Raw genomic sequence first — 56960 nt, forward strand, 5'->3', positions numbered from 1 at the left:
CGGCGTCAACGGGCCATCGGTCTGCCCCAGGTGTACGCCGACACCCAGGCGCGCGGCCAGTTCGGCGTCGTCATTGATGATCAGCTGGGTCTTGTAGCGTCCGCACAGGTCATGCAGGGCCTCGGCCTCACGCAGTCGGCGGGCCTCGTCGCTGCTTTTGTCGCGGTACTGCAGCAGCGTGACGCCGCCGTCCAGCGCAGCCTCCACGTAAGGCAGGAACTTGCCGGCCAGCAGTTGGCTGTCGGTAATGGCGTACAGGCCACGTAATTTCATCGTGCAGGCCTCATGGCGTTACGAGCAAAAATCCAGCGGCAGACGGCGTGGCACGAACTGGCCTTTGCCCAGCTGTTCGGCGTCTCGCAGGGTGCGCCACGTGTAATTGAGTGCCGACTGTACCGCGCTGGCCAGGTGTTCGCCCTGGGCCAGGCGTCCGGCCAGGGCGCTGGCCAAGGTGCAGCCCGAACCATGATAGCTGCCGGGCAGGCGCTGGCAGGTGTAGGTGTGGCGGCTGCCGTCGCGGCTGTACAGGCGATTATGCACTTCGTGTTCGTCGCCATGACCGCCGGTGATCAGCAGGTGCTTGACGTAAGGCAGGAGTTTTTCTGCGCATTCATCGGCCGTGCCTTCGGGCAATTCGGCAAGGATGCGTGCTTCCGGGAGGTTAGGGGTGGCGATGATCGCCAGTGGCAGCAGGCGCTCGCGCATGGCGTAGCCGACCTCGTCCTTGCCCAGTCGTCCACCACCGCCGGCGCGCAGTACCGGGTCACAGACCACCGGCAAATGCGGATGCGCCTGAAGCAGTTCGACCACGGTGTCGACCATTTCCAGTGAGCCGAGCATGCCCAGCTTGACTGCCGCGACCGTCGAGTCGTTGAGCACGGCGTTGGCTTGCGCCAGCACCCACTCACGGTCGAGAACGCGGAAGTCACTGACGTTGACCGTGTCTTGCACAGTCAGCGCAGTCACTGCCGGGGCAGCATGACAACCCTGAGCGAGCAGGGCTTCGATATCTGCCTGCAAGCCGGCGCCACCACTTGGGTCGTGGCCGGAGAGACAGAGGACAACGGGGCGAGAGCTGTAGATATTCATGGTGCGCGAGCTTACCACCAAACATCTTTTTCGGGTGCTGTGCCAACCTGTTCTGCCGATACATTGTGGCGAGGGAGCTTGCTCCCGCTGGGCGGCGAAGCCGCCCCAAAACGATCTTTCAGTTAGACCGCGTCGGCTGACTTTACGACGGCTACGCCCGAACGCGGACCGGCCGACGGGAGCAAGCTCCCTCGCCACAGGTGCGCATCAACCGTGTTGGCATTGTCACAATCTGACCGACTCAACATTTCCGGTTTTGCCATTCGCTCTGAAAGGCCTGTTCTAGAGCCTTTAGACTAAATTTTCCAATGGTGTTCAATGGCCATCAGCGGCTATGCTAGAGTGGATCCAAACCAATAACAGGTAATGCCGGTTTTACGTCTACTCAAAGGGAATGGGGGGCTTCCTGACACAACCGGACTGGCCACGCTGGGGCTTTATGCGCTATTTGCTGATGTTGCTGTTGAGCTTGCCGATGTTGGCGGCTGCAGCCGATTTTGATGAGCTCACCCAAAGCCTCCCCTTGGGACGAGTCATGCAGGTGTACGAAGATGTCGCCGGCACTGCATCCATCGCCGATGTACGCGCGCAAGCGGCGGCCGGCAACTTCAAGACCCACGACAAAGACACGCTGAACGCCGGTTACTCGCATTCGGCGTTCTGGTTGAAAGTCGATCTGCACTACCGCCCGAAAGACCCCGACGCTCAACGCAGATGGCTGCTGGAGCTGGCTTATCCGCCGATGGACCATATCGACCTCTATGTGCCGGACAGCACCGGTGAATATCGATTGGTCAGTCGTACCGGCGATACCTTGCCGTTCGCCAGTCGCCAGGTTCGACAAAACAACTACCTGTTCAAACTGGACTTCGTCCCCGATCAGCGCGAAACGCTGTATTTGCGCCTGCAAAGCGAGGGTTCGATCCAGGCGCCACTGACCCTTTGGTCGAGCACCGCCTATCTGGAAGACCAGCCTTTGCGCCTGTATGTGCTCGGTCTGATTTACGGCGTGCTACTCGGGATGCTGGTCTACAACCTGTTCATCTACCTGAGCGTGCGTGACACCAGTTACCTTTATTACATCTTTTATATCGGCTCATTCGGCCTCTACCAACTGTCGGTCAACGGCGCGGCAGTCGAATATTTCTGGCCGAACAACCCGTGGTGGGCCAACGCCTCGACACCGTTTTTCATTGGCAGCGCCGCCCTGTTCGGCAGCCAGTTCGCCCGCAGCTTCCTGCAAACGGCCAGTTGCAGTCGCTGGCTCGATCGCTTGCTGTTGGTGTTGATTGCGTGCAGCGCAGTGGTGGTTGGGTTGTCGTTGATGACCAGCTACGCCCTGGCCTTGCGCCTGGCGACGGCGTTGGCGTTGATCTTCACTGTAGTGATTTTCTTCGCCGGGATTTTCGCCTGGTGGCGCGGCTTGCGGGTGGCGCGCTACTTCATCATTGCCTGGTCGGCGTTCCTGCTTGGCGGTGTCGTCAATACATTGATGGTGCTCGGCTATCTGCCCAACATGTTCCTGACCATGTATGCCAGTCAGATCGGCTCGGCGATTGAAGTTGCGCTGCTGTCGCTGGCCCTGGCTGACCGGATCAACGCCATGCGCGAGCAGCAGGCACAGACGCTGTTTGACGCCGGGCAGAAGCTCGAAGTGTTGAACCAGCAACTGGCCCGCAGTAACCAGCTCAAGGATGAATTTCTCGCGACGCTGACCCATGAACTGCGTACGCCGATGAACGGCGTGATCGGTTCGCTGGAGTTGATGCAAACCGTCGACCTCGACCCGGAGCTTGAGCAGTATCAACAAACGGCTGCCGGTTCGGCACGGGACATGATGCGCATGGTCAACGGCATTCTGACCCTGACTGAATTGCAGGCCGGCCGACTCAAGGTGTACCCCGAAGCATTCAGCTTGCGCGCGATGGTCGAGACCTTGCAGCAGCAGTTCGCCGCCAATGCCGCGAGCAAGGCCTTGGACTTCAAGGTCGATCTGACCCCTGGGCTACCCGACCGTCTGCACGGTGACAGCGCCAAGCTGGCGCAAAGTCTGGAGTGCTTGCTGGATAACGCGATCAAGTTCACCCGGGTGGGGGGACTGGCCTTGCGGGTCAGCGGCAAGTTTGCCGAAGAGGGGCGTCTGGCGCTGTCTTTCGCCGTGATCGACACCGGCATCGGTTTCACCGATCTGGGTGAAGCCACGCTGTATCAGCGGTTCTTCCAGCTCGACGGCTCGATGACTCGCGAATACGGTGGGTTGGGTGTCGGTCTGGCAATTTGTCGGCAATTGGTCGAGCTGCTTGGCGGACGTTTGACTCATCGTTCCGAGCCCGGACGCGGTAGCCGCTTCCAGCTTGATGTCGAGTTTGACGTGGTGAATGTTGTGCAACCGGTTGTCGCTCAATCGCGTCAGGCTCACGGCAGCGTCCGCTTACGCGCACCGCAGGACTGCGCGGTGTTGCTGGTCGACGACAACAGCATCAATCAATTGGTTGTGCGTGGCATGTTGCTCAAGCTCGGCTATCGGGTTCGCAGCGCCGACAGCGGTGAGGCGGCGCTGGAGTTTTTGCGTCGCGAATCGTTCGACGCGGTGCTGATCGACTGTCCGTTGCCGCTGCTCGACGGACTGTCGATCGACAGCCGGATCCGCGCGCTGTCCGGTTATGCCGAGTTGCCGGTGCTGGCGGCGGTGGTCTCGGCACAGGGCCTGGATCTTGAGCAGGGATTGACCGATTACCTTGGCAAACCGGTGAAATTCGAGGAGTTGCAGGCGACGCTCTATCGTCGGGTGCTTTGTCCTAAACAAGGTGAAAGCGCCGATATTTAGGCGGATATGCCACTTTGTTCGGTGGGGAGGCGGTGCTTAACTGAAGGTCTCAACTGACCCAAGGAGGCCCCGCCATGAACCTGCATCAGTTCGCCGAAACCCACGAAGTTACCAACCAGCCGCCATCGCTGGACGGGACCAACCTCTACCGCATCGACCTGCCGTTGCAAGAGTGGGCGCGGCGTTTCGGGGCGGGTTGGGCTGACGCGCGCATCGATGCGTATGGCGCTTTGGCCGGCGGTCCGTTGATGGAAGCGGGGTTCCTGGCCAACCAGAACAAGCCGGTCTTCTCCAGCCATGATCGCTATGGCCACCGCATTGATCTGGTGGAGTTTCACCCGGCCTACCATGAACTCATGCGCACGGCGGTCGAGCACGGCTTGACCTCCTTGCCCTGGACCGATCCGCAGTCGGGTGCCCACGTTGCCCGTGCGGCCATGAGCTACCTGCACAGCCAGGCCGAAGCCGGCAGTGGCTGCCCGCTGACCATGACCTTCGCCAGTGTCCCGGCATTGCGCCTGCAACCGGACATCGCCAAACAGTGGCTGCCGAAAATTCTCGCCACCGAGTATGACCCGCGCAATGTCGGCATGGCCCACAAGGCCGGCGTCACCATCGGCATGGCAATGACCGAGAAACAGGGCGGCACCGACGTTCGGGCCAACACCACCAAGGCTTACCCGGTTGGCGCTGCGGGGCCCGGCCAGGCGTATGAGCTGGTGGGACACAAATGGTTCTGCTCGGCGCCGATGTGCGACGCCTTCCTGACCCTGGCGCAAACCGATAAGGGCCTGACCTGTTTCCTGCTGCCACGCCATCGCCCGGATGATACGCGCAACCAGTTCTACATCCAGCGGCTGAAAAACAAACTCGGCAATTGCTCCAATGCCTCCAGCGAAGTCGAGTTTCGCGGGGCGCTGGCGTGGATGATTGGTGAAGAGGGCCGCGGCGTGCCGACCATCATCGAGATGGTGGCCATGACCCGCTTCGATTGCATGGTCGGCTCCAGCGCCCTGATGCGCCAGGCATTGACCCAGGCCAGCCATCACTGCGCGCACCGGATAGTTGGCGGTAAATTGCTCAGTGAACAACCGTTGATGCAAAACGTGCTCGCCGACCTGGCGCTGGAAAGCGAAGCCGCGCTGGCGTTGAGCCTGCGCATGGGCCGGGCGCTGGATCACCTTGATGACACTCAGGAGGCCAAATTCGCCCGACTGGTAACGGCAGTGGGCAAATACTGGATCTGCAAACGTGCGCCGGCCATGATCAACGAAGCCGCCGAATGCATGGGCGGTGCGGGTTATGTCGAAGACAGCATTCTGCCGCGCCTGTACCGTGAGGCGCCGGTGAACTCGACGTGGGAAGGTTCTGGCAACGTTCAGTGCCTTGACGTGTTGCGAGCGCTGTCGAAAGAGCCGGGCGTGCTCGATGCGCTGTTCAGCGAACTTGGTGACGGTCATGGCGACAAGCGTCTGGCCGCACACATCAGCCAGTTGCAGGCGGCGTTCAAGGACACCGATGACATTCAATACCGCGCCCGACAACTGACCGAAGACATCGCCCTGGGCCTGCAAGCCAAGCTGTTGCTCGAAGCAGGCAACACCGCCGTCAGCGATGCCTTCATCGCCAGCCGATTGGGAACGGCCGGCCGGGTTTACGGCACCTTGCCGCGTGGTCTGGATGTGGAAGCGATTGTGGCGCGTTCGACCCCTCAAGGTTTTTAAGCTTTTGTAGGAGCACGGCTTGCCGGCGATGGCGTCCTTGAGGGCGCCATCGCGAGCAAGCTTTGCTCCTACGGATATTCCGGTGTTTCCGTGAGGCGACGATACAGGCAAGATGAAGGTCTGCAAGTCAGAACACAGGAAGCTGATCGTGACCGAAGCCTTTATTGTCGTTCAAACCGCCGAACAAGCCGTCGATCGGCTTGCCGCTCTGCACGAGCGGGCCACCACGGCGTTGAGTCAGGCGCTCAAGCGTTATCTGAAGGACCGCATCGAACCCGACGCCGAACAGCGTGCGATGTTTCGTTATCCGGAATTACGCCTGACCTACCTTTGTCAGGGCGAAGTCCCACAGACCACGCGGGCTTACGCCAAAGTCCAGTTGCCGGGGACCTACAGTGTCACCGTCACCCATCCGGCGGCATTCCGTAAGTATTTGCTGGAACAGCTGGTGCCGCTGATGCACGACTTCACCGTGACGGTGGAGGTCGGCGTCAGTGAGCAGAACATCCCGTATCCGTACGTGGTCGAGCAGGGCGATGAACTGGCGGGCTCTGGCGTCACTGCGGCGGTACTGGCGCGAGTGTTCCCGAGCACCGATTTGTCGGCTGCCACCGACGGTATTGCCGATGGTTTGTACGACTGGGAAAACACCGACCCGTTGCCATTGGCGTTGTTCGATGCCGCGCGAGTGGATTTCTCTCTGCGCCGTCTGGTGCACTACACCGGCAGCGACTGGCGCCATGTGCAGCCGTGGATCCTGCTGACCAACTACCACCGTTATGTCGACCAGTTCATCACCCATGGCCTGGAGCAACTGCGCACCGATCCGCGTTTCGTGCGCATGGTCTTGCCAGGCAACGTGATCATCGAAAAGAGCATGGATCACGGCGAAGCGTCTTCCATTGCCGCGGGCGTGGTCTGGCACCGTTATCAAATGCCGGCCTATCACCTGCAAGCCTCTGACGGCCACGGTGTCACCCTGGTGAACATTGGTGTCGGCCCGTCCAACGCCAAGAACATCACCGACCACTTGGCTGTATTGCGCCCGCATTGCTGGCTGATGATCGGTCACTGCGGCGGCCTGCGGCAGTCGCAGACCATCGGTGACTACGTGCTGGCCCACGCTTATATGCGTCGTGACGGGATTCTCGACCGGGTGGTGCCGCCAAACATTCCGATTCCGGCCTTGGCCGAAGTGCAGATGGCCTTGCAGCAAGCGGCAGCCAACGTCACCGGCGAAAAGGGCGATGACCTGAAAAAACGCCTGCGCACCGGCACCGTGCTGACCTACGACGACCGTAACTGGGAATTGCGTTGGGCCCAGGAGCGTCCGTTGATCAACCTGTCTCGCGCGGTTGCCGTGGACATGGAAAGCGGCACCATCGCTGCGCAAGGCTATCGTCTGCGCGTGCCGTACGGCACCTTGCTGTGTGTGTCGGACAAGCCGCTGCACAGCGAAATCAAGTTGCCGGGTTCGGCCAACGCCTTCTATGAGCGTGCGGTCAGCCAGCACTTGAAGATCGGTATCGCGGCGGTGGATCTGCTGCGCACCGAGCTCAACTCGTTGCACTCGCGCAAACTGCGCAGCTTCGACGAGCCGCCGTTCCGCTGATTGTTGTCATGGTCATTTAGCGGTCGGGGCACTAGCATTGGCAGCCCTGACCGTTAGATGTTGTTTTTGCCATGCCGCGTCCTCCTCGTCCTGCTTCCCGCCGCCCCGGCGCGAAACCTGCGCAATCCTCTTCAGCCCCGCGACGTGTTGCCAAAGCACCGCCGGCCGAGCCGAAGCTGATTCTGTTCAACAAACCCTTCGATGTGCTGACGCAGTTCAGCGACGGTGAAGGGCGGGCGACGCTCAAGGACTATATCGAGATTCCCGGGATCTACCCGGCTGGACGGCTGGACCGTGACAGCGAAGGCTTGCTGCTGCTGACCAACGATGGCCAGCTTCAGGCGCGCATTGCTGACCCGAAACACAAGTTGGCCAAGACCTATTGGGTACAAGTGGAAGGCGAGCCGAGCGCCGAGCAATTGCAGCGCTTGCGCGAGGGCGTCGAGTTGAATGACGGCATGACCTTGCCGGCGCAGGCGCGGCAACTGGAAGAACCTGAGCTATGGCCGCGTAACCCGCCGGTGCGCTTTCGCAAAAGCGTGCCGACCAGTTGGCTGGAATTGGTGATTCGTGAAGGGCGTAACCGTCAGGTGCGGCGCATGACCGCTGCGGTTGGCTTGCCGACTCTGCGTCTGGTGCGGGTGCGAATCGGCGACTGGACCATCGAAGGCCTCGATCAGGGCCAGTGGAAAGAAGTGCCGGCGCGCTTATAAAGCGCCGGATTCGATCAGGCCGATCACCACACTCTTGATGACGAACGCAGCCACGCCCAGACCCAGCACGAAGAACAGGATGAACGAGCCGAAGCGTCCGGCCTTGGATTTTTTCGCCAGATCCCAGACGATGAAACCCATGAAAATAATCAGGATGCTGACCAGGCCGGTCATCATCCACTCTTCAAATACTGCAGGATCCATCGATTATCTCCAGCGCGGGCGGGGCAAAAAAGGCCGGGGAAGTATACGCCAATGGATATTGGCGGCGCATTGACGTGCGTCGGTCTGCCGCAGGTTTATGTGGCGAGGGGGCTTGCCCCCGTTGGGCTGCAAAGCAGTCCTGAATACTGCAATCGAGTTGTTTCAGGCACAACATATGGACCGCTATACGACCGCTGCGCGGCCGAACGGGAGCAAGCCCCCTCGCCACAAAAGCGGGATTAGCTGCGCAGGTGAGTCAGTGGCAACTCGGTGCTGTTGAGCACCTGGTTCAGTACAAAGCTTGAGCGCACGCTGGTCACGCCTTCAATGCGGGTTAGGTGGCCGAGCAGCAGTTTCTGGTAGTGGTCCATGTCCGGCACCACCACCTTGAGTTGATAGTCGGCGTCCATTCCGGTCACCAGGCTGCATTCGAGCACTTGTGGCAAGGTGCGGATGGCGGCTTCGAAGTTTTCGAAGCGCTCGGGCGTGTGCCGATCCATGCCGATCAACACGTAGGCGGTCAGGCTCAGGCCGAGCATCTTGCGGTCGAGCAGGGCGACCTGGCGGGTGATGTAGCCGTCGTCTTCAAGCTGCTTTACCCGTCGCGAACAAGGCGATGGCGACAGGCCGATGCGTTCGGCGAGCTCCTGATTGGAGATGCGCGCGTCGCGTTGCAATTCCGCCAAAATGCTCAAGTCGTATCGGTCGAGTTTGCTCATGAATCAGGCCTTTGTCTTAACTATTGCGGTGGATTATCTATCCGTGATGAAAAATTGCGCAAGTCATGTTTATTTGAGCAATCTTCGCAATCCTCTGTCGCCACCTCAAGCCTATTCTTATCACCAGAATCACTGCCCGGACAAACAGTCCACAGCGGCCCGCCGAATCAGGCCAGCCGCGGCCACCACTCCCACAGGGGTTGAGTTGGCCCCCGGGCTACACACTGTCCAGAAGACGGAGTGAGGTGAGCCGACGTCAAAAGCGTCGAGCACGGACGAAGTTCTCAAAGGGAGGCCGACGGGTCTCCCTTTTTTATTGCCCGCGAAACACCTTTTATGGCCTGCAAAATAAGTCTCGTGACTGATAACCTGTTGCTGAACCGGCCTGTGCTTTACCAGTCTTACGTATAGGTCACCACCGTAGTGAGGAATAGCATGAAGTCGCGCATCTGGCGTATGGCAGGTGTTGGTGTGTTGTGTGCAAGTGTCAGCGCACCATTGCTGGCAGAAGGTCAGGGTGGGGAGGAACTCCTTCGTAGGCAGCAACAGCAGCAACAGCAGCAGCAACACAATAACGGTGGTGGTCAGCACGAGCGTGGCGGTGAAGGTCATCAGGGAGGTAATCAACCGCGTCCCGAAAACAACCCGCCTCGCGTGGAAAACATCCAGCAGCACCCGCAAAACAATCAACCTCGCATCGAGCCCAACCAGCCACGTCCCCAATTCAATCAGCCACGTCCACAGCCTGAAATCATTCGCGGCAACAACAGCCGTCAGTTCGAACACAACGATCAGAATCAGGGAGGCGACTGGCAGAACCGTCAGCGACACGAGCCCAATGGCCAGGTTCAAGTTCGACCCGCGCCTGCGCCGGCGAACAACTTGCCGATCCAGGGTCGTCCGGACACTGTTCGCCAAACCCAGGAGCCACAGCGCGGCTACTATCAGGACGTTCCACGGCGTAACGATTACAACCAGCGTTGGCAGGCCGGTGGTCGCGATGAGCATCGGGATGAGCGTCGCTGGCCGGGACGTCCGGAAGGACATGGCAACGGCTGGGGTGATGGTCCGCGGTATCGGCCAGGTCAAATAATCGACCGCTTCCCTGAGCGCCACGACCGTGTGCCGTACCGTGGGCAGGATTACTTCTACTCCGGTGGCTATTGGTATCGCCCGAACGGGCCGCGTTATGTGGTGGTCCAACCGCCTCGCGGGATCCGTGTGAGGTATCTGCCCGATTACGCTCAGGAGGTGTGGATCGGTGGCGCGCTGATGTTTCTGGCAGCAGGCGCATACTACGCCTACGAGGAAAGCACTCAAGACTACGTTGTGGTTGAGCCACCGGTAGGCAACCCGGAACCACAACCCGTCAGCAGTGGTTATGACGTGGTGGCGTACCCGATCAATGGGCAGTCGCCCGAGCAGGTCACTCAGGACGGTTACGATTGTTATCGTTGGGCGGTCCAGCAGAGCGGGTTTGATCCACGGACCGTGACCTATCAGCCGGCGCCACAGGTGGTACAGACTTACCGCCAGGCCGAAGGCAATTGCCTTGTCTCACGCGGTTATCAGGTCACTTTCTGATTCCGGACGGCTGTCACCATTTCCTGCGGGTCGGCGTGCACCAACACTTCGGCTCGCGGGTAAACGGCGTGAATGGCGTCCGCTGCTTGATCGCTGATGCCGTGAGCGACTGACAGCGTCAGCTCCCCCGGCAACTCCAGGTGCAATTGCACGAACCAGTGACTGCCGGAGATCCGCGTTCGCAAGTCGTGTGCGCCAAGTACACCGGGCACGCTGCACGCCAGTTCGAGCATGTGCTGGCTGACGTCCGGTGGCAGTTCTTCATCCATCAGCACGGCAAAACTTTCCCGGGCGATTTGTATTGCGCTCCACAAAATGTAGACGGCGATCCCCAGGCCGAACCAGGCATCGACTTGATGCCAGCCAAAACCGGCCAGTACCAACGCGACCAGGATGCTGCCGTTGAGCATCATGTCGGAACGGTAATGCAGTGAGTCGGCACGCACCGCGCTGGAGCCGGTTTCGCGGATCACCCGGTGTTGCAGCATCAGCAGCGCCAGGGTCAGGACCAGGGAAAAGATGATCACGCCAATGCTGATCCACGGCGCGCCCACCGGTTCCGGGTGTTTCAGGCGCTCGAATGCCTGATACGCGATCAATACCGCGCTGCCGCCGATGAACAGTGCCTGAGCCATGCCCGACAAGGATTCCGCCTTGCCGTGCCCGTAGCGGTGATCGTCATCGGCCGGGCGCAACGCGTAATGCACCGCCAACAGATTGAGCAGCGACGTCACGCCGTCGAGTGCCGAGTCCGTCAGCCCGGCGAGCATGCTCACCGATCCGCTCAGCCACCAGGCAATGGCCTTGGCGACAATGAGTGTGCTCGCCACCGCTACAGAGGCGCGGGTGGCGAGGCGTAACAGGCGAGCGTGTTCCGGGCTGCTGGTCATAGGTGGAGCGTTTCCTCGGTGTTGTGCATCAAGCAGCGGGTTGCAGGCCGAGCAAGGCCAGTTGCTGAACGCTGCCCTTGTGCTGGATCAGGCGCGGATCATCCAGCGGGAAGCTGCGGCCCAGTTCGCTTTCGAGAATGGCCTGCAACTTGTGGTTATCGACCTTGCCGTCGGCATCAATGGCCTGCTGGAGTTTCTCCGGCGCCACTTGTGCGGTCTTGCCGGGTTCGAAGTAAATCGCGCCGGTGGTGAAGTCTATGGCAAACGCGACGAGTCCGGGGATGATATAGAACAGCAGGCCCACGGCGTCGAGCGCGGCAATCGCCGGGTCGATCTTGCCATCGATCTGGCCCCGGCGATCCGGGTAGAAAATCGAACCGCATGCGGTCACTTGGGTCAGCAGGGTTGCAACCAATAGACCGCCAATCAGGCGAAATGGAGCACGCATAATAAATCTCCTGAGCAAACTTGAAACGAAACGTCGTCGGTATGAATTAGGACCGTGATTAACGCCAGGCAGTTCGCCGTTATACTCGCCGCGGCAGGGCGTGCCCACAGTAAATTACGGTCGCGCCTCACCCCGGTAAGATTACGTGAGGATTGATGTTTGGTGTTCCCAGATCGACAACGCATGACGGCGGTTAACGTTTTTCGGGGTTCAGCCCTGCGGGTTGAAACTGTGGCCGCGCCATGCTGCGTTGCGGGACTTGGTAAGGAAACGACCCTTACCGGCGTCCCGCGCCGTGCCTGGCACGCCCACAGCTTCAACGCGACTCGCAATTTACTGTGGGCACGCCCTGTGGAGCCAGCATGAACTCTTTGCCAATTGATGAAGTTTTACCCGCGCTGCGTGAAGCCTTGGCGACACGCCACGAAGCCGTGCTCGAAGCACCGCCCGGCGCCGGTAAAACCACCCGCGTACCATTGGCGATGTTGGATGAGCCATGGCTGGCCGGGCAAACCATCCTCATGCTTGAACCGCGTCGGCTGGCCGCGCGGGCGGCGGCCGAACGGCTGGCCAGCGAGCTCGGCGAGAAAGTCGGCGAAACCGTCGGATACCGGATTCGCCTGGACAGCAAGGTTGGGCCGAACACGCGCATCGAAGTGGTCACCGAAGGCATCCTCACGCGTCGCTTGCAGGAGGACCCGGCGCTGGACGGTGTGGGTCTGCTGATTTTCGACGAATACCACGAGCGTAGTCTCGATGCCGACCTCGCGCTGGCCCTGAGCCTGAATGGCCGCGAGTTGTTTCGGGATGAGCAGCCGCTGAAGATCCTGCTGATGTCGGCGACGCTTGAAGGCGAGCGCCTCGCCGGACTGCTGAATGACGCACCGATCCTGCGCAGCGAAGGTCGCATGTACCCGGTGACGATGCGCTGGGGCCGGCCGTTTCAGCCAGGTGAATTCATCGAGCCACGAGTGGTGCAAACCATTCTCGACGCGCTGAACGATGAAGCGGGCAGCTTGTTGGTGTTCCTACCCGGGCAAGCGGAAATCCGTCGCGTGCATCAGCAGTTGGCGGATGCCTTGGGCGAGCGTTCCGAGGTGTTGCTCTGCCCGTTGCATGGCGAGCTCGATCTGGCGGCGCAGCGTGCGGCCATCGATCCGGCGCCACCCGGCCAGCGCAAAGTGGTGCTGGCCACCAACATCGCCGAAACCAGTTTGACCATTAATGGCGTGCGCGTAGTCATCGACGCCGGGCTGGCGCGAGTGCCGCGTTTCGACCCCGGCAGCGGCATGACCCGCCTCGACACCCAGCGCATCTCCCGCGCCAGCGCCACCCAGCGTGCCGGCCGCGCAGGACGGTTGGAACCGGGCGTGTGTTATCGGCTCTGGTCGCAGGATCAACACGAACAACTGGCGGCCTACGCCAGCCCGGAAATTCTCTCTGCCGACCTTGCCGGGCTTGCCCTGCAGCTCGGGCGTTGGGGCGTGACGCCTGGACAGTTGATCTGGCTCGATGTACCTCCGGCGGCGGCTTATGCACAGGCGCAGGACTTGCTCGAACGCCTTGGCGCGTTGCAGGGTTCGTCCGCTGAAGACTGGAAACTCACTCGCCACGGTCAGGCCATGGCCGAACTGCCGGCGCATCCGCGTATCGCGCATCTGTTACTGCGTGGGCAAGCGTTGGGGCTGGCGAACATGGCTTGCGACGTCGCTGCATTACTCGGTGAACGGGACATTTTGCGCGGTGTCGGTGCGGATCTGCACAGTCGTCTGGTGCTGTTGTCCGGCGAAGAACGGGCGGCGCGTGGTGCTCAGGGTGGTGTGCAGCGGGCGCGGCAATTGGCCCGGCAATATCGTGGTTATCTGCGTGGCAAAGCCGAGTCGCCGGTCAGCGATCCGGAGCATCCGCGCTGGCTCGGCGCGTTGCTGGCGCTGGCTTATCCAGACCGCGTCGCCCAACAGCGCCGCGCCGGTGGTGCGGAGTATCGTCTGGCCAACGGTCGTGCGGCGTTGTTCGCCGAGGCCGACAGCCTGATGAAACAACCTTGGCTAGTGATCGCCGACCTGGGTAGCCGTCAGGGGCAGCGCGAAGAACGGATTTATCTGGCGGCGGATTTTGATCCGGCGCTGTTCGATTCGGTGTTGGCGGAGCAGGTGCGTTGCGTCGATCAACTCGATTGGGACGAGCGCGAAGGCGTGCTGCGGGCCGAGCGTCAGCGCAAGGTGGGCGAGTTGGTGCTCAGTCGCGAACCGTTGACCGGTCTTGATGAAACCGCGCGCAGCCAGGCGTTGGTCAATCTGGTGCGCCGTAAGGGGTTGGAGCTATTGCCGTGGACCCCGGAGTTGCGTCAGTGGCAGGCGCGAGTGGCATTGCTGCGTCAGCTGGACTTGAACAAGCAGGGCGAGAGTGAGTGGCCGGACGTCAGTGATGCGGCGTTGCTGGCCAGTCTGGAACACTGGTTGATGCCGTACCTGGGACGGGTTTCACGGCTCAGCCATTTCGCCAGCCTGGATGTGTCGAGCTTTGTGCATAACCTGCTGCCGTGGCCATTGCCGCAACGCCTCGATGAGCAGGCGCCGCATCATCTGAGCGTGCCCTCCGGTTCATCGATTCGTCTGGATTACAGCGAGCAGCCACCGATTCTCGCGGTGCGTTTGCAGGAGCTGTTCGGCCTTGCCGAAACCCCGCGCATTGCCGGTGGCCGGCAGGTGGTCAAGCTGCATTTGCTGTCACCGGCACGGCGGCCGGTGCAGGTCACCCAGGACCTGGCGAACTTCTGGCGCAGCACTTATGCCGAGGTGAAGAAGGACCTCAAGGGCCGTTATCCGAAACATTACTGGCCGGATGACCCGTTGGTGGCCGAGGCCACGGCGCGGGCCAAGCCGCGTAAGTAGACGGGCTTTAGTGCGCAGTGGCGGACACTAATCCTGTGGCGAGGGGGCTTGCCCCCGTATGAACCTGTCACTACGTTTTATCAGGTACACCGCATTTGCCGATTTACGACTGCTACGCAGCCAAACGGGGGCAAGCCCCCTCGCCACAGGTTATTTATTTGCTCTAGGGGGCGACGGGGAGTAGAAACCGTGCAATCACCGGCAGGTGATCGGAGATGCGCAGCGTATCGTCCTGCCGTACTTGCGCTTCAATCCGTTTGATCCGCGGGCTGTAGAACAGGTAGTCGACGGTGCGGTCCGGGCCGTTGAGGTCGGGGTCGTTAGGGTAATGGGTCAGCCACTGGTCCCGATCGACACCGCTGGCCTCGTTGTTGGTCGGGATCATCGGGTACTTGTCCCACAACACATGCAGCGCGCTGTCGGCGGAATAGGGCGAGCGCTGTTCGGGCGCGAGGCGTTGATACTGGCCCAGCGGCAACAGGTTGAAGTCGCCACCGATCAGCCACGGCGTGCCGCGACCTTCATACGCGTCGAGTACCTTGGCAACCGCTGTCACCTTCGCCTGCTGGGCCCCATCAGGCTGCACTGCCCGATCGAGGTGAGTGTTGAGTACCGCCATTTGCCCGCCATCGCGCAGTGGCAGGTAACTCACCAACAGGGCGTTTTTCGGCTGGAACTGACGGCTGATGAAATTGATTGGCGCTTCAGGCAACTGCAGGCGTTCGGCGTGTTCGATCTGGTAGCGGCTCAAGGTCGCCAATTGCCGGCCAACGCTGCCGAAAATATGCGGATCGGGAACGAAGTCGGCCTTCCAGTCGAAGGCGTGCGTGCTGCAAGGATAGAGGTCGGCCAGGCGTTCCTGGAGCAACTTGAGCTGGTTCTGATAACCGCTGGCCTTGGCGTCATCATCCAGTTCCTGCAACAGGACCAGGTCCGGCTGCTCATCGCGGATGACCCGTGCCACTTCATCAAGGCTGAAGGCCATGTCTTCCGGAGTCGGACTTTCGTCAGGGCCGTGAGCCAGGTCATTCCAGAACACATAGCGTTTGCCTGCCAGGTACTGGACGTTCCAGGTCATCACCTTCAAGGCCTGCCCCGGCACCAGCACAGGTGCGCTGGTGCTGCAACTGACGGGGAGCGTTTCCTTGGCGTCGGGGCGCCAGGTCAGGCTGTAGAGAAAGGAAAACAGCAGGCTGACGAGTATCAGCAGGCCCAGCAGGGTGTAGCGCAGTAGGCGGGTCATGGCTCGGCTTATGGCGTTACAAAGTTGAGCCCGAGCATAACCGAGGCCGGCCCAGACCCCAAGGGTAGAGCTGTCAGGCGCTGCCTTCGGTTTTGTCGGGGGCCTCGCTGATCAACATGAACAGACGAAACAGCACCACGCTGGTGAACAGTTGCAGAAAGCTGTGGACGCTTTCGATGATCAGCGACAGTGCGGGGTTCTGCGGCTCCGGATAGATGGCCATGCTCGCGCCTTTGAGCATCCACAACGGGCCCATCACGCAGAGAATGCACAGCAGGATGCGCAGGAAATTGCCGCGGGCCAGGCGCATGCTTTCCCGGATGGCCTCCAGTGGCTGCATGTTGCGCAGCACCAGCAGGTATTCGGCAAAGGCGAGCATCACCATCAGCCAGATGCCTGGCAGGAAATACAGCGACAACCCCACCAGAATCAGCAAGGTGTTGACCGCCGTCAGCAGCGCAAAGCGTGGCCACAGGCTGAGCGACGCCGACAACAGGGCCAGGGTGCGCGGCGATTCGCCACGGCTGCGGGCATCGAGAAACAGGATCAGCGCAGCGGTGTACAGCGGATACACCAGCAACCCGACAATCACGCTATAGCCGGGAAAGGCATCTGGCCCCTGGGAGTGGTCGACCAGTTGCTGAAGCAAGGCTTCAAGCACGACCAACGGCAGACACAGCGGCACGATGCGGCCCAGGTTGCGCTGGAAGAAATACAGGGAGTCGCGGAGTACGTCTAACGGATTCATCGGTCGCTTTCGCTGATTACAAAGTATGTCGACACTGTAACCGATGCGACCGGTAGTCGAGCAAACGTAAACGTTCGGTAAAGGCCATTGAAACAATCAGCAACAGCCCCATAACTAGGGGGGCACCTTATCCATAAGGGAAAAGGGCAACGATTTTCCGGCAATCTATGAGGTCGCCATGAACAGCGAAGAACAAACCCTGATCGATGGACTGTTTTCACGGCTGCAACAGGCCGAAACGGATTCAGCCCCACGCGATGCTCTGGCCGAGGCGCGGATCAAGGAGCACCTGAGCCGCCAGCCAGCAGCGGGCTATTTCATGACTCAGGCGATTCTGGTGCAAGAGGCGGCGATCAAGAGCCTCGACGAGCAAAACAAACAGCTCACCCAGCAAATTCAGCAACTGCAAGCCGAACTGCAACAAGCCAGGGCCCAGGCCTCCGCACCGGCACCGAGCAACAGCGGCGGTGGTTTCCTGTCGAGCATCTTCGGTGGCTCCCGTGATCCACAGCCTGCACCGGCCCAGAGCGCTCCAGCGTCGAGCGGCGGCTGGCGTGAACCGGCGCGGCCTTCTGCGCCACCGCCACAAAACTATGGCGCGCCACAGCAGGGCTTTGGTGCCCCACAACAGAACTATGCGGCACCCCAGCAACAGGCGCCGGCAGCCGGCAGCAGCTTTCTCGGCGGGGCCTTGAAAACCGCAGCCGGCGTGGCCGGTGGTGTGATGCTGGCGCAGGGCATCAGCAGCCTGTTCCACAGCAATCAGCAGCAGCCGCAGGAAATCGTTGAAGTCATCAAGGAAGAGCCGGCTCAAGTGAATGACAACGAGCGCCTGGCCAACAACGACTCCTGGAACAACAACGATCAGGGTGGGTTTGCAGACGCCGACGACAGCGACGACAGCTCATTCTTCGGTGGTGATGACGACGATTCCTTCGTCTGATACGCCATTCGTCCGGGGCCTTGTTGCGCCCCGGACTGATTATTCGCGGAACATTCCTTCTGACTGGCATACTGGGCGACTTTTCGGACCTTGGGTCTGATCAATCGCCTGCGCTTGTGCGCGCCATGAGGATTTGCGGTGAAGAAGATCGCGGTGTTCGCCGATGTCCAAAACCTCTATTACACCGTGCGCCAGGCCTACGGTTGTCATTTCAACTACGCCGCCCTCTGGGCTGACGTCAGTCAGCGCGGGCAGATCGTCGAGGCCTATGCCTACGCCATCGATCGCGGCGACAGCAAGCAGCAGCAATTCCAGCAAATCCTGCGCAACCTCGGCTTCATCGTGAAGCTCAAGCCCTATATCCAGCGCAGCGACGGCTCGGCCAAGGGCGACTGGGACGTGGGTATCACCCTCGACATCATGGACGCCGCCGATCACGTCGACGAAGTGGTGCTGGCCTCGGGGGACGGTGATTTCGACATGTTGCTGGAGCGGATCATCGCCAAGCACGGTGTCGAAGCGGTGGCCTATGGCGTGCCGGGGCTCACCGCCAATTCGCTGATTCGCGCGGCCAGCCGTTACGTGCCAATCGAAGGCGCGTTGCTGCTTAAAAACTGATTATTGAACCCAAGGAACAGGTTTGGAACGCATAGCTGTCATCGACTTTGAAACCACCGGAATCTCCCCGAGCAGCAGCTGCCGGGCCACGGAAATTGCCGTGGTGATTCTTGAACAGGGGCGCATTGTCGACCGTTACCAAAGCCTGATGAACGCCGGTGTGCGCATCCCGGCCTTCATCGAGCAACTGACCGGTATCAGCAACGCCATGCTGCGCACTGCACCCTCGGCCGAGCAGGTGATGAATGAGGTCAACGAATTCGTCGGTATCACGCCGCTGCTGGCCCACAACGCCGCCTTCGACCAGAAGTTCTGGGACTTTGAGCTTGGGCGAATCAAACGCACACGCTTGCAGAATTTTGCCTGTTCGCTGTTACTCGCCCGGCGCCTGATGCCGGCTGCGCCGAACCACAAACTCGGCACCCTCACCACCTTCGCCCAATTGCCCCACACCGGTCAGGCTCACCGGGCGATGGCCGACGCCGAAATGGCTGCCAACCTCACCGCGCATTTGGCGCAAGAACTGCGGCAGAAACACGGTTTGCGCGAGCTGTCCCATGATCTGCTGTGCAGCTTGCAGAAAGTGCCGGCGGCGAAGATCAACGAACACCTCAAGCGCCATCGCGGTTTCTAAGGTTGATCGTTCCCACTCGGAGTGAATGATCGTTCCCACGCTCCTGCGTGGGAACGCCTCACCGAACGCTCCGCGTCCGCTCTTGATGTGACACGATGATGCTTTGAAAAGTGTACCGGCCTTATAAACAGGTTTTGTAACTTAAGTTCCGTCTGTCGGCTTTCTAAAATAACGCTCCTGTCCTGCCTTCGAGCATCCCATGCCTGGTCTACGCCGTTTCCCGTTACCGCTGATAGGTGCCTTTTTTGCGTTGTACGTGATCTGGGGATCGACCTACTTGGTGATTCGCATTGGCGTGCAGTACTGGCCGCCGCTGATGCTGGGCGGCATTCGTTTTATTGTTGGCGGGACGCTGATGTACGCCTTCCTGCGCTGGCGCGGTGTGCCAGCACCGACCTGGCCGCAGTGGAAGGCGGCGGGGCTGATCGGGATTTTGTTGCTCAGTTTTGGCAACGGCGCGGTCAGCATGGCCGAGCACACGGGCGTGGCCTCTGGCGTTGCGGCCTTGGCGGTGGCGACAGTGCCGTTGTTTACCTTGCTCTGCGGGTATTTCTGGGGCACGCGTAATACCCGTCTGGAATGGGCGGGGATTGTGCTGGGGCTGATCGGTATCGCCATGCTCAATCTGGGCTCCAATCTGCAATCGAGCCCTTTGGGGGCTGTGCTGCTGATTGGTGCGGCGGCAGCCTGGGCGTTTGGTTCGGTGTGGAGCAAACATTTGCCAATGCCTCAGGGGGCGATGTCCAGTGCGGCGCAAATGCTGGTCGGCGGCGTGGTGTTGTTGATCGGCAGCGCGCTGACGGGCGAACACCTGGAAAGCCTGCCGCCGCTTGAGGGGTGGGTCGCAATGATGTACCTGGTGGTGTTCGGCTCGATCGTCGCCTTCAACGCCTATATGTACCTGCTGAAAAACGTCCGCCCGGCGGCGGCCACCAGTTATGCCTACGTCAACCCGGCAGTGGCGGTGTTGCTGGGGATCGTTTTTGCCGGAGAAAGCATCGGTATTGAAGAAACTGTGGCGATGGCAGTGATCATCAGTGCCGTGCTGCTGATCAGTCTGCCGCAGTGGCGACGTGCTCCTGAGCGGCCTGCGGTCCTGGTGCCGACAGAATCCCGTGTGAATTAGGGTAAACTGCGCGCCATTGCACACTCGCGCTGATTTTTCCTACGGTATTCCCATGACTTTCGCCACTCTTGGCCTGATCGAACCCTTGCTGCGCGCCCTTGAGACGCTCGGTTACCAGACCCCGACCCCGGTGCAGACGCAAGCCATTCCAGCGGTGCTGGCCGGTCGCGACCTGATGGCTGCGGCCCAGACCGGCACCGGCAAGACCGCCGGTTTCGCCGTGCCGCTGTTGCAGTTGCTGGCCATGGAAGGGCCGAAAGTCACCAGTAACTCGGTACGTGCGCTGATCCTGGTACCAACCCGCGAACTGGCCGAGCAGGTTCATGAAAGCGTGCGCCAGTATGCCGAGAACCTGCCGCTGAGCACCTACGCGGTGTACGGCGGCGTCAGCATCAACCCGCAAATGATGAAGCTGCGCAAAGGTGTCGACCTGCTGGTCGCCACGCCTGGTCGCCTGCTGGACCTGTTCCGCCAGAACGCGCTGAAGTTCAACCAGTTGCAAACCCTGGTGCTGGACGAAGCCGACCGCATGCTGGATCTGGGTTTCTCCGAAGAACTGGCGAACATTTACAAGGCGCTGCCGAAAAAGCGGCAGACGCTGCTGTTCTCCGCGACCTTCTCCGATGCGATTCGCGAGTTGGCCGGGAAAATGCTCAATGATCCGCTGAGCATCGAAGTCAGCCCGCGTAACGTTGCCGCCAATACGGTCAAGCAATGGGTGGTCACGGTCGACAAGAAGCGCAAGGCCGAGCTGTTCATCCACTTGCTGCGCAAGAATCGCTGGAAGCAGGTGCTGGTGTTTGCCAAGACCCGTAACGGCGTAGACGCGTTGGTGGAAAAACTCCAGGGCCTGAGCGTGAATGCCGACGGTATTCACGGCGACAAACCACAAGCCACTCGCCAGCGCGCACTGGACCGTTTCAAGGCCAGTGAAGTGCAGATTCTGGTGGCCACTGACGTCGCGGCCCGTGGCCTGGATATCGAAGACTTGCCGCTGGTGGTGAACTTCGACCTGCCGATCGTTGCCGAGGACTACATCCACCGTATCGGTCGTACCGGTCGTGCAGGCGCGACGGGTGAAGCGATTTCGCTGGTGTGTGCCGATGAAGTGAATCAGCTGTCGGCCATCGAGATGCTGACGCGTCAGACCTTGACCCGTCATATGGAGCAGGACTTCGAGCCTGAGCACCGTGTGCCGGACACTGACGCCAGCGGCCAGGTGGTCAAGAAACCGAAAAAGCCGAAGAAGCCCAAAGTCTCCGGTGGCGGCAAACGCAACCTCGGCAAGTGGGTGGAAAGCGGTGATGCTTCGGCGCCGGAGCCTTCGGTCAAGCCTGTGCGAAAAGTGCCGGTGTTCAATACCGGGCCGCGTAAGCGTAAGCCTTAAGCCCCCCGACAATGATCGTTCCCACGCGTGGGAACGATCAGCTTCTGTGTTTCAGCCACTCCACCATCCCCAACCCCGCTACTCGCCCACTGGCGAAACACGCGGTCAGTAGATAGCCACCCGTTGGCGCTTCCCAATCGAGCATTTCCCCCGCGCAGAACACGCCAGGCAGCTGCTTGAGCATCAGGTTTTCATTCATTGCCTCGAACATCACGCCACCGGCGCTGCTGATGGCTTCGTCCAATGGGCGGGTGTTGACCAGCGTCAAGGGCAAGGCCTTGATCGCATTGGCCAGTAAAAGTGGGTCAGTGAAGCATTCGGCCGGTGTCAGTTCGCGTAGCAGTGCAGCCTTGACCCCGTCGAGACCGAGCTGGCTGTGCAAGTGTTTGGCCATGGAGCGCGAACCGCGGGGCTTACTGAGCGCCGACTGGATTTTATCCACAGGCCTGCCGGGCAGCAGGTCGAGATGAAGGGTGGCCGAGCCGGTTTGATTTATGGTCTCGCGGATCGGCGCCGACAACGCGTAAATCAAACTGCCTTCGATGCCGGTCGCAGTGATCACGCATTCGCCGAGTCGCGGTACATCATCGTTTAAGCCGATGGCGATATTTTTCAGCGGGGCTCCGGCGAATTTGCTGACCATCAGCTCGCTCCAGGCCTTCACCTCGAAACCACAATTGCTCGGTTGCAGTGGCGCCAGGGCAACTCCGCGCTGTTCCAGCGGCAGCGTCCAGGCGCCATCCGAACCCAAGCGGGACCAACTGCCGCCACCCAGCGCCAGTAACAGTGCATCGGCGCTGATCGCCTTTTCACCGTCAGGGCTATCGATGCGCAGGCTGTCATCGGCGTTCCAGCCCAGCCAGCGGTGGCGGGTGTGGATAACGACGCCGGCCTCGCGCAGGCGTTTGAGCCAGGCACGCAGTAGCGGGGCGGCTTTCATGTCGGTCGGAAACACACGGCCAGAGCTGCCGATGAACGTTTCGATACCCAAACCATGAATCCACTGGCACAAGGCTTCGGCGCCGAATTCGCGCAGCAACGGGGCGATGTGCGGGGCGCGCTCGGCGTAACGCGCCAGAAATGCCGGGTAGGCTTCGGAATGGGTAATGTTCATGCCGCCGACGCCGGCCAGCAGGAATTTGCGACCCACCGAGGGCATGCCGTCGTACAGATCGACCTTGACCCCGGCCTGGCTCAGCACTTCTGCGGCCATCAGGCCGGCAGGGCCGCCGCCGATGATGGCGACGTGGTGAGGGAGGTTGGCAGAGGGCTGGGTCATGGCGTGAGCTGCGGTTCGGCGGAATAAGCGGCGCATTCTAGCAGGACAACCGAGGTGTACCCATCGCGGGCAAGCCTTGCTCCTACGGAGTGGTGTGTTGCTGGTTAAAAAGTGCTCAATGGTTTGCAGGCTATGCGCACTAGGGCCTGTAGGTCCTTTCGCTCAGGTTATCCACAGGCCGTTCCACAGGCATTGTGGGTAAAGCATCCACACCTCAGTGACAACCTGATGACTGCCAGACCCGTTGTGCGCTGTGATGGAGGATGCCATGGCGTCGCGCCAGGGCCTGGCGGTCCTTGCTGTAGCCGCCGCCGATCACCCCGACCACCGGAATATCGCGCCCCAGGCAATGGCGCAGTACGCTTTCATCGCGGGCGGCGACGCCTTCATCGGTCAGTTTCAGGTAGCCCAGCGCGTCATCTTTATGCACATCGACACCGGCGTCATACAGCACCAGGTCGGGCTGATAGAGCGGCAGCAGGTAATTCAGCGCGTCATCGACGACTTTCAGGTAATCCTCGTCGCCCATGCCCATGGGCAGCGCAATGTCCCAATCGCTTTTGGCCTTGCGTGCAGGAAAGTTCTTTTCGCAGTGCAGGGAAACCGTCACCGCGTCCGGGGTATGTTCCAGTATGCGTGCGGTCCCATCGCCTTGATGCACGTCGCAATCGAAGATCAGTACCCGACCGACGCGACCGCTTTCCAGCAGGTAATGGCTGATTACTGCCAGGTCATTGAAGATGCAGAAGCCCGCCGGGTGATCGTAATGGGCGTGATGCGTGCCGCCGGCCAGATGGCAGGCCATGCCGTGTTCCAGCGCCTGCTCGGCGGCCAGCAATGAACCGCCGACCGCGCGCACGGTGCGTCGGGCCAGCGCTTCGTTCCACGGCAGGCCGAGCCGCCGCTGGTCTTCGCGGGACAACTCGCCGCTCATATAGCGTTCGATATACACAGGGTCATGGGCGAGGGCGAGAATCTCGGCGGGGCAGATTTCCGGGCGCAATAACTGGTGATCAGCGGTCAGACCACAGTCCACCAGGTGATCGCGCAGCAGTCGGAACTTGTCCATGGGAAAGCGATGTTCCGCCGGGAACTCGGGGCTGTAGTCTTCGTGGTAAATCAGCGGCAGCGACATGGCGATTTCATGGAGTGAATGAGTGAAGGATCCTACCAGCGATGTAGACTTGTTTGCAGGGGAACGGAGGGGGAACGATGGAGCCGATACTGCAACTCGAGAGCGCGCGGCTGCTGATGCGCCAATGGCGCGATGAGGATTTGCCGGCGTTTGCGGCGATGTGCGCCGACCCACAGGTCATGCGCTACTTTCCGGCGCCCTTGAGCCGCCTGGAAAGTGCGGCATTGATCGGGCGAATCCGTGGGCATTTCGCTGAACATGGTTTCGGTTTGTGGGCGCTGGAGCGCAAGGACACCGGCGCGTTCATCGGTTTTACCGGATTGGCGGTGGTCGGGTTCGAGGCTGCTTTCACCCCGGCGACCGAAATCGGCTGGCGTCTGGCCCGTGAGCATTGGGGGCTGGGTTACGCCAGTGAAGCGGCCTGGACCGCTCTGCGTTGCGGCTTTGACCGTTTGGCGCTGGACGAAATCGTGGCGTTTACCACCGAAGCCAACTTGCCTTCGCAGAAAGTCATGCAAGCCATTGGCATGCATCACGACCCTGCGGCGGATTTCGAGCATCCCAAACTGGCGGTCGATCATCCGCTACGCCGCCATGTGCTGTACCGCATTACCCGCGAACAATGGTTGGAAACCTTGCATGGATAAGCTGGCGGGGATGTTTACAATGGGCTCATGGTTGGCCCTGGCCACTATCTGAATCGACCGCCGCAGCCAAGACTGCGCGGCATTGCTCTGTGTGAGGAGAGTCTGAATGAGCCATGTGTTGGATGATCTGGTCGACTTGCTGACCCTGGAACCGATCGAAGAAAACCTGTTTCGCGGTCGCAGCCAGGACCTGGGTTTTCGTCAGCTGTTCGGCGGACAGGTATTGGGCCAGTCCCTTTCCGCGGCCAGCCAGACGGTCGAAGACGCGCGCCATGTGCATTCGATGCACGGTTATTTCCTGCGTCCGGGCGATGCGGGGATGCCGGTTGTCTATCAGGTGGATCGGGTGCGCGATGGCGGCAGCTTCAGCACTCGCCGCGTGACGGCGATCCAGAAGGGCAACCCGATCTTCACCTGCAGCGCATCGTTCCAGTACGACGAAGAAGGCTTCGAACACCAGACCGCGATGCCGCAAGTGGTCGGCCCGGAAAACCTGCCGTCGGAGCTGGAAATCACTCAGCAACGCGCGCATTTGATTCCCGAGCACATGCGCGAAAAGCTGCTGTGCCCCAAGCCGATCGAAGTCCGACCGGTCACGGAGAAAGACCCGTACAACCCGCAACCGGCCGACCCGATCAAGTACGTCTGGTTTCGCGCCGACGGTGCGTTGGCCGACTCACCGGCGCTGCATAAATACCTGTTGGCCTATGCCTCCGATTTCGGTTTGCTGACCACCTCGATGTTGCCGCACGGCAAGTCGGTCTGGCAGAAAGACATGCAAGTCGCCAGTCTCGATCACGCCTTGTGGTTCCACGCCGACCTGCGCGCCGATGACTGGTTGCTGTACGCCATGGACAGCCCTTGGGCCGGCAATTCTCGCGGCTTCTCACGCGGCAGTGTGTTCAACCGCGCCGGCAAGCTGGTGGCGTCGGTGACACAGGAAGGGCTGATTCGTCATCGCAAGGATTGGGCATGAGTCTCTCCGAGGTGCGGCATTGGGTGTTCGACATGGACGGCACGCTGACTGTGGCCGTGCACGATTTCGTGGCGATTCGCCAGGCGCTGGCGATTCCCGCTGAACACGACATCCTCACCCATCTTGCGGCGCTGCCGGCCGATGAAGCCGCAGCGAAACACGCCTGGTTGCTGGAACATGAACGCGACCTGGCCCTGGGCTCCAAACCGGCTCCCGGTGCGGTGGAACTGGTGCGTGAACTGGCGGGGCGCGGCTATCGACTCGGCATTCTCACCCGCAATGCGCGCGAGCTGGCCCATGTCACGCTTGAGGCGATTGGCCTGGCTGACTGCTTTGCGGTGGAGGATGTATTGGGTCGTGATGAAGCACCGCCCAAACCGCATCCGGGTGGCCTGCTGAAATTGGCCAAAGCCTGGGACGTAGCGCCGAGCGAGCTGGTGATGGTCGGCGATTATCGCTTCGACCTGGATTGCGGGCGCGCGGCGGGGGCACGGACGGTGCTGGTGAATATGCCGGAGAATCCATGGCCGGAATTGGCCGACTGGCATGCGCAGGATTGTGTGGCGTTGCGGCAGATGTTGTCGGTTTGAGAGTGCCGTTGTGGCGAGGGAGCTTGCTCCCGTCGTAAACCGGCGAATGGGTTGTACCTGATAATCCGCGGCGACCAGTTTCGGGGTCGCTTTGCCCGAGCGCAGACCGACCCGCGGGAGCAAGCTCCCTTGCCACAGTTGTTCGGCGCTACTGAAACAAGGCCTTCTGCCCCTCGGGCGAAGTGAACATCTTGTCCCCGTTATGCCCGACGCCGGGCACTTCGATCAGATGCTGATTCAACCCTTCGGGATGGCGCTGCTGCAGGTAGTCAAAGTAGCGATGTCCACGAACCAGCCGAGACGCGCCCTGCGTCTCGGCAGCGCAGCTTCTGTCGAGTGCCGGATGATGCGGGTTGGTGTCTCGCTGACCGAGCAAATAGGTGATGTTGCGCTGGACGTAGCCTTGCTCCAGTTGCTGCGGCGTTTGCCCGTTGGCGTAGTCCGGCAGTTTCAGCAGCCCGTACTTCCAGTCGTTGAAACCGGGGCAACGCGCGGCATTGAACGGCACCGGCCGCTGCTCATCGAAATACGCATACGAAGACGGGTTGGCGATCACGTAGCGCACGCTGACGCCCGCCGCTTGCAGTGCCGGCTGATCGTGGCCGAGCAGTGCATAACGTTGCACCACTTGTGCGCCACCGGAATGGCCGGCGATGACGACTTCTTTCAGGGTTGGAAACTGCTGGCGATCGCTCAGGCGTTGCAGAATCTTGTCGAGCACCGCATAAGAACTCAGCGGATTCGCTCCGATGGACGGCTCGCCGGCCATCCAGTCATCACCGCGCCAATGCAGCAGACTGTCGGGCAGTTGATGGCGTGCGATGTCGCTTTCATTAAGAAATTGCGGCGCTATCACCAGGGTGGTTGCGCTTTGTCCGGCCTGCTCGGCGGCTCTTTCCGCGCTCTGGCGGTAGGTTTCGGCATTGCGCAAGCGCCCGTGAATCACGATCAGTACACGCTGGATTTGCGGTGACGACTGGCTTATGCCAACCGCCAGTTCGGAGTCGCCCATGTTCAGCCGACCAGGGCTGATGAGCTTGACCGCATGCTCGCTAGCCAACAGGTTGGCGCTGCCGAATAACAGAGCGAATACCAGCAGCCAGCGCGTGCGCATTTAGAGGCTCTTCGTCGAGAAGGTGTCGCATTGACTGACCTGGCCCTGGGCGAAGCCGGTCTTGAACCAGCGAACCCGTTGCGCCGAGGTACCGTGGGTGAAGGAGTCCGGGACCACGCGGCCCTGACCCTGTTGCTGCAAACGGTCGTCGCCGATGGCATTGGCGGCGTTCAGGGCTTCTTCGACGTCACCCGGCTCCAGCCAGTTCAGGCGTTTTTGCGCGTTGTTGGCCCAGACACCCGCTAGGCAATCGGCTTGCAATTCCTGACGCACCAGCAGACCGCCGTCACCTTCCATGCGCAGACCTTTTTGACGTGCGGCCTGGATCTTGGCGGATACACCGAGCAAGGTTTGCACGTGATGGCCGACTTCGTGAGCAATCACGTAAGCCTGGGCGAAATCGCCAGCGGCACCGAAGCGTTGAGACATTTCCTTGAAGAAACTCATGTCCAGATACACCCGTTGATCTGCCGGGCAGTAGAACGGACCGGTCGCCGAGGAGGCGCCACCGCAGCCGGAATTCACTCGGCCACTGAACAGCAGCAGCTTCGGCGCCGTGTATTGGCGACCGGCTTGCTGGAAAATCTGGCCCCAGGTGTCTTCGGTGTCGCCGAGGATCCGCGCGACAAACTCGGCCTGTTGATCATTGGCTGGCGGCGCCTTGCGGGTTTGCACGGTTTGCGTGGTAGCCGGGGCTGACTGTTGGTTCATCTGTCCGGCCAACTGCCCGAGAATCTGCATCGGGTCCTGGCCCGTGATCCAGCCGATGCCGACGATCAGCACGATGGCCGTCAGGCTCAGTCCCTTGCCACCGCCAAAGCGCATCCCGCCGCCGTCACCAGCACCGCCAGCATCCTCACCGCGTGCATCGACCACGTTGTCACTGCGGCGGCCTTTTTTCCATAGCATGTGGGAATCCTCTGTTTACGCGTGGTGATGAGTGTTGCTGGTGGCTGGGATGGGCGCCAGGTTGATGGTCAGACTATGCCGAATAAAAGGCAGTATGGCATTCACCTGCAAAAACGCTGGCGGCAGACCAGCTTCGGCGAACGTCTCAGGCATCACGCGGGCTGTTTGGTTCCCTCGCCGGTAGTCGTTGAGCGCGGCAACGTGCTCTCCCGTTCGTACGCGGTTACGCCAGCGATATGTCGCGCGGCGATGTAGCCGAAGGTCAAGGCCGGACCAAGATTGATCCCGCCGGCGGGGTAGTAGCCGCCCATGATGCTGGCCATATCGGTGCCCGCGGCGTAGAGCCCGTGGATGGCTTGCCCATCGCCGTCGAGTACTTGCGCGTGTTGATTGACCTTCAGCCCGGCGAATGTGCCAAAGCAGCCTGGCTGGACCTTGACGGCGTAGAACGGACCTTTGTCGATCGGCGCGACGCAGGGGTTGGGTTGCTGGAGTGGATCGCCTTGCTTGCGGTTGTAAGGTGTGGAGCCACGACCAAACTGCGGGTCTTCACCTTTTCGCGCATGCTGGTTGTAGTGCGCCACGGTGGTTTCCAGCGCGCTGGGGTCGATGCCACAGGCCACAGCCAGTTCTTCAATAGTGTTGCCGGTTTTCAAGTAGCCGCTGCGAATGAACGGTGTGACGGGTAACGGGAAGGGGCGGGAAATTCCCAGGCCGTAACGACGTTGAAAGTGATGGCTGCAAATCAGCCAGGAGGCGACTTCTTCATCGGCCGGGGCGGCGGCGACCATTGCCGTGACGTAATCGTAGTAACCGTTGGCTTCGTTGACGAAGCGCTGGCCGTTGCGCAGCACGCCGATGATTCCCGGTTTGCCACGCTCGATGATGTGCGGGAAGTGACCGACGCTGCCGTCCTTGTAGGGCACCTGAGAAACCGGTGCCCAGGCCACCGGTGATTCGAGGTCGGTCTTTATCTGGCCGCCGACGCTTTCGCCCAGCCGCAGGCCGTCGCCCGAGGCACCGAGCGGCGGCAGCGCCAGATGCTCAACGCCAGTGGGCGTGCGTGGGAACAGGGTCTTGCGCCGTTCGATGTCGTTGGGAAAACCACCGGCCGCCAGCACCACGGCTTGCCGTGCGCGGATCTGGATAACGCCGTTGGCGCTGTGGATAACCGCGCCATTGACCCGGTTGCCGTCACGCAGCAGCCCGGTTACAGGCGCTGACTCCCAGAGCAGAACGCCGAGGTCTTCAGCCGATTTTGCCAAACGCGCCACCAGCGCCACGCCATTCACCAGTTGCATCGCGCGACCGTGTAGCGCGAGGTCGAGCAGGTGTCGGCTGAAACGCCGGGTCGCGTGCCAGAACGCGGACCAAGAGCGGGTCAGATTGAGGAACGCCGACAGGTCGGCGCCGGCCATGATCGGCATGCCCATGAACGAGGTTTCACGCATCGTTGTTCGCAGCCGCTTGAGCAACCTGCCGACCTTGCGTGCGTCGTAAGGCGCGGCGATCACCGAGCGTCCGCCGGTTCCGGCGCCCGGTGTGTCGCCGTGAATATCGGCGATGCCGTTGCCGTCGGCAAATTGCAGCGAGGTGTGCTCCTCAAAGAACGCGACCATGCGCGGGCCGGCTTCGAGGAAAGCCTCGATCAGCGCCGGTTCGTAGCGTTCGCCGAGTTCGTGTTTGAGGTAGGTGCGCGGCAGGTCGACGTCTTCAATGATGCCGGCGCGGCGGGCCAGTGGATTGCACGGCACCCACGCCCAGCCACCGGACCAGGCCGTGGCGCCGCCGAACACCGGATCTTTTTCCACGACGATCACCTTGAGCCCGTGCCAGGCCGCGGTGACGGCGGCGGACAAACCCGCCGCACCGGAGCCGACAATCAGCACATCGCAGTCGACTGCAGGGGGAAAAGTGGATTTGGCAGGCATGCTGGCTGACTCCGACGATCTTGTTATTTTGGAATTTAATTCCAAAAAATATACGGAGCCGGTTTGGAAACGACAAGGTCGTCCCGGCGCAAAGCGCTATTTTCGGGCGGTTATCGGACACTGCAGTTCCACATTTCACATTCACCCGGTTGTCTTCTAGAATCGGCAAAATTTAGTCTGGAATCGCACCATGGCCGGCAGTCAAATCGAACGTGTCTTCAGTGTTCTGGAAAGTCTTACCAGTGATCCGCGAGGCTTGCCGATGCAGGTGCTGGCCGAGCAACTGGAGATCCCGAAAAGTGCGACGCACCGCTTGCTCGCCGAGCTGATCCGCCTGGGTTACGTGCGGCAGAATCCGGACAACTTGCGTTATCACCTGTCGACCAAACTGGTTGCCATGGGTTTTCGTTACTTGTCGAGCAGCGGTGCGGATATCGTCCAGCCGGTGCTTGATCGGTTGGCTCAGGAAACCGGCGAGCTGGTGCGATTGGGCGTGATCGAGGGCGAGCGTCAGACCTGGATCGCCAAGTCTCAGGGCGCGCGTTCCGGTTTGCGCTATGACCCGGACATGGGCCGCGATGCACCGTTGTTCTACACCGCGTCAGGGCACGCGTGGCTGGCCAGCCTCAGTGATGCCGAGGCTTTGTCACTGGTGGAACGGCAAGCGGCGGATAGGCCGCTGGAGTTGGGACCGAATGCACCGCGCTCCAACATCGAACTGCTCGAGCGCCTGCGCCTGGCCCGCGAACATGGCTATGCGTGGGTTCAGGAGAGCTCGGCGGTCGGCACCTCGGCAATCGCCGCAGTGGTGCGCCATCCGGTGGATGGGCGGGTGGTAGGCGTGCTCAGTGTCGCCGGGCCGAGTGCGCGGTTGCCCGAGTCACGACTGCATGAACTGGCGCCGTTGTTGCTGCAATTTGCTCAGGAGCTGTCGGCGGCGAGTCAGGCCTCGGAGCTGTTCAACTGATCGCCATATCCCCATATCCCCATATCCCCCCTGTAGGAGCAAAGCTTGCTCGCGATGCAGACACTGCGGTGTTTCAGGAAGACCGCGTCATCGTTTATCGCGAGCAAACGGAACGCCGCCCGGCTGCTCCTACAGAAGCTGTGCGCTGTTCGAACACTATTGGCGTTTCCTTGTGTGATAAATTGGAATTGAGTTCTAGATTATTGGAATTCGATGTCCTGACAATAATCACAAGAGGATTGCACTGTGAGTTCGCCACTTCGCATTGCGCTGATTGGCGCCGGCAATATGGGCCAGCAGCATTACCAGCATCTCAAGACCCTGAATGAGGCGACCTTGTGCGCAGTGGCCGATCCTGGTCCGCAAGCCGCCGGGATCGCGGCCGAGTGGGGCGTGCCGTATTTCACCGATCACCGGGCACTGCTGGAGCAGCTCAAGCCTGACGCGGTTATCGTTGCCAACCCGAACAACCTGCACGTGAGCACGGCGCTCGATTGCCTGGCCACTGGCGTGCCGGTGTTGCTGGAGAAACCGGTGGGCGTCCACCTGGATGAAGTGCGCGAACTGGTGGCCGCGTCGACAGCCACTGGCGTGCCGGTTCTGGTCGGTCATCATCGTCGGCATAATCCGCTGATCGCCCGCGCCCATGAGCTGGTGCGCAGCGGGGCACTGGGGCAACTGACGATGGTCACCGCGCTCTGGCAGGTGCGCAAACCCGACAGCTATTTCGAGATTCCCTGGCGCCGCGAGGCCGGTGCCGGAATGTTGCTGACCAACCTGATTCACGACCTCGATCTGCTACGCCACTTGTGCGGAGAAGTGCATCAGGTACAGGCCATCACCAGCAATGCGGTGCGCAGGTTTGCCAATGAAGATTGCGCGGCGGTACTGCTGCAATTCGACAACGGTGCGCTGGGCAGTCTGACCGGCTCCGACGCGGTGGCGGCGCCCTGGAGCTGGGAACTGGACTCGGGAGAAAACCCGGTTTACCCACGCCAGTTCGACCAACCGTGCTACCTGCTGGCCGGGACCGCTGGCGCACTGAGTATTCCGCAACTCAAGCGCTGGCATTACTTAGACGCGGACGCCGGTTGGCATCAACCCTTGCAGGCCGTTCAAGAATGTTTCAACGCGGATGAAGCACTGCGCCTGCAATTGCAGCATTTCGTGAAGGTGGCCCGAGGTGAGGCGAAGCCGCTGGTGAGCGTCGCTGACGCGGCCCGAACGCTGGCGCTGATCGAAGCCATACGCGAGGCCGCTGCCAGCGGTCGCGCCGGTGTTCCGGCACGGATCGAGGAATGAACATGAGCGAGCGTATTTTCTCCCTGGCCAGCCTGACCGTTCTTGAATTGTCGCCGCCGGAGATGGTCGAGGTGGCGGCGCGTGCCGGGTATAGCCATGTCGGGCTGCGACTGGTCCCGGCTACCCCCGAGGAGCATCATTTCCCGCTGATGGCCGATGCACAGTTGTGGCAACAGACGCGGGCGCGGCTGCGTGACACTGGCATTCAAGTGCTGGATATCGAAATTCTGCGACTGAAAGCCGAAACCCGGGTGGCGGATTTCGAGGCGATCCTGGCGGCCGGCGCAGAGCTCGGTGCCAGTGAATTACTGGTAGCCGGTAATGATCCTGACGAGCGGCGGCTCACCGAGAATTTTGCCGAACTCTGCGATCTGGCGGCGGGTTACGGTTTGCACACTCATCTGGAGTTCATGCCCTGGACCGATGCGCGCAACCTTGAGCAGGCCGTGCGTATTGTTGAAAACGCTGATCACCAATACGGTGGCGTGCTGGTGGATGCATTCCATTTCGATCGCTCGGCTTCACGTCTGGAAGATCTGGCCAGGGTCGCGCCGTCACGCCTGCGTTATGCACAGCTGTGCGATGTGGCAGGACCCAGGCCTGCAGACATGCAGGAGATTTTGCGTCAGGCACGCAACGAGCGGCGTTTCCCTGGCGAAGGGGATTGCGACCTGCTTGGGTTATTGAGGTGTTTGCCGGTTAATCTGCCATTGAGCCTGGAGGTGCCGGCCGTGCAGTTACAACGGCAGGGCGTGAGTGCCTTGCAGCGGGCGCAGATGGCGTTGGACAAGACGCGTGCGTTGTTGGCGTTTGTTTGACCGGTGCTGCGCACCTTCGCGGGCAAGCCTTGCTTTTCAGGTTTTCGCTGACCTGTAGGAGCAAGGCTTGCCCGCGATGCTTTTCAGGTCCTTCAACTTTCGGGATTTCCCATGACTGTATCGAGCACTCCGCTTTCCGGTATCAATCAACCCTTCAAAGGCATCCTGCTGATCATTGTCGCGACCTTCCTGTTTTCCACTCACGACGCTTTGTCCAAATACCTGTCGGGTTTCTATCCGGTGATCATGGTGGTGTGGGCGCGGTATCTGGTTCACACGTTGCTGATGGCCGGGATTTTTCTGCCGCAATCGGGCTTGCGTGTCCTGCGCACCAAGCGCCCGTTGCTGCAATTGCTGCGGGCACTGTGCTTGCTCGGGACCAGCCTGTTGTTCACTACGGGCTTGTTGTTCATTCCTTTGGCGGAAGCCACTGCGGTCAACTTTCTCGCGCCGGTGTTGGTGACCGCGTTGTCGGTGCCATTGCTCGGTGAGCGGGTGACGCGCGGGCAATGGCTGGCGGTGATTTGCGGGTTTATCGGCGTGTTGATCATCGTCCATCCGGGCGGTGATTTGTTCACTCCGGCGGTGTTGCTGCCGTTCTGCTCGGCGTTGTTTTTCTGCTTCTACCAACTGCTGACGCGCAAACTCAGCGAGGTCGACAGCCCGACCACCAGTAACTTCTTTGCCGGTTTGTGCAACACCCTGGTCATGAGCGCGCTGGTGCCGATGTTCTGGCAAGTGCCGAGTTTGACTCATGGCCTGTTGATGCTGGCGCTGGGTAGCTGCGGGATGACCGCGCATCTGTTGCTGACTCAGGCATTCCGGCATGCCGCACCAGCACTGCTGGCACCCTTTGGTTACTGTCAGATCGTGTTTGCCGGACTGCTCGGCTGGTTGCTGTTTTCCCACACGCCAAGCCTGACCACGGTCATTGGCATCGCGATCATTTGCCTCAGCGGTCTGGCGGCGGCGTGGCAACAGCGCAGAAGCTGATTGCGCTCAAAACCTGAAACGCACGACCAGGTTCTGCAAACCGGCCGCCAGTTGCGACAACTCCCGACTGGTGGCGCTGGTCTGGGTCGACGCATCGGCGCTTGCCAGCGACAGGTCGCGGATGTTCAGCAGGTTGCGATCGACCTCCCGGGCCACTTGTGCCTGTTCTTCCGAGGCGCTGGCGATCACCAGGTTGCGCTCGTGGATCTGCTCCATGGCGCAGGTGATTTGCGTCAGGGCCACGCCGGCCTGTTCGGCGATCGACAAGGTCTGGGCCACGCGCTGGCTGTTGCCGTGCATCGACAGCACCACACTGTCGGTGTCGCCCTGAACCCGGGCGATCATCTGCTCGATTTCCCGGGTCGACTGCTGGGTGCGATGGGCCAGGGCTCGCACTTCATCGGCAACCACGGCAAAACCGCGCCCGGCTTCCCCGGCTCTTGCGGCTTCGATGGCGGCGTTGAGGGCCAGCAGGTTGGTCTGTTCGGCAATGGCGCGGATGACATCCAGTACTTTGCCGATTTCCCGGGATTGTTCGGCCAGGGTCTGAACCTGTTGCAGCGCGGTGCCGACTTCGGCACTCATGGCCTGGATCGAATCGAGCGTCTCGATCACTCGCGCCTGACCCTGAGTGGCCTCTATCGTCGACTGGCGCGTGGTGTCTGAGGTCGAGACCGCGTTGCGTGCCACTTCTTCGACGGCGACGGTCATTTCATTGACCGCCGTGGCGGCCTGCTCGATTTCGTTGTGCTGCTGTTGCAAGCGATTGGAGTCCAGCCCGGTGTTCTGGCTCATCTGCTGCGCCGCACCGTTCAGTTGGTTCGACGTATCGCTGATCAACTGCAGGGTGTCGCGCAGGCTGTTTTGCATGCTGGCCAGAGCCCTGAGCAAACGGGCGGTTTCATCGGGCCCCTGGCTCTGGATCGGTGCACTCAGGTCACCGTCAGCGACCTGCTCGGCCACACGCACAGCCTGGCGGATGGGCATGACGATGCTGCGGATCAGCAGCCAGGCCAGGCATGAGGTCAGCAGGGCAACAGCGATCAGTGCGCCGATCACGGTCATTTTTACCTGGGCGTAAAGCCCGTCGGCATGGCTGGCCGATTGACTGACTTCGCTGGCGGTGAGGTTCATCAGCTCGGTGAATTGATCGCCGGTCTGGGTCGAGTAATCCTGGATTTTTCCGTTGAGCAGCGCGCTCATGTCCTCGCTGCGGTTTTGCCGGGACAATTCTTCGTATTGATCCAGCGCCTGTCGGTAGCTCTTTACAGTGCTGACAAAGGTTTCGTATTGCACGCGGTTGTAGTCGTCGACCAGGGGCGCAAACCTGGTCAGCGTTTGCTCAAGCCAGCCTTCCACCTGATGCAGGCGGGCGATAGTGGCATCGAGTACTTTGGGCTCGCGGTTGAGCGCCATGCGCAGGCTGAGCACGCGAATGCTCAGAATGTAGTCGCGGATTTCCCCCAGGTAGCGTGTGCTGGGCAGGGAGACGTTTTCGGTGTGCTGGCCGGTGGCGCGTACTTCGGCCACCTGCTTGAGGGCAAACAGTCCTTGCAACAACACCAGCAGGGCGATTAGGCCGAAGCTGATCAGTGCACGTTTGGCGATGCTCAGGTTACCCAGAGACATGGTATGAGCTCCGTGGACGGAAAAAAGAGGGACGAAATCGGCAGCCGTGCGAACAAAAAAAACGCAGGCCTGAAACCAGGCCTGCGAAAGAGGAAGCGTCAGTCTTCGAGGTTCGGAATCTTGCGCGGTGCCATGAAGTACAGCCAGATCAGCGCAATGAAGTACATCGCCGGAATCATGGTGAACAGCACGGTGTAGTTGTTATTGGTGATGGTCAGGATGTGCCCGACCAACTGGGTCATGAACATCCCGCCAATGGCGGCGCACATGCCGCCGAAACCGAACACCGTGCTCATCATGTGCTTGGGCGTGTAGTCCATCACCAGGCTCCAGATGTTCGCAGTCCAGGCCTGGTGCGCGCCGATGGCCAGCGAGATGGCAAACACTGCGACCCACAGGTTGCTGGAGCCGGCGGCCATGATCACGCCGATGATGCAGCAGGCGAACAGCAGCATCGACATCAACCGGGCCTTGATCGGGTTGACCCCACGGCCGATCAGGAACGAGGACAGAATGCCACCGCCGACACTGCCGAAGTCGGCCGTCATATAGATGATGATCAGCGGAATACCCATTTGGGTCACGTTGATACCCAGGTTGTATTGCTGATTGAGGAACGGCGGCAGCCAGTACAGGTAGAACCAGAACACCGGCGCGGTCATCGAGTAGGCGAGGGCAAAGGCCCAGGTGCCACGCATCCGCAGGATCCGCGAGAACGGTACGCGTGCCTGTTCCGGTTCGGCTTCGTTCTGGATGTAGTCCAGTTCCGATTGCTTCACCGACGGGTGATCTTCCGGGTTGAAGTACTTCAAGCCCCAGAACACCAGCCAGATCCCGCCCAGTGCCGACATGCACAGGAACGCGGCTTGCCAGCCCCAGACGTGGAGGATCAGCGGCAGCAGCATCGGCGTGAACATCGCGCCGACGTTGGTCCCGGCATTGAAGATGCCAGTGGCCACGGCACGCTCACCGGCAGGGAACCACAGCCGGGTGGTCTTCACGCAGGCCGGGTAGTTGGCAGCTTCGGTCAGCCCGAGAATAAAGCGGCAGACCATAAAGCCCAGGGCCGAAGTCGCCAGGCCATGGGCACCGGTCGCCAGGCTCCAGAGCAGCACCGCGCAGAAGAACACGCGCTTTACGCCGATCCGGTCGATCAGTCGGCCTTGCAGCACGAAGCCGACGGCGTAACCGACCTGGAACCAGAAGTTGATGTTGGCGTAGTCCATCGCCGTCCAGCTCATTTCCTTGGCCAGGATCGGCTGCATGACGCCCAGTGCGGCGCGGTCGATGTAGTTCAGGGTGGTGGCGAAAAACACCAGCGCCAGCATGCCCCAACGGGTTTTGCCGACTGCCATGGCGCCACGGATTTTGTCGCCGATGCCGCCGGACGCGACACCCAGGCCTGAGGCCATGCGGGCGCTTTCTGTGTGAGAGCTCTGAGAAGGAATCATCTGTGCCATCCGTTCAATGACTGACAAGCAAGGCTCGTCGGGACTTCATGGGCGCGTGATCAATCGTCGGGGTGCGCAGATGCGCAGGGTGAAAACAATGATTGATCGGCTGAGTGTTTGTGTTGGCTCAGTGTTGGCTGAGGCAACCAAAGCGCGTGTTCAGCATGCGGGCCGGGTTCGGTCGCAGGCGCCAGAAAGGTTCGAAGGCGGTTGGCGGTTGGGCGCCAGGCACGGGGAATGAAGGAGAGAGCAACGGAGCAAGGCGTTGAATGCAAGCATGAGCGTGTACCCGATTTTTGAATTTTTTATGGTGTGTTCTGGGTCTTTGGTCACTTCGACCGGTGGTTCATGACCGGACTCGATGTGCTGCCGATGGTGCGCAGTGAGCGAAAAATCGTCAATTCGCCAACCGCCATTGTGTTCGATAATCGCACAGTAAACTAACCGGTTGGTACACTTTGAATTGCCCAATGAGCAGGTCAGCTCAATAATTCCCCCGGCCCTGGCGCTCCCAAAAAACGCGCGACGGCTCTAACAAGATCAACCCATCCCACCGGGAGTCGAAACATGCAGCGTTCCATTGCCACCGTTTCCTTGAGCGGTACCCTGCCGGAAAAACTCGAAGCCATTGCCGCCGCGGGTTTCGATGGGGTGGAGATTTTCGAGAACGACCTGCTGTACTACGACGGCAGCCCGCGTGAAATCAAACAGATGTGCGCTGACCTGGGCATCGCCATCACCCTGTTTCAGCCCTTTCGTGATTTCGAAGGCTGCCGCCGCGACCGCTTGCCGCGCAACCTTGAGCGCGCCGAGCGCAAGTTCGACCTGATGCAGGAACTGGGCACCGACCTAGTGCTGGTGTGCAGCAACGCCGCGGCCGACAGCGTTGGCGATGAACAGATTCTGGTCGATGACTTGCGACTGCTGGCCGAGCGCGCCGGGGCTCGTGGCTTGCGGATCGGTTATGAAGCGCTGGCCTGGGGCCGGCATGTGAACACGTATCAACAGGTTTGGAACATCGTCCGCCAGGCGGACCATCCGAATCTGGGCGTGTTGCTGGACAGTTTTCATACCTTGTCGCTCAAGGGTGATCCACGGGCTATCGCGGATATTCCCGGCGAGAAGATTTTCTTTGTGCAAATGGCCGACGCACCGATCCTGGCGATGGACGTGCTGGAGTGGAGCCGACATTTTCGTTGCTTCCCCGGACAGGGCGAATTCGACTTGCCAGGTTTTCTCGCGCCGATTATCCAGAGTGGTTACACCGGGCCGCTGTCACTGGAAGTTTTCAACGACGGATTCCGCGCCGCGCCACCACGCGCCAATGCCGCCGATGGTCTGCGCTCCTTGCTGTATCTGGAAGAGAAGACCCGAGCGCGTTTGCAGCAACAAGCGACGCCCACACCGAACCTCGACATTTTGTTTGCCACGCCGCCTGCCAGTGAGTACGACGGCATCGAGTTTCTCGAGTTCGCGGTGGACGAAAGCCTTGGTGCCAAACTCTCGCATTGGCTGGAGCGACTGGGTTTCGTCAAGGCCGGTGAGCACCGCTCCAAGAACGTCACGCTGCTGCGCCAGGGCGATATCAATCTGATTCTCAACTCTGAACCCTATTCGTTTGCCCACAGCTTTTTCGAAGCGCACGGGCCGTCATTGTGCGCGACCGCAGTGCGGGTCAAGGACAGCGCCAGTGCGCTGGCCCGGGCGGTGGCGTACAAAGGGCAACCCTACCGTGGGCTGGTCGGCCCCAATGAGCTGGAACTGGCGGCGGTCCGTGCGCCGGATGGCAGCCTGATTTATCTGGTGGATGAACACGCCGATGTCTACGGCACCGACTTCCGGCTGCATCCGACGGTAGCCACCGCTGGTGGACTGAAAAGGATCGACCACATGGCGATGGCGCTGCCGGCGGACAGCCTCGACAGTTGGGTGCTGTTCTACAAGAGCCTGCTGGATTTCGAAGCTGACGATGAAGTGGTGTTGCCTGACCCTTACGGCCTGGTGAAAAGCCGCGCGCTGCGTAGCCGATGCAGCTCGATCCGTCTGCCGCTGAACATTTCCGAGAACCGCAACACCGCCATCTCTCACGCCTTGTCCAGTTATCGTGGCTCCGGTGTGCATCACATTGCCTTTGACTGCGACGATATGTTCGCTGAAGTCAGTCGCGCCAAAGAGGCCGGCGTACCGCTGCTGGACATCCCGCTCAATTATTACGATGACCTCGCTGCACGCTTTGATTTCGATGACGAGTTCCTCAGCAAACTTGCCTATTACAACGTGCTGTATGACCGCGACGCTCAGGGCGGTGAGCTGTTTCATGTGTACACCGAGCCGTTTGAAGGGCGCTTCTTCTTCGAAATCATCCAGCGCAAAAACGGTTATGCGGGATATGGTGCGGCCAACGTCGCGGTGCGCCTGGCGGCGATGGCGAAATCACGCAGCGGGGGTGTGCGTCACGCCAAGTTGTAGGAAATTGGTAAACGCAGGGGTAAACGGTCGTGGCGAAGCTTCCTTCACTGCAGCGTGCGGCCCATAATCGCCAGCTGTGCAGTGAAGGCCATGAGCCCGGAATGAGAATGACCACAGAACTCACCGTCGCGCCCGACGAAACCTTGATCGAGCCGCGCAAGAGTCGCAAGAACAACCCGGAAAAGACCCGCGAGAACATTCTTCAAGAAGCCATTGTCGAGTTCGTTCAGCAGGGCCTGTCCGGTGCTCGTGTCGATGCTATCGCCGAACGCATCCACACCTCGAAACGGATGATCTATTACTACTTCGGAAGTAAGGAGCAGCTCTACGTCGAAGTGCTGGAGAAGCTTTACGGCGATATCCGCAGCACTGAAAGTCGCTTGCACCTGGCTGAGCTGGAACCGCGTGAGGCGATCCGGCGTTTGGTGGAATTCACCTTCGATCACCATGACCGCAACGTCGATTTTGTGCGCATCGTCAGCATCGAGAACATCCACAACGCCGAGTACGTGAAGCAGTCCGAAGCGATCAAGGCGATGAACAATACGATCCTCGATTCACTGGGCGTGATTCTGCGTCGCGGTGCCGAAGAGGGTGTATTCCGTAGCGGGCTGGATCCGCTGGACGTGCATTTACTGATCAGTTCGTTCTGCTTTTACCGGGTGTCGAACCGTCATACCTTTGGTGAGATTTTCCAGATCGACTTGCCGGATGAAGCGATCAAGCAACGTCATCGCCAGATGATCTGCGAGTCGGTACTGCGTTATTTGCAGGCCTGAAGCTCAAGCCAGCAGATTGATGATCGTTCCCATGCGTGGGAACGAACATCAAGAAGACCGTGGTCGTTAACCATTCATGCTTTGAAAATGCGCGAGCATTCGCTGTGCATCCGGCGCCACGCCGCTGAACAACTCAAAGGCCTTTACTGCTTGAAACACCGCCATGTTGCCGCCATCCAGAGTACGGCAACCCAAGGCACGGGCGTTGCGCAGCAGTTCAGTTTCCAGTGGAAAGTAAACGATCTCCGCGACCCACAATTCAGCCCGTAGCAACTCCACCGGCACTGGCATGCCGGGCAGTTTGGCCATGCCCATCGGCGTGGTGTTCACCAGACCATCGGCCTGCGCCAACGCACTCGGCAGATCGCTGCCGGCACAGGCCCGGCCGCTGCCGAAATGCTGATTGAGATTATTCGCAAGGCTTTGCGCACGACTGACGTCCACATCGAAAATACTCAATTGCTGCACGCCTTCGCTCAACAGCGCGTGGGCCACCGCAGCCCCCGCACCACCAGCGCCCATTTGGACGACGCACTCGCGGGCAGCATCCTTCAAGCCACGGCGAAAACCTTCGGCGAAACCGAGGCAGTCGGTGTTGTGCCCAATGCGTTTTCCGTCCTTGAGCACCACGGTGTTGACGGCACCAATGCCTCGGGCTTCAGGCGAGAGTTCGTCGAGCAGCGGGATGATCGCCTGCTTGCACGGAAAGGTGATGTTCAGACCGGTAAAGTTCATCCGTTCCGCTGACATCAGCAGGTCGGGGAGGGCGCCGCTGTCGAGTTTCAGTTGATCGAGGTCAATCAACCGATAAAGGTAGCGCAGGCCTTGGGCATCACCTTCGCGCTCATGCAGCGCGGGGGTTCGAGACGCCTGGATACCGGCGCCGATGAGTCCTGCGAGTACCGTGTTGTTCTGCGACATGTGACTTATCCCTTCAAGCGTTGACTGAAATGCTCCAGCGCCAGGCGATAGCCGTGGCTGCCGAATCCACAGAGGACTGCGGTGGCGATGGCCGATACGAACGAGTGGTGACGGAATGGCTCGCGAGCATGCACATTGGACAGGTGTACTTCGATCACCGGTAACTCGCTGGCGACCAGCGCGTCACGGATCGCTACCGAAGTGTGCGTCCAGGCCGCCGGGTTGATCACGATTCCGGCACAACGACCGCGTGCCGAGTGAATCCAGTCGAGCAATTCGCCCTCGTGGTTGGTCTGGCGAAACTCCACTGCCAGGCCGAATTCTTCGCCAGCGCGACCGCACAAGGCCGAGATGTCGGCCAGGGTTTCGTGGCCATACGTCGCCGGCTCACGGCTGCCGAGCAGGTTCAGGTTCGGGCCGTTGAGCACCAGAACGATAGGGGACATCAGGGCGTTCTCCATTGTTATTGTGGGCGTGGGTCGAGGGTGACCCGCCTGTGGAGATAAATTGTACCAGCTGGTTAATTTGGTCAATTGAAGCTGAGCGGCAAGTTGCGCAAGACGGCAATAAGTGTTCGATGATCGGACAGTCGCTGTCGTCAGTGTGATCGCTGCCATGCGGTGCTTTAATTGACCTTGAAGGAAGCCCGAGGCAGAACGCTACCCACTCAAGGATGATTGTGAACACCGATCCCACGCCCCACCAGTCCACCCGCAACGCCCAACTGGTCATCGCTGCGCGACTGGTCTCGGACTTCGGTGCGTTTCTCAATATGGTGGCGCTGGCCACTTACGTTTATATGCTCGGCAACAGCGCCATGAGCGTCGGGATCTTTCTCGCCAGCCGCGTGGCCGGTGGGGTTTTTGCCAGTTTGATCGGCACGATGTTTTATCGCCGTTGGGGCGGACGCTTACCGTTGATAGCCTTCGACCTGCTGCGTGCCGGGCTGTTAGGCCTGTTGCTGGTATTACCGGTGTCGCAGCAAGTGCTGTTATTACCGGTGATCGCTTTCGGTCTGGGGCTCGGTAACTCGATGTTTGCCATCGGCCTCAACAGTCAATTGCCGCACATGATCGCCGGGGAGCAACTGCTCAAGACCAATGCCTGGATCACTTCGGCTTCGTCCACAGCGATGGTTGGAGGGAGTCTGGTGTCGGGGCTGTTGGTGGCTGGTTTCGGCTTCGAAACGGTGTTTGCACTGAACGTCGTCACTTATCTGTTGGCGGCACTATTCATTGTGCCGTTACGGTTCTCCAAACCGGCACCGAATGCCGAGCCAACCCACAAACGGGACGAATGGAGCGCGCTACGCCAAGGCTTGTGCAGCTCGCCGGTCATCGCTGCGATGCTCGCGTTGGCGATGGCCGACACCCTCGGCAGTGCCGCGCACAATGTGGGTTTCCCGATTATTTCCAAACTGCTGACACCCGAGTCGGCCAGCACCACGCTGGGCTTGATGCTGGCGGTGTGGGCGTGTGGCAAGTTGATCGGAGCACGGGTGGCCAGCCGCTTGCCAGGCTCGGAAAACTCAAACCTGGAGCGGCGGTTCTTTTTCGGCGTGTTGTTGATGTCCAGCGGCTTCATCCTGATGTTCCAGCAACAGAGCCTCTATGGCTTGCTGCTGTTTGCATTGCCGGCGGGCCTGGGGGATGGCTTTTCCGAGGTCGGGCTGATGTCGCGCTTGCAGCGTGAACCGGACAGCCTGCGTCTGCCGATTTTCAGCGTTCTGACCTTGCTGCAAATGACCGGGTTCGGCGTCGGCATGTTGATCGCCGCGCCGTTCTACAACGTGTGGGCACCCGGCGCGGTGGTGCTGCTGTTTCACGGGATCCCCCTCAGCACCTTGCTGGTACTGAGGGTGTTGGCGATCAGGGGCGAGCGGGCTCGGCGCAGCAGCCCGACGCCAGTTCCTTGAGAATCGGGCAGTCCGGGCGGTGGTCGCCCTGACAATGTTCCACCAGATCCTGCAGGGTGTCGCGCAACTGGCCGAGTTCGCGGATTTTCTGGTTCAGCTCGTCGATGTGCTGACGGGCCAGTGCCTTGACGTCAGCGCTGGCTCGTTGGCGATCCTGCCAGAGGGTCAGCAGTTTGCCGACCTCTTCCAGGGAAAACCCGAGATCGCGTGAACGCTTGATGAACGCCAGGCTGTGCAGGTCGTCGTCGCCATAGATGCGGTAGCCGCTGTCAGTGCGATGCGCTGCCTTGAGCAGGCCGATCGACTCGTAATAGCGAATCATCTTGGCGCTAAGGCCGCTGTGTCTGGCCGCTTGACCGATGTTCATTCAACGTCCTCCAGGTCTTTCGGTTTCCAGGTCTTGAGCAGTAAAGCATTGCTTACCACGCTGACGCTGGACAAGGCCATCGCCGCACCGGCGATCACCGGGTTGAGCAAGCCGAAGGCTGCCAGCGGAATGCCGATCAGGTTGTAGACGAAGGCCCAGAACAGGTTCTGGCGGATCTTCGCGTAGGTCTTGCGGCTGATCTCCAGCGCTGCTGGCACCAGGCGAGGATCGCCACGCATCAAGGTGATCCCGGCTGCGTGCATCGCCACGTCGGTGCCGCCGCCCATGGCGATGCCGATATCCGCCGCTGCCAGCGCCGGAGCGTCGTTGATGCCGTCGCCGACCATCGCCACGACGCCGGTTTTTTTCAGCTCAGTGACGGTCGAGGCTTTTTCGGCCGGCAGCACTTCGGCGTGAACGTTACTGATGCCCAGTGCTTGTGCAACCACTCGGGCGCTGCCACGGTTGTCACCCGTCAGCAGGTGACTGCCGATGTGTTGCGTGTTCAATTCCTCAATCGCTTGCAGCGCGCCAGGCTTGAGGGTGTCGCCAAAGGCGAACAGGCCGAGCACCCGCGGCTTGGGGCTTTGCTCGATCAGCCATGACAAGGTTCGACCCTCGGCTTCCCAGGCGTTGGCGGAGTCGCTCAAGAGACCGGCGCTCAAGCCGCTTTCTTCCAGCAGACGGCGATTACCCAGCGCCAATCGGCGACCGTCCAGCGTGCCGGCAATGCCACGACCGGTCAGTGACTGGCTGGCGCTGACATCGGCCACCGGCAAGTCACGCTCGGCGCAGGCATCCAGCACGGCTTTGGCCAGTGGGTGTTCGCTGCCGCGTTGCAGGGCGCCTGCCAGTTGCAGCAGGCTCGCTTCGTTGCCGTCGATGGCACTCAAGTGAGCGATGCGCGGCGTGCCCGACGTCAGTGTGCCGGTCTTGTCGAACACCACCACGCTGACTTCATGGGCGCGCTCCAGCGCTTCGGCGTCCTTGATCAGAATGCCGTGGCGCGCGGCCACGCCAGTGCCGGCCATGATCGCGGTCGGCGTGGCCAGGCCGAGGGCGCAAGGGCAGGCGATCACCAGCACCGCGACTGCGTTGATCACCGCGGTTTCCAGCGGTGCGCCGTACAGCCACCAGCCGATCAAGGTTGCCAGCGCTAAAAGCAGCACCACGGGGACGAACACCTGGCTGACTTTATCCACCAGCTTTTGAATCGGTGCCTTGCCGGCCTGGGCGTCTTCGACCAGACGGATAATTCGCGCCAACACGGTTTCTGCGCCAAGCGCTTGAGTTCGAACCAGCAGCCGGCCTTCGCCGTTGATTGCGCCGCCAGTGACTTTGTCGCCGGGATGTTTGGGCACCGGCAGGCTTTCACCGCTGATCAGCGCTTCGTCAGCATGGCTCTGGCCTTCAATCACTTCACCGTCCACCGGGAAACGTTCGCCGGGTTTGACCAGCACCAGGTCACCGAGGCGCAACGCGCTGATGGCGACGTCCTGTTCGCGGCCGTCGATCACTTGAATTGCCCGTTCAGGACGCAAGGCTTCAAGGGCGCGAATGGCGCTGGCGGTCTGGCGTTTGGCGCGGCTTTCGAGGTATTTGCCGAGCAACACCAGCGCAATCACCACCGCAGAAGCTTCGAAATAAAGATGCGGCATGCTGCCGGCGCTGACGGTGGCCCACAGGTAAATGCTCAAGCCATAACCGGCGCTGGTGCCCAGGGCCACCAGCAGGTCCATGTTGCCGGCGCCCGCGCGGACGGCCTTCCACGCGGCGACATAAAAGCGTGCACCGAAGATGAATTGCACTGGGGTCGCCAACGCAAACTGCACCCAGGCCGGGAGCATCCAGCTCAGGCCGAACGGCTGCACCAGCATTGGCAGCACCAGTGGCAAGGCCAGCACGATTGCCAGCAGCAGGCTCCAGCGCTCACGGCGCAGACGCTGCACTTGATCGTTATCGGTGGATTGTTCGGCTTGCCAGACGCTGGCGGTGTAACCGGCCTTGCTGACCGCATCGATCAACACCTGCGGATCGATCTGACCGAGCAGTTCGAGATGCGCGCGTTCGTTGGCCAGGTTGACGCTGACGCTGTTCACCCCGGCGATTTTATTCAAGGCACGTTCGACCCGACCGACACACGAGGCGCAGGTCATACCGCCAATGCTCAATTCGAGGCTGTGTGCGGGCACGCTGTATCCGGCCTGCTGCACGGCTTCCATCAGCGCTGGCAAACTGTCGCGAGGGGCCTGGACGCGCGCTTGCTCGGTGGCCAGGTTGACGCTGACGCTGCTTGCGCCAACAACTTTGCTCAACGCACGCTCGACACGTCCGGCACAGCTGGCGCAGGTCATGCCGGATATCGGCAGATCGAAGGTGGTGGAATCGGACATCGGTCTTACTCCCTGTAGAGATGACCTACAGGATCAACCTTGCCACGCGGGTAAGGTCAAGCGCCATGTAGGAGCAAGGCTTGCCCGCGATGAACGATGACGCGGTTGGCCTGAACCACCACGTGGCCTGCATCGCGGGCAAGCCACGCTCCCACGGAAAACCGGTGAATCAGTAGCCCAATGCGGCGGGCTTGAGGTACATCCCTTGCTGATTCATGGCGATGCGGAACTTCAACAGGTCACCCGCCCGCAGCGTGATGTTCTGCGAACCCGGGGCGAGCATCCCGGCGCTGCAACCTGGCGCCTGGCCGGGCAGCAGTTTGAGCCGCAAGGAGTAGTTGCCCGGCGGCAAATTGAATGAGGTGCTCTGCTCCTGGAACAACCGCGCCGACAACTGATCCTGGATGTACACGCCAATCTCGCACGAGGTCGCGACTTCCAGGCGCTCGCGAGAAATGATCAACACGCCATAGTCTTCGGCGCTGGCCGAGGGCGCGGCGGCGAAAAGACTGAGCATGCCGAATAGGCTGAAAGCTGACCAGCGCATGGCTGCATCTCCTGCTTTTGAGTCATTGATGGCGAAGCTTGGCCGAGCACGGCGATGATTGCCAGCCCGGCAGATCACAGCAGAACTTGACCTTGCCACGGTGGCAAGCTCAAGACTGGTTTCAATCTCATCAAAGGAGCTGCCTCATGCAAGTATTCAACGTTCAAGGAATGTCGTGCGGTCACTGTGTTCGGGCCATTACCGAGGCGCTGCAAGCCAAGGATCCGGCGGCCAGTGTCCGGGTCGACCTCGCGGCGAAGGAGGTCGGTGTCGAGAGCGCTTTGTCGGCAGAGCAGGTGATCAGCCTGATCAGCGAAGAAGGCTACGCGGTCACGCTGGCCTGAACCTTTTTAATAGTTAGCGACCTATCGGAATGTTCAAGGCGTCCAGGCGCAGTTAGACTGTCGTGCTGTCGACTGACGTAAAACTGGACGCCTGATGAACCTCCGCACCATTCTGATTCTTGGCGCCTTGAGCGCTTTCGGGCCGCTGGCTATCGATTTCTATTTGCCAGCCTTCCCGGCCATGGCGGCAGCTTTCGGCACGGATGAAAAACACGTTCAGTTGACCCTGGCAGCTTATTTTCTCGGCCTGTCGATTGGTCAGTTGGCTTATGGTCCGGTGGCCGATCGCTTCGGCAGACGCATGCCATTGCTGGTGGGTGTCGGTCTGTTCACCCTGGCATCGCTGGTGTGCGCGTTTGCGCCGAGCCTTGAGTGGCTGATCGCGGCGCGTTTCCTTCAGGCGTTGGGCGGCTGCGCCGGGATGGTGATTTCCCGCGCGGTGGTCAGCGACAAGTGCGACGCAGTGGGTTCGGCGAAAGTCTTTTCCCAACTGATGCTGGTGATGGGCCTGGCACCGATTCTTGCGCCAATGCTCGGCGGTCTGCTGGTCAACCTGTATGGCTGGCAGTCGATCTTTATCGCCTTGACGGTGTTCAGCGCATTGTCCGCCCTGGCGGTTGCCGTGGGCCTGCCGGAAAGTTTACCGGCCAATCAACCGCGTCAGCCGTTGTCGGGTGCTCTGCGTCAATATGGCCGGCTGCTGTCGGACAGGATCTTTCTCGGACATGCCTTGACCGGCGGCATCGCGATTGCCGGGATGTTTGCCTACATTGCGGGTTCGCCTTTCGTCTTCATCAAGCTTTACGGTGTTCCGGCCGAGCACTTCGGCTGGTTGTTCGGCACCAACGCCGCGGGCTTTATTCTGGTGGCGCAGGTCAATGCCCGATTGCTCTCCAAACGCGGCCCGGCCTTTTTGCTGGCGCGCACCGTATGGATTTATCTGGCTGCCGGCCTGAGCTTGCTGGCGGTCAGTTCACTGCATACCGAGCATTTATGGCCGCTGCTGATCCCGTTGTTCATCTGTATCGCAAGCCTGGGTTGCATCATTCCCAATGCATCGGCGTGTGCCATGAGTGGACAGGGCGCGCGCGCAGGCAGCGCTTCGGCGATGCTCGGTTGCTTGCAGTTCAGTGTTGCCGCAGGCGCGGCGGCGTTGGTCGGCGTACTGCACGACGGCACCGCGATGCCGATGGCGATGGTCATCAGCCTGTGCGGAATATTAGTGGTGAGCGTCGCGATGCTCACCCGTCGGCTGCAAGTTGCCCGGGCAGCGCAAGCCGCGACTTGAGTCAGCCGGTTGCTCGTTGCTGACGTTGGGGGAGTTGATGAGGGGCGTGCAAGCGAGCCTCGAGGGTCGAGGTAAAAGCGCGAGCTTCGGCTTCACTGCGGAAGTTCACCGCGTGGTTGTCCAGGCGGACCTGCCACTGGGATTTTGCCAATTCTTTTATCAGGATCTTCATTGCTGACTTCCTCACCTAAAAGACTGCATTGCGGGAAGCTCGATTGTAGACCTGAATCAAATCGGATTTGTGACGCGGATCAAATCCTCGGACTGACGGTGTGCGTCGTTTCTGAAACAGCAAGCGAAACACACCGTCATCTAAAACCCTAGAAGCCTTCGAGGACGATCTTGCCTCTGGACGTGCCGCTTTCCAGCAGTGCATGGGCGCGTCGCAGGTTGGCCGCGTTGATCGTGCCGAAGTGTTCGCCGACCGTGGTTTTCAATGTGCCCGCGTCGATCAGCTCGGCCACCCGGTTCAGCAGCTTGTGCTGTTCGAGCATGTCGGCGGTTTCGAACAGCGAGCGGGTGTACATGAATTCCCAGTGCAACGACAGGCTCTTGCGTTTGAGCTTGGTCACGTCGAGTGCCTTCGGATCATCGATCAGCGCAAGCTTGCCTTGAGGCGCGAGGGCTTCGACCAGTTGTTCGAAGTGCTGGTCGGTTTCGGTCAGGCTGGCAACGTGTGTCACCTGAGGGTGGCCGGCGCGCTTGAGCTCTTCGCTCAGCGGTTGGCTGTGATCGATCACCAGGTCTGCGCCCAGTTCGCGTACCCAGCGTTGGGTCTGCGGGCGTGAGGCAGTGCCGATGACGTTCAGTGCGGTGAGCTGGCTGGCCAGTTGAGTCAGGATCGAGCCCACGCCACCCGCAGCACCGACGATCAGCAGGCTTTGGCCTTGAGCGGTTTTGCCTTCGCGCACTTGCAGGCGTTCGAACAACAGCTCCCACGCGGTGATCGCGGTCAGCGGTAACGCGGCGGCTTCGGCGAAGCTCAGGGACTTGGGCATATGGCCGACAATGCGCTCGTCCACCACATGCAGTTCACTGTTGCCGCCTGCGCGAGCGATGGAGCCGGCGTAGTAAACCTTGTCGCCGGCCTTGAACAGGCTGACGTCGCTGCCGACCGCCTTGACCACGCCAGCCACATCCCAGCCCAGCACTTTTGCCGCGCCATCTTCGGGCGCGACATTCTGACGAACCTTGGTGTCCACCGGATTGACCGAGATGGCTTTGACTTCAACCAGCAAATCCCGTTTGCCGGCAACCGGCTCGGGCAGTTCGATGTCCTGCAGCGATTCTGGATCGTTGATGGGCAGCGAACGGTAGTAGGCAATGGCTTTCATGGCGCAACTCTCATGGGGCATTCGATGGCAGGGATGATTGGTTATTTCTCTTGAAGATAAAACCGGCTAAAAGAACAGTCTCTTTCAATATTTTTTTGATAATGCAGGTGGGTTGATGCTGCGTTTCGATGACTTGCAGTTGTTCGTCCGTGCCGCAGACCTTGGCAGTCTGTCTGCGGCGGCGCGGGTCATGGACCTGTCGCCGGCAGTGGCCAGCGCCGCGTTGAAGCGGATCGAGCAGCAATTGGGCGCGCGGTTGCTGGCGCGTTCGACGCGCAGTCTGCGTCTGACCGCAGAGGGCGAAGGCTTCTTGGAATATGCCCGCGCGGCGCTGAGCAATCTGGATGAAGGACGTCGTTTGCTGGCCAGCGGACAGGATCAGGTCAGCGGCGTATTGCAGCTGTCGGCACCTTCGGACTTCGGTCGCAATTTGCTGCTGCCGTGGCTGGACGAGTTCCAGCGCGAGCATCCAAAACTGACGGTACGCCTGCTGTTGGGCGACCGGATTGCCGACCTGTTCCGCCAACCGGTGGACATTGCCCTGCGCTATGGGGAGCCGGAAGACTCAAGCCTGGTGGCGCTGCCGATCGCCCCGGACAACCGTCGCGTGTTGTGTGCTGCACCACACTATCTCGCGCGGCATGGTGAACCGCGCCAGCTGGAACAACTGGCCCAGCACAATTGCCTGTTATATATGCTGGGCAGCCGGGTTCACGACCACTGGAGTTTTCATGATGGCAAACGGGAGATGAGCCTGACCGTCAGCGGTGATCGTTTCAGTGATGATGCGGACGTAGTGCGTCTGTGGGCAGTGGCCGGTGCCGGAATTGCCTACAAGTCCTGGCTGGATGTAGCCGGCGATGTATTGGCCGGGCGCTTGAAAGTGCTGATGCCGGCGCTGTTCTGCGAGCGCGCACCGCTGAACTTACTGTGCGCCCATCGCGCTCAATTAAGTAAGCCGGTGAACCTGCTGAGTGAAATGCTCAAGTCACGATGTGCCAAATTGTCGGCTCAATCGCCAGCAATGATCGGTGCGGGCGAGTAGTCGCACGCAAATAGGGAAAATTCTGGCAGGAACTATCACCTCCGAAAGCTTCCGGCCGGCAGGAACCGAAGATCATCGCGCATATACTAGTGCCTGCCTGGAGTCGCACCGTTGTCGGCGACGTTGCGATGTCTTGCTCAAAGCGGTTGGACGCTGTGCTGATCGTTGTTGAGCCCGGTCGGGGTTTTCGAAGAGGTTCGTCGCATCCGTTGGTTATACCGCCCGGCTTTTGGCGGTTTTCACGCCTTGGCCGGCAGCACATTACTGGTCAAGATGTCCCAGAGCAGCAGACAAATGATTCAACAGGGAGTGAATACATGGAACATGCACCTTGCATCAGCCAGATAGCCACGTTGCTGGCAGACCCAAAGCGTAGCGCGATGATGTGGGCCTTGATGGACGGTACTGCACGGCAATCCGAGGAGTTGGCATTGCTGGCAGGCTTGTCGCCGTCATCGGCCAATGCGCACCTGGGGCGCTTGTCCAGCGGTGGACTGTTGAAAGTCGAGGAGCGTGGGCGCAAGCGGTTTTTCCGGCTTGCGGCTCCCGAAATCGGTGCGGCGGTTGAAGCGCTGGCCAGCGCCACTCTGGCCAGTCTGCCAGGCAAGGTTCCAGAGTTGCTCAAGCGCACCAGCCCATCGACGAAAGTGCCTACGGCACCTTCGTCCTTGCTTCGGGCCAGGCTCTGTGAAGACCATCTGGGGGGAAGCCTGGCAGCCGATCTGTATCAGCGAATGCTCGATGCCGGCTGGATCGAACAGTTGGACAAACGTGTCATCGTGACCCACAAAGGTGCCAATCAGCTGGCAACCCACGGCGTATTCATTCAGGCCCTGGCCCACAGCACTTCCCGAGTAGTCTGCGCCTGCCCGGACTGGAGCGAGCGCCGACCGCATCTGGGCGGCACTCTGGGGGCGGCGGTGTTGCAACTGTTCATGCAGTCCGGCTGGTTGAATCTGCCTAGCGACACGCGTGTTCTGCAGATCACCGCGGCCGGTCAGCGTGAAATCGATCAGTTCGCCAAAGAGGCCGAGTTGGAAATGGCGCTCTAGCAACAGGTGAAATCGACGTCTGTGGCCAGAGGTTTCAGACGTCGCTCAGAGCTGTGGCCAGGTCGTATCCAGCAATAGTGACCCCAGGCGATCCCGCACACTCGATACGGGGATTATCGAATGGGGATACGGCATGGAAACGCAAGGCTATAGCGCGGCAGAACGTCTGGAACGACTGCCCATCAGCGGTTATCACCGGATCATTTTCATCATCATTGCCCTGGCGTTTTTCTTCGACTCCATGGACCTGGCAATGATGACGTTCCTCTTGGGGTCGATCAAAGCCGAGTTCGCTCTGAGCACGGCGCAAGCCGGGCTGCTGGCCAGTTCGAGCTTCTTCGGCATGGTGCTTGGCGCGTCTTTGTCCGGGATGCTTGCCGACCGCTTCGGGCGCAAACCGGTGTTTCAGTGGAGCATCGTGTTGTGGGGCATCGCCAGTTACCTCTGTTCTACGACACAAAGCGTCGAGACGCTGACACTGTTTAGAGTTCTTCTGGGAATCGGCATGGGTATGGAGTTTCCGATTGCCCAATCGATGTTGTCCGAGTTGATCCCGGCCAAACGGCGCGGGCGCTATATCGCGTTGATGGACGGTTTCTGGCCTCTGGGTTTTGTCGCAGCGGGCGTGCTGTCTTACTTTCTGTTACCGCTGGTTGGCTGGCGCGACATCTTCCTGGTACTGGCGGTGCCGGCGGTGTTTGTCCTGGCGATCCGCTTCTTCATTCCCGAGTCACCACGCTGGCTGGAACAGGCCGGGCATCACGCGGCAGCGGACAAGGTTTTGCTGCGCATTGAAGACAAGGTGCGGACCTCGCTGGGGAGCGCCGATCTGCCGGAGCCGATTCGTTTGCCCAGAATCGAGAGTCGTCCGGGGCACTTTCTTTCGGCCTTGAATGAAATCTGGTCACCTTTGTACCGCCAACGCACGATGATGATCTGGAGCGTCTGGTTTTTTGCCTTGCTTGGCTTCTATGGCCTGACTTCCTGGCTCAGCGCATTGCTGCAGCAGTCGGGGTTTGCGGTGACTCAGTCGGTGTATTACACCGTGCTGATTTCCCTTGGCGGGATTCCCGGTTTTCTCATGGCTGCCTGGCTGGTGGAGCGTTGGGGGCGCAAGCCGGTGTGCATCATCACCTTGCTCGGTGGTGGGGTGATGGCGTTTCTGTATGGGCAGAGCGCGGTGTTTGGCGGCAACGTCAGCCTGTTGATCAGTTCGGGCCTGCTGATGCAGTTCTTCCTGTTCGGCATGTGGGCCGTGCTCTACACCTACACCCCGGAGCTCTATCCTACTTCGGCGCGAGCCACCGGTTCCGGGTTTGCTTCGGCGATTGGCCGGGTCGGCTCGTTGCTCGGGCCATTGGTCACCGGGCTGGTGTTCCCGATAACGGGGCAGGGCGGGGTGTTCGCTTTGGGTGCGATGTGTTTCGCCATTGCCGCGGGCGTGGTCTGGCTGTTCGGAATGGAAACGCAGGGCAAGACGCTGGAGGAATTGAGCGAGGTGGTGGCGGGTTAAAGATGATGATCGTTCCCACGCTGTGAGGGAACGATCATCTTCAGCGGTCTTACGGTTTGACCAACCGTGCATCCAGGCTGTTCTGCGCCAGGCGCTTGGCCTGATCCTGGGTCATGCCCAAATGGGTATACAGCGCATGGAAGTTTTCGGTGACATAACCACCGAAGTACGCCGGGTCATCCGAGTTCACCGTAACCTTCACCCCACGCTCAAGCATGTCGAGAATGTTGTGCTGGGACATGTCATCGAACACGCGCAGCTTGGTGTTGGACAGTGGGCAAACGGTCAACGGGATCTGCTCGTCGATGATCCGCTGCATCAGGCGCTCGTCTTCGATGGCGCGCACGCCATGGTCGATACGCTGGATTTTCAGCAGGTCAATGGCTTCCCAGATGTACTCCGGCGGGCCTTCTTCACCAGCGTGAGCAACGGTCAGGAAACCTTCATGACGAGCGCGATCGAACACGCGCTGGAACTTGCTCGGCGGGTGGCCCATCTCCGAACTGTCCAGGCCGACGGCGACAAACGCATCACGGAACGGCAGCGCCTGATCGAGGGTTTTCTCGGCTTCTTCTTCGCTCAAGTGGCGCAGGAAACTGAGGATCAAACCGCTGGTGATGCCCAGTTGCTGTTCACCGTCCTTCAATGCGCTGGCGATGCCGTTAAGCACCACTTCGAACGGCACGCCACGGTCGGTATGGGTTTGCGGATCGAAGAACGGTTCGGTGTGAATCACGTTCTGCGCCTTGCAACGCAACAGGTAGGCCCAGGTCAGGTCGTAGAAATCCTGAGAGGTGCGCAACACATCGGCGCCCCGGTAATACAGGTCCAGGAACTCTTGCAGATTGTTGAAGGCATAGGCCTTGCGCAGGGTTTCGACGTCGCTCCACGGCAGGGCGATCTTGTTGCGTTCGGCCAGGGCGAACAGCAACTCAGGCTCCAGCGAGCCTTCCAGGTGCAGGTGCAATTCTGCCTTGGGCAGGGCGTTCAGCCAGTCGTACATATTCTTTTCTCATCAGGTACAGATAGTGAGCATTCTACAGATGCCTGTAGAAACAATTAGCAAAACCTGACCGGTCGGTTCATCCAGCCACCCCATAAGCCTGGGTGTCGGCAACGTAGGCAAGGGCCAGCCCTTGCCTACAATGGAGTCCGGTCAGATGCCGGCGATCAACTGCCGTGCCGCCTGGCTGTGATCGGCGATCAAGCCTTTCAGGTCCAGCCCTTCGACTTGCCCGTCGATCACTCGCCATTTGCCGCCGATCATCACCCGGTCTGCACGATCCGCGCCACACAACAGCAATGCCGAGATCGGGTCATGGCTGCCAGAGAAGCGCAGCTCATCGAGTTTGAACAACGCGAGATCCGCTTGCTTGCCCACCGCGAGTTCGCCGATGTCGCTGCGACCGAGCAGCTTCGCCGAACCCTGGGTGGCCCAGCCCAGCACCAGCTCCGGGGTGATTTTCTCTGCGCCATAACGCAGCCGTTGCAGGTACAGCGCCTGACGGGTTTCGAGGATCATGTTCGAGGCATCGTTGGATGCCGAACCGTCGACACCCAAGCCCAGCGGTGCGCCGGCAGCCGTCAGCTCCAGGGTTGGGCAAATGCCTGATGCCAGGCGCATGTTCGAACTCGGGCAATGGCAAATGCCGGTACCCGCCGCGCCGAGGCGGGCGATTTCGTCGGGGTTGAAGTGAATGCCGTGGGCCAGCCAGGTGCGTGGGCCGAGCCAGCCGACGCTGTCCAGGTAATCCACGGTGCGCAGGCCGAAGCGTTGCAGGCAGAAATCTTCTTCGTCGAGGGTTTCAGCTAGGTGGGTGTGCAGGCGCACATCGAGCGTGTTCGCCAGTTCGGCGCTGGCCGACATGATTTGCGGCGTGACCGAGAACGGCGAGCAGGGTGCCAGGGCGATCTGAATTTGCGCGCCTTCGCCACGTTCGTGGTACTCGGCGATCAGGCGTTGGCTGTCGGCGAGAATCACTTCGCCTTGCTGCACGGTTTGCTGGGGCGGCAGGCCTCCATCCTTTTCGCCTAGGCTCATCGAGCCACGGGTCAACATGGCGCGCATGCCGAGTTCACGGACGCTTTCGACTTGCACGTCGATGGCGTTTTCCAACCCCTCGGGAAACAGGTAATGGTGGTCGGCGGCAGTGGTGCAACCCGACAGCAGCAATTCAGCCAGGGCCACCTTGGTTGCCAGCGCGAGTTTTTCAGGGGTCAGTCGGGCCCAGACCGGGTAAAGCGTTTTCAGCCAGGGGAACAGCGGCTGATTGACCACCGGTGCCCAGGCGCGGGTCAGGGTTTGATAGAAGTGATGGTGGGTGTTGATCAGTCCCGGCAGGATCACATGCTCGCGGGCATCAAATACTTGTCCACAGGGCGTCGCCGGTTGTTGGCCTTGCTTGAGTACTTCGACGATCAAACCGTCTTGCAGCACCAGGCCACCACGGGCATCGAGGTCGTTGGCCGTGAAGATCGCGAGGGGATTTTTTAACCAGATACGGGTCGCAGGCATTTGCCGGCTCCTCTGAAAGTTGGGTTCAGGTTCGCCAGCTCAGTGTTGCCCTGTCTGCTGATCCAGGGTCGCCGCGGGGGGCGAAGTTCAGAGTTTACGTGGAGACCGCTTCGCGGTCTATCGCGGGCAAGCCTTGCTCCTACAGGTCATGTGTCGTATCCCGGCTCCGGGATTAATACAAATCGTGTGGGAGCAAGGCTTGCCCGCGATGGCGTCCTGTCAGGCAAGCATTACCAGGGAATCGTTTCACCCCGGTAATTCACAAAATGATGCCCACCCTTACCGGCATAGGCGTTCACCTGATCGACCAGCCCGCGAGTGCTGGTGTCGACATCGATGTCCGCGCCTTCACCCCCCATGTCGGTTTTCACCCAGCCTGGATGCAGCGACAAAACGGTCAGTTTCTGTTCGCCCAACTGTGTGACGAAACTATTGGTCATCGAGTTCAGCGCCGCTTTGCTGGCCTTGTACAGTGCCAGTTCTGGTGCATCAGGCATGGTCACGCTACCGAGTACCGAACTCATGAACGCCAGTACACCGCTGCCTTCGCGGATCTGCCCGACGAAGCGCTGGGCCAGATTGATGGGCGCCACGGCGTTGGTGAAGAACAATTGACCCACTTCGGCCAGCGTCGCGCCACCGGGTGTCTGCACTTCCGGGCCTTTGACGCCGGCGTTGACGAACAACAGGTCGAACACCTGGCCTTTGAGTTGTTGGCTGAGGGCGATCACCGCTTGCTGATCGTCCATGTCGAGTTTTTCAATCCGTACCTTGCCCAGTGCCTGCAACGCTTCGGCGTTCTGTGGGTTACGCACCGTGGCGGTGACTTGCCAGCCGTCGGCCAGCAGGGTTTTCACCAGCCCCAGCCCGAGGCCTCGTGAGGCGCCGATGATCAGTGCGGTTTTTACCGTAGACATGAGTGGCTTCCTTGATAAAAGAGGGTCATGGGTTCAATGGACAACGTTGCCCGAGCCGTTGTTGCAGTTCCTGGCGTAACTCACCGATCTCACCAAGCGTAAAGCCCAGACGTTGGACGATCAAATGCAGAAGTTAGATTCGGGGTCAGGCACTACTTCAGGGCGAGCTGCAGGATCGGGTGCAAATTTTGCTCGGGGTAATCTGATTAAAAAATGACCATGTGGCTGCAGGCTATGCCGGCTATGCAACTGAGCCAGCCATGAACGGGTTATCCACAGGTTGCTCCACAGTATTTGTGCGCAAGCCAGAAACCCGGGAATAAGCACTGTAAGGCTTTCTTCTAATGGTGATATACCGCTCTAACTGTTTGTTTTGCGGTGGAATTGAACCCGTGGATGGCCAATTGAGCGAAAAGT

The 56960-nt window shown here is 60.5% G+C and carries 51 protein-coding genes (1 of these 51 only partly in view); 26 read left to right on the top strand and 25 right to left on the bottom strand.

Going from position 1 to position 56960, the window contains the following annotated elements:
* Positions 1-273 carry the 5' portion of a thiamine phosphate synthase gene (gene thiE / locus AC1RJ3_RS18170; RefSeq protein ID WP_054594191.1) on the bottom strand. 351 nt of this gene lie to the left of the window's left edge, so only the first 273 of its 624 coding nucleotides appear in the window; it begins with the start codon at positions 271-273; its stop codon lies beyond the left edge, outside the window.
* Positions 274-291: 18 nt separating this feature from the next.
* A complete protein-coding gene (locus AC1RJ3_RS18175; RefSeq protein WP_019691830.1) occupies positions 292-1089 on the bottom strand; it encodes a hydroxymethylpyrimidine/phosphomethylpyrimidine kinase in 798 nt (265 codons plus the stop codon).
* A gap of 439 nt (positions 1090-1528) precedes the next feature.
* On the opposite strand from AC1RJ3_RS18175, the gene AC1RJ3_RS18180 reads away from it, so the two are divergent.
* The 4 genes from AC1RJ3_RS18180 to AC1RJ3_RS18195 all read left to right on the top strand — a co-directional run bounded on the left by AC1RJ3_RS18180 (position 1529) and on the right by AC1RJ3_RS18195 (position 7965).
* Positions 1529-3916 carry a 7TM diverse intracellular signaling domain-containing protein gene (locus AC1RJ3_RS18180; protein WP_493079688.1) on the top strand — a complete coding sequence of 796 codons (2388 nt, stop codon included), beginning with the start codon at positions 1529-1531 and terminating at the stop codon, positions 3914-3916.
* Between the two features lie 74 nt (positions 3917-3990).
* Positions 3991-5640, top strand: a complete 1650-nt coding sequence (locus AC1RJ3_RS18185; protein ID WP_493079690.1) for an acyl-CoA dehydrogenase family protein — start codon at positions 3991-3993, stop codon at positions 5638-5640.
* Between the two features lie 112 nt (positions 5641-5752).
* The gene (gene amn, locus AC1RJ3_RS18190; RefSeq protein ID WP_162491269.1) at positions 5753-7252 is read left to right on the top strand and encodes an AMP nucleosidase; all 1500 of its coding nucleotides are present in this window, start codon (positions 5753-5755) and stop codon (positions 7250-7252) included.
* 71 nt (positions 7253-7323) lie between these two features.
* Positions 7324-7965 carry a pseudouridine synthase gene (locus tag AC1RJ3_RS18195; RefSeq protein WP_493079692.1) on the top strand — a complete coding sequence of 214 codons (642 nt, stop codon included), beginning with the start codon at positions 7324-7326 and terminating at the stop codon, positions 7963-7965.
* On the opposite strand, the gene AC1RJ3_RS18200 is transcribed toward AC1RJ3_RS18195, so the two are convergent.
* Positions 7960-8169 (bottom strand): DUF2788 domain-containing protein, encoded by a 210-nt coding sequence (locus AC1RJ3_RS18200; RefSeq protein ID WP_003185724.1) that lies wholly within the window; start codon positions 8167-8169, stop codon positions 7960-7962. The two genes, AC1RJ3_RS18195 and AC1RJ3_RS18200, sit on opposite strands and share 6 nt — an antisense overlap.
* 239 nt (positions 8170-8408) lie before the next feature.
* Positions 8409-8888 carry an Lrp/AsnC family transcriptional regulator gene (locus tag AC1RJ3_RS18205; RefSeq protein ID WP_007894448.1) on the bottom strand — a complete coding sequence of 160 codons (480 nt, stop codon included), beginning with the start codon at positions 8886-8888 and terminating at the stop codon, positions 8409-8411.
* Positions 8889-9323: 435 nt separating this feature from the next.
* Here AC1RJ3_RS18205 and AC1RJ3_RS18210 point away from each other — a divergent pair, with 435 nt between their 5' ends.
* On the top strand, positions 9324-10472 hold the full coding sequence (locus AC1RJ3_RS18210; RefSeq protein ID WP_493079695.1) for a DUF6515 family protein: 1149 nt from the start codon (positions 9324-9326) through the stop codon (positions 10470-10472).
* On the opposite strand, the gene AC1RJ3_RS18215 is transcribed toward AC1RJ3_RS18210, so the two are convergent.
* Together AC1RJ3_RS18215 and AC1RJ3_RS18220 are read right to left on the bottom strand one after the other, a co-directional pair.
* Positions 10457-11362, bottom strand: a complete 906-nt coding sequence (locus tag AC1RJ3_RS18215; protein WP_054594185.1) for a cation diffusion facilitator family transporter — start codon at positions 11360-11362, stop codon at positions 10457-10459. The two genes, AC1RJ3_RS18210 and AC1RJ3_RS18215, sit on opposite strands and share 16 nt — an antisense overlap.
* A gap of 28 nt (positions 11363-11390) precedes the next feature.
* A complete protein-coding gene (locus AC1RJ3_RS18220) occupies positions 11391-11810 on the bottom strand; it encodes a hypothetical protein (protein ID WP_054594184.1) in 420 nt (139 codons plus the stop codon).
* A gap of 362 nt (positions 11811-12172) precedes the next feature.
* Here AC1RJ3_RS18220 and hrpB point away from each other — a divergent pair, with 362 nt between their 5' ends.
* Complete coding sequence (gene hrpB / locus AC1RJ3_RS18225; RefSeq protein ID WP_493079698.1) at positions 12173-14704, top strand: ATP-dependent helicase HrpB; 2532 nt, start codon at positions 12173-12175, stop codon at positions 14702-14704.
* Positions 14705-14867: 163 nt separating this feature from the next.
* Here hrpB and AC1RJ3_RS18230 read toward each other — a convergent pair whose 3' ends face one another.
* Both AC1RJ3_RS18230 and AC1RJ3_RS18235 read right to left on the bottom strand, forming a co-directional pair.
* Positions 14868-15947, bottom strand: coding sequence for an endonuclease/exonuclease/phosphatase family protein (locus AC1RJ3_RS18230; protein WP_493079700.1), 1080 nt, complete (start codon positions 15945-15947; stop codon positions 14868-14870).
* A gap of 73 nt (positions 15948-16020) precedes the next feature.
* Positions 16021-16695: a YciC family protein gene (locus AC1RJ3_RS18235; protein WP_054594181.1), complete on the bottom strand. Its 675-nt coding sequence runs from the start codon at positions 16693-16695 to the stop codon at positions 16021-16023.
* Positions 16696-16873: 178 nt separating this feature from the next.
* Between AC1RJ3_RS18235 and AC1RJ3_RS18240 the strand changes: the two genes are divergently transcribed.
* From AC1RJ3_RS18240 to rhlE1, 5 genes are all read left to right on the top strand, one after another.
* On the top strand, positions 16874-17638 hold the full coding sequence (locus tag AC1RJ3_RS18240) for a DUF2076 domain-containing protein (RefSeq protein WP_103317480.1): 765 nt from the start codon (positions 16874-16876) through the stop codon (positions 17636-17638).
* A 138-nt stretch (positions 17639-17776) separates the two neighbouring features.
* Positions 17777-18256, top strand: coding sequence for a LabA-like NYN domain-containing protein (locus tag AC1RJ3_RS18245; protein ID WP_019691557.1), 480 nt, complete (start codon positions 17777-17779; stop codon positions 18254-18256).
* Between the two features lie 22 nt (positions 18257-18278).
* Entirely contained in the window at positions 18279-18890 is a 612-nt protein-coding gene (locus AC1RJ3_RS18250) for a 3'-5' exonuclease (RefSeq protein ID WP_347928096.1), read from the top strand.
* A gap of 199 nt (positions 18891-19089) precedes the next feature.
* Positions 19090-20016: a drug/metabolite exporter YedA gene (gene yedA / locus AC1RJ3_RS18255; protein WP_054594178.1), complete on the top strand. Its 927-nt coding sequence runs from the start codon at positions 19090-19092 to the stop codon at positions 20014-20016.
* 52 nt (positions 20017-20068) lie between these two features.
* Entirely contained in the window at positions 20069-21403 is a 1335-nt protein-coding gene (gene rhlE1, locus AC1RJ3_RS18260; RefSeq protein ID WP_054594177.1) for an RNA helicase RhlE1, read from the top strand.
* Positions 21404-21440: 37 nt separating this feature from the next.
* Here rhlE1 and AC1RJ3_RS18265 read toward each other — a convergent pair whose 3' ends face one another.
* Together AC1RJ3_RS18265 and AC1RJ3_RS18270 are read right to left on the bottom strand one after the other, a co-directional pair.
* On the bottom strand, positions 21441-22682 hold the full coding sequence (locus tag AC1RJ3_RS18265; RefSeq protein ID WP_493079704.1) for a TIGR03862 family flavoprotein: 1242 nt from the start codon (positions 22680-22682) through the stop codon (positions 21441-21443).
* 214 nt (positions 22683-22896) lie between these two features.
* On the bottom strand, positions 22897-23817 hold the full coding sequence (locus tag AC1RJ3_RS18270) for a histone deacetylase family protein (RefSeq protein WP_054594175.1): 921 nt from the start codon (positions 23815-23817) through the stop codon (positions 22897-22899).
* A 77-nt stretch (positions 23818-23894) separates the two neighbouring features.
* Here AC1RJ3_RS18270 and AC1RJ3_RS18275 point away from each other — a divergent pair, with 77 nt between their 5' ends.
* The 3 genes from AC1RJ3_RS18275 to AC1RJ3_RS18285 all read left to right on the top strand — a co-directional run bounded on the left by AC1RJ3_RS18275 (position 23895) and on the right by AC1RJ3_RS18285 (position 26030).
* Positions 23895-24464 carry a GNAT family N-acetyltransferase gene (locus AC1RJ3_RS18275; RefSeq protein WP_054594174.1) on the top strand — a complete coding sequence of 190 codons (570 nt, stop codon included), beginning with the start codon at positions 23895-23897 and terminating at the stop codon, positions 24462-24464.
* Positions 24465-24570: 106 nt separating this feature from the next.
* A complete protein-coding gene (gene tesB, locus AC1RJ3_RS18280; protein WP_054594173.1) occupies positions 24571-25440 on the top strand; it encodes an acyl-CoA thioesterase II in 870 nt (289 codons plus the stop codon).
* Complete coding sequence (locus AC1RJ3_RS18285) at positions 25437-26030, top strand: HAD family hydrolase (protein WP_493079707.1); 594 nt, start codon at positions 25437-25439, stop codon at positions 26028-26030. The genes tesB and AC1RJ3_RS18285 overlap by 4 nt, the downstream gene beginning before the upstream one ends.
* A gap of 148 nt (positions 26031-26178) precedes the next feature.
* Here AC1RJ3_RS18285 and AC1RJ3_RS18290 read toward each other — a convergent pair whose 3' ends face one another.
* From AC1RJ3_RS18290 to AC1RJ3_RS18300, 3 genes are all read right to left on the bottom strand, one after another.
* Positions 26179-27144, bottom strand: a complete 966-nt coding sequence (locus AC1RJ3_RS18290) for a hypothetical protein (protein WP_054594171.1) — start codon at positions 27142-27144, stop codon at positions 26179-26181.
* A complete protein-coding gene (gene ypfJ, locus AC1RJ3_RS18295) occupies positions 27145-28053 on the bottom strand; it encodes a KPN_02809 family neutral zinc metallopeptidase (RefSeq protein WP_054594170.1) in 909 nt (302 codons plus the stop codon).
* Positions 28054-28205: 152 nt separating this feature from the next.
* Complete coding sequence (locus AC1RJ3_RS18300) at positions 28206-29984, bottom strand: FAD-dependent oxidoreductase (RefSeq protein ID WP_493079710.1); 1779 nt, start codon at positions 29982-29984, stop codon at positions 28206-28208.
* Positions 29985-30174: 190 nt separating this feature from the next.
* On the opposite strand from AC1RJ3_RS18300, the gene AC1RJ3_RS18305 reads away from it, so the two are divergent.
* The 4 genes from AC1RJ3_RS18305 to AC1RJ3_RS18320 all read left to right on the top strand — a co-directional run bounded on the left by AC1RJ3_RS18305 (position 30175) and on the right by AC1RJ3_RS18320 (position 34064).
* On the top strand, positions 30175-30951 hold the full coding sequence (locus AC1RJ3_RS18305; protein WP_103317459.1) for an IclR family transcriptional regulator: 777 nt from the start codon (positions 30175-30177) through the stop codon (positions 30949-30951).
* 246 nt (positions 30952-31197) lie between these two features.
* Positions 31198-32253, top strand: coding sequence for a Gfo/Idh/MocA family protein (locus AC1RJ3_RS18310; protein ID WP_493079712.1), 1056 nt, complete (start codon positions 31198-31200; stop codon positions 32251-32253).
* A gap of 2 nt (positions 32254-32255) precedes the next feature.
* Complete coding sequence (locus AC1RJ3_RS18315; protein WP_493079714.1) at positions 32256-33071, top strand: sugar phosphate isomerase/epimerase family protein; 816 nt, start codon at positions 32256-32258, stop codon at positions 33069-33071.
* 111 nt (positions 33072-33182) lie between these two features.
* The gene (locus AC1RJ3_RS18320; protein ID WP_493079716.1) at positions 33183-34064 is read left to right on the top strand and encodes a DMT family transporter; all 882 of its coding nucleotides are present in this window, start codon (positions 33183-33185) and stop codon (positions 34062-34064) included.
* 6 nt (positions 34065-34070) lie between these two features.
* Here AC1RJ3_RS18320 and AC1RJ3_RS18325 read toward each other — a convergent pair whose 3' ends face one another.
* On the bottom strand, positions 34071-35693 hold the full coding sequence (locus tag AC1RJ3_RS18325; RefSeq protein WP_103317450.1) for a methyl-accepting chemotaxis protein: 1623 nt from the start codon (positions 35691-35693) through the stop codon (positions 34071-34073).
* A gap of 98 nt (positions 35694-35791) precedes the next feature.
* Positions 35792-37105 (bottom strand): MFS transporter, encoded by a 1314-nt coding sequence (locus AC1RJ3_RS18330; protein ID WP_347928087.1) that lies wholly within the window; start codon positions 37103-37105, stop codon positions 35792-35794.
* Between the two features lie 606 nt (positions 37106-37711).
* Here AC1RJ3_RS18330 and quiC point away from each other — a divergent pair.
* Both quiC and AC1RJ3_RS18340 read left to right on the top strand, forming a co-directional pair.
* Entirely contained in the window at positions 37712-39613 is a 1902-nt protein-coding gene (quiC, locus tag AC1RJ3_RS18335) for a 3-dehydroshikimate dehydratase QuiC (RefSeq protein WP_493079719.1), read from the top strand.
* Between the two features lie 101 nt (positions 39614-39714).
* Positions 39715-40392 (top strand): TetR/AcrR family transcriptional regulator, encoded by a 678-nt coding sequence (locus AC1RJ3_RS18340; RefSeq protein ID WP_054594161.1) that lies wholly within the window; start codon positions 39715-39717, stop codon positions 40390-40392.
* Between the two features lie 66 nt (positions 40393-40458).
* Here AC1RJ3_RS18340 and AC1RJ3_RS18345 read toward each other — a convergent pair whose 3' ends face one another.
* Positions 40459-41313 (bottom strand): shikimate dehydrogenase, encoded by an 855-nt coding sequence (locus tag AC1RJ3_RS18345; RefSeq protein WP_103317441.1) that lies wholly within the window; start codon positions 41311-41313, stop codon positions 40459-40461.
* 5 nt (positions 41314-41318) lie between these two features.
* On the bottom strand, positions 41319-41759 hold the full coding sequence (gene aroQ / locus AC1RJ3_RS18350; RefSeq protein ID WP_347928086.1) for a type II 3-dehydroquinate dehydratase: 441 nt from the start codon (positions 41757-41759) through the stop codon (positions 41319-41321).
* A 233-nt stretch (positions 41760-41992) separates the two neighbouring features.
* On the opposite strand from aroQ, the gene AC1RJ3_RS18355 reads away from it, so the two are divergent.
* The gene (locus AC1RJ3_RS18355; protein ID WP_347928085.1) at positions 41993-43228 is read left to right on the top strand and encodes an MFS transporter; all 1236 of its coding nucleotides are present in this window, start codon (positions 41993-41995) and stop codon (positions 43226-43228) included.
* Here the strand turns inward: AC1RJ3_RS18355 and cueR are convergent.
* The 3 genes from cueR to AC1RJ3_RS18370 form a co-directional block, all read right to left on the bottom strand.
* On the bottom strand, positions 43182-43595 hold the full coding sequence (gene cueR, locus AC1RJ3_RS18360) for a Cu(I)-responsive transcriptional regulator (RefSeq protein WP_054594157.1): 414 nt from the start codon (positions 43593-43595) through the stop codon (positions 43182-43184). The genes AC1RJ3_RS18355 and cueR overlap by 47 nt on opposite strands.
* Complete coding sequence (locus AC1RJ3_RS18365; protein ID WP_493079723.1) at positions 43592-45988, bottom strand: heavy metal translocating P-type ATPase; 2397 nt, start codon at positions 45986-45988, stop codon at positions 43592-43594. Before AC1RJ3_RS18365 ends, cueR begins: the two co-directional genes overlap by 4 nt.
* 169 nt (positions 45989-46157) lie before the next feature.
* A complete protein-coding gene (locus AC1RJ3_RS18370) occupies positions 46158-46535 on the bottom strand; it encodes a hypothetical protein (RefSeq protein WP_054594155.1) in 378 nt (125 codons plus the stop codon).
* A gap of 146 nt (positions 46536-46681) precedes the next feature.
* Here AC1RJ3_RS18370 and AC1RJ3_RS18375 point away from each other — a divergent pair, with 146 nt between their 5' ends.
* Together AC1RJ3_RS18375 and AC1RJ3_RS18380 are read left to right on the top strand one after the other, a co-directional pair.
* Positions 46682-46879 (top strand): heavy-metal-associated domain-containing protein, encoded by a 198-nt coding sequence (locus AC1RJ3_RS18375; protein ID WP_054594154.1) that lies wholly within the window; start codon positions 46682-46684, stop codon positions 46877-46879.
* 94 nt (positions 46880-46973) lie between these two features.
* Positions 46974-48167, top strand: coding sequence for a multidrug effflux MFS transporter (locus AC1RJ3_RS18380; RefSeq protein ID WP_103317433.1), 1194 nt, complete (start codon positions 46974-46976; stop codon positions 48165-48167).
* 1 nt (position 48168) lies between these two features.
* Here the strand turns inward: AC1RJ3_RS18380 and AC1RJ3_RS18385 are convergent, their stop codons facing one another.
* Both AC1RJ3_RS18385 and AC1RJ3_RS18390 read right to left on the bottom strand, forming a co-directional pair.
* Positions 48169-48339: a hypothetical protein gene (locus AC1RJ3_RS18385; protein WP_177474787.1), complete on the bottom strand. Its 171-nt coding sequence runs from the start codon at positions 48337-48339 to the stop codon at positions 48169-48171.
* A gap of 148 nt (positions 48340-48487) precedes the next feature.
* A complete protein-coding gene (locus tag AC1RJ3_RS18390; RefSeq protein WP_493079726.1) occupies positions 48488-49501 on the bottom strand; it encodes a zinc-binding alcohol dehydrogenase family protein in 1014 nt (337 codons plus the stop codon).
* 115 nt (positions 49502-49616) lie between these two features.
* Between AC1RJ3_RS18390 and vimR the strand changes: the two genes are divergently transcribed.
* From vimR to AC1RJ3_RS18405, 3 genes are all read left to right on the top strand, one after another.
* Complete coding sequence (gene vimR, locus AC1RJ3_RS18395; RefSeq protein WP_493079728.1) at positions 49617-50546, top strand: transcription regulator VimR; 930 nt, start codon at positions 49617-49619, stop codon at positions 50544-50546.
* A gap of 317 nt (positions 50547-50863) precedes the next feature.
* On the top strand, positions 50864-51598 hold the full coding sequence (locus AC1RJ3_RS18400; protein WP_493079730.1) for an ArsR/SmtB family transcription factor: 735 nt from the start codon (positions 50864-50866) through the stop codon (positions 51596-51598).
* Positions 51599-51731: 133 nt separating this feature from the next.
* Entirely contained in the window at positions 51732-53111 is a 1380-nt protein-coding gene (locus AC1RJ3_RS18405; RefSeq protein ID WP_493079732.1) for an MFS transporter, read from the top strand.
* A 49-nt stretch (positions 53112-53160) separates the two neighbouring features.
* Here AC1RJ3_RS18405 and AC1RJ3_RS18410 read toward each other — a convergent pair whose 3' ends face one another.
* The 3 genes from AC1RJ3_RS18410 to AC1RJ3_RS18420 form a co-directional block, all read right to left on the bottom strand.
* The gene (locus AC1RJ3_RS18410; RefSeq protein WP_103320467.1) at positions 53161-54114 is read right to left on the bottom strand and encodes an adenosine deaminase; all 954 of its coding nucleotides are present in this window, start codon (positions 54112-54114) and stop codon (positions 53161-53163) included.
* 153 nt (positions 54115-54267) lie between these two features.
* Positions 54268-55626 carry an 8-oxoguanine deaminase gene (locus tag AC1RJ3_RS18415; protein WP_427542243.1) on the bottom strand — a complete coding sequence of 453 codons (1359 nt, stop codon included), beginning with the start codon at positions 55624-55626 and terminating at the stop codon, positions 54268-54270.
* 230 nt (positions 55627-55856) lie between these two features.
* Entirely contained in the window at positions 55857-56543 is a 687-nt protein-coding gene (locus AC1RJ3_RS18420; protein WP_054594146.1) for an SDR family oxidoreductase, read from the bottom strand.
* Between the last annotated feature and the right edge of the window lie 417 nt (positions 56544-56960).

The sequence above is a fragment of the Pseudomonas sp. GW822-FHT04C11 genome (assembly GCF_058800905.1).

Bases quoted from the DNA above. Each gene is read 5' to 3' on its own strand.
- AC1RJ3_RS18175 (WP_019691830.1), bottom strand. From the start codon at position 1,089: ATGAATATCTACAGCTCTCGCCCCGTTGTCCTCTGTCTCTCCGGCCAC.
- AC1RJ3_RS18180 (WP_493079688.1), top strand. From the start codon at position 1,529: ATGCGCTATTTGCTGATGTTGCTGTTGAGCTTGCCGATGTTGGCGGCT.
- AC1RJ3_RS18185 (WP_493079690.1), top strand. From the start codon at position 3,991: ATGAACCTGCATCAGTTCGCCGAAACCCACGAAGTTACCAACCAGCCG.
- amn (WP_162491269.1), top strand. From the start codon at position 5,753: ATGAAGGTCTGCAAGTCAGAACACAGGAAGCTGATCGTGACCGAAGCC.
- AC1RJ3_RS18195 (WP_493079692.1), top strand. From the start codon at position 7,324: ATGCCGCGTCCTCCTCGTCCTGCTTCCCGCCGCCCCGGCGCGAAACCT.
- AC1RJ3_RS18200 (WP_003185724.1), bottom strand. From the start codon at position 8,169: ATGGATCCTGCAGTATTTGAAGAGTGGATGATGACCGGCCTGGTCAGC.
- AC1RJ3_RS18205 (WP_007894448.1), bottom strand. From the start codon at position 8,888: ATGAGCAAACTCGACCGATACGACTTGAGCATTTTGGCGGAATTGCAA.
- AC1RJ3_RS18210 (WP_493079695.1), top strand. From the start codon at position 9,324: ATGAAGTCGCGCATCTGGCGTATGGCAGGTGTTGGTGTGTTGTGTGCA.
- AC1RJ3_RS18215 (WP_054594185.1), bottom strand. From the start codon at position 11,362: ATGACCAGCAGCCCGGAACACGCTCGCCTGTTACGCCTCGCCACCCGC.
- AC1RJ3_RS18220 (WP_054594184.1), bottom strand. From the start codon at position 11,810: ATGCGTGCTCCATTTCGCCTGATTGGCGGTCTATTGGTTGCAACCCTG.
- hrpB (WP_493079698.1), top strand. From the start codon at position 12,173: ATGAACTCTTTGCCAATTGATGAAGTTTTACCCGCGCTGCGTGAAGCC.
- AC1RJ3_RS18230 (WP_493079700.1), bottom strand. From the start codon at position 15,947: ATGACCCGCCTACTGCGCTACACCCTGCTGGGCCTGCTGATACTCGTC.
- AC1RJ3_RS18235 (WP_054594181.1), bottom strand. From the start codon at position 16,695: ATGAATCCGTTAGACGTACTCCGCGACTCCCTGTATTTCTTCCAGCGC.
- AC1RJ3_RS18240 (WP_103317480.1), top strand. From the start codon at position 16,874: ATGAACAGCGAAGAACAAACCCTGATCGATGGACTGTTTTCACGGCTG.
- yedA (WP_054594178.1), top strand. From the start codon at position 19,090: ATGCCTGGTCTACGCCGTTTCCCGTTACCGCTGATAGGTGCCTTTTTT.
- rhlE1 (WP_054594177.1), top strand. From the start codon at position 20,069: ATGACTTTCGCCACTCTTGGCCTGATCGAACCCTTGCTGCGCGCCCTT.
- AC1RJ3_RS18265 (WP_493079704.1), bottom strand. From the start codon at position 22,682: ATGACCCAGCCCTCTGCCAACCTCCCTCACCACGTCGCCATCATCGGC.
- AC1RJ3_RS18270 (WP_054594175.1), bottom strand. From the start codon at position 23,817: ATGTCGCTGCCGCTGATTTACCACGAAGACTACAGCCCCGAGTTCCCG.
- AC1RJ3_RS18275 (WP_054594174.1), top strand. From the start codon at position 23,895: ATGGAGCCGATACTGCAACTCGAGAGCGCGCGGCTGCTGATGCGCCAA.
- tesB (WP_054594173.1), top strand. From the start codon at position 24,571: ATGAGCCATGTGTTGGATGATCTGGTCGACTTGCTGACCCTGGAACCG.
- AC1RJ3_RS18285 (WP_493079707.1), top strand. From the start codon at position 25,437: ATGAGTCTCTCCGAGGTGCGGCATTGGGTGTTCGACATGGACGGCACG.
- AC1RJ3_RS18290 (WP_054594171.1), bottom strand. From the start codon at position 27,144: ATGCGCACGCGCTGGCTGCTGGTATTCGCTCTGTTATTCGGCAGCGCC.
- ypfJ (WP_054594170.1), bottom strand. From the start codon at position 28,053: ATGCTATGGAAAAAAGGCCGCCGCAGTGACAACGTGGTCGATGCACGC.
- AC1RJ3_RS18300 (WP_493079710.1), bottom strand. From the start codon at position 29,984: ATGCCTGCCAAATCCACTTTTCCCCCTGCAGTCGACTGCGATGTGCTG.
- AC1RJ3_RS18305 (WP_103317459.1), top strand. From the start codon at position 30,175: ATGGCCGGCAGTCAAATCGAACGTGTCTTCAGTGTTCTGGAAAGTCTT.
- AC1RJ3_RS18315 (WP_493079714.1), top strand. From the start codon at position 32,256: ATGAGCGAGCGTATTTTCTCCCTGGCCAGCCTGACCGTTCTTGAATTG.
- AC1RJ3_RS18320 (WP_493079716.1), top strand. From the start codon at position 33,183: ATGACTGTATCGAGCACTCCGCTTTCCGGTATCAATCAACCCTTCAAA.
- AC1RJ3_RS18325 (WP_103317450.1), bottom strand. From the start codon at position 35,693: ATGTCTCTGGGTAACCTGAGCATCGCCAAACGTGCACTGATCAGCTTC.
- AC1RJ3_RS18330 (WP_347928087.1), bottom strand. From the start codon at position 37,105: ATGGCCTCAGGCCTGGGTGTCGCGTCCGGCGGCATCGGCGACAAAATC.
- quiC (WP_493079719.1), top strand. From the start codon at position 37,712: ATGCAGCGTTCCATTGCCACCGTTTCCTTGAGCGGTACCCTGCCGGAA.
- AC1RJ3_RS18340 (WP_054594161.1), top strand. From the start codon at position 39,715: ATGAGAATGACCACAGAACTCACCGTCGCGCCCGACGAAACCTTGATC.
- AC1RJ3_RS18345 (WP_103317441.1), bottom strand. From the start codon at position 41,313: ATGTCGCAGAACAACACGGTACTCGCAGGACTCATCGGCGCCGGTATC.
- aroQ (WP_347928086.1), bottom strand. From the start codon at position 41,759: ATGTCCCCTATCGTTCTGGTGCTCAACGGCCCGAACCTGAACCTGCTC.
- cueR (WP_054594157.1), bottom strand. From the start codon at position 43,595: ATGAACATCGGTCAAGCGGCCAGACACAGCGGCCTTAGCGCCAAGATG.
- AC1RJ3_RS18365 (WP_493079723.1), bottom strand. From the start codon at position 45,988: ATGTCCGATTCCACCACCTTCGATCTGCCGATATCCGGCATGACCTGC.
- AC1RJ3_RS18370 (WP_054594155.1), bottom strand. From the start codon at position 46,535: ATGCGCTGGTCAGCTTTCAGCCTATTCGGCATGCTCAGTCTTTTCGCC.
- AC1RJ3_RS18375 (WP_054594154.1), top strand. From the start codon at position 46,682: ATGCAAGTATTCAACGTTCAAGGAATGTCGTGCGGTCACTGTGTTCGG.
- AC1RJ3_RS18380 (WP_103317433.1), top strand. From the start codon at position 46,974: ATGAACCTCCGCACCATTCTGATTCTTGGCGCCTTGAGCGCTTTCGGG.
- AC1RJ3_RS18385 (WP_177474787.1), bottom strand. From the start codon at position 48,339: ATGAAGATCCTGATAAAAGAATTGGCAAAATCCCAGTGGCAGGTCCGC.
- AC1RJ3_RS18390 (WP_493079726.1), bottom strand. From the start codon at position 49,501: ATGAAAGCCATTGCCTACTACCGTTCGCTGCCCATCAACGATCCAGAA.
- vimR (WP_493079728.1), top strand. From the start codon at position 49,617: ATGCTGCGTTTCGATGACTTGCAGTTGTTCGTCCGTGCCGCAGACCTT.
- AC1RJ3_RS18400 (WP_493079730.1), top strand. From the start codon at position 50,864: ATGGAACATGCACCTTGCATCAGCCAGATAGCCACGTTGCTGGCAGAC.
- AC1RJ3_RS18405 (WP_493079732.1), top strand. From the start codon at position 51,732: ATGGAAACGCAAGGCTATAGCGCGGCAGAACGTCTGGAACGACTGCCC.
- AC1RJ3_RS18410 (WP_103320467.1), bottom strand. From the start codon at position 54,114: ATGTACGACTGGCTGAACGCCCTGCCCAAGGCAGAATTGCACCTGCAC.
- AC1RJ3_RS18415 (WP_427542243.1), bottom strand. From the start codon at position 55,626: ATGCCTGCGACCCGTATCTGGTTAAAAAATCCCCTCGCGATCTTCACG.
- AC1RJ3_RS18420 (WP_054594146.1), bottom strand. From the start codon at position 56,543: ATGTCTACGGTAAAAACCGCACTGATCATCGGCGCCTCACGAGGCCTC.